General features: G+C 40.3%; 49 protein-coding genes. 35 read left to right on the plus strand and 14 right to left on the minus strand.

What is annotated here, in order from left to right; translation table 11 throughout:
- The 3 genes from AB0756_RS23320 to AB0756_RS23330 form a co-directional block, all read right to left on the minus strand.
- A partial coding sequence (locus tag AB0756_RS23320; RefSeq protein ID WP_408104009.1) for a hypothetical protein occupies window positions 1-929 on the minus strand: 929 nt, incomplete at its 3' end.
- Between the two features lie 146 nt (window positions 930-1075).
- Entirely contained in the window at window positions 1076-2956 is a 1881-nt protein-coding gene (locus AB0756_RS23325; protein ID WP_050045181.1) for an iron uptake porin, read from the minus strand.
- A 254-nt stretch (window positions 2957-3210) separates the two neighbouring features.
- Window positions 3211-3687 (minus strand): hypothetical protein, encoded by a 477-nt coding sequence (locus AB0756_RS23330; RefSeq protein WP_038090041.1) that lies wholly within the window; start codon window positions 3685-3687, stop codon window positions 3211-3213.
- A gap of 214 nt (window positions 3688-3901) precedes the next feature.
- Between AB0756_RS23330 and AB0756_RS23335 the strand changes: the two genes are divergently transcribed.
- The 4 genes from AB0756_RS23335 (at window position 3902) to AB0756_RS23350 (ending at window position 6739) form a co-directional block, all read left to right on the plus strand.
- Window positions 3902-4639 (plus strand): energy-coupling factor ABC transporter permease, encoded by a 738-nt coding sequence (locus AB0756_RS23335; RefSeq protein WP_237265941.1) that lies wholly within the window; start codon window positions 3902-3904, stop codon window positions 4637-4639.
- Window positions 4640-4666: 27 nt separating this feature from the next.
- Window positions 4667-5029 (plus strand): PDGLE domain-containing protein, encoded by a 363-nt coding sequence (locus AB0756_RS23340; protein ID WP_038089977.1) that lies wholly within the window; start codon window positions 4667-4669, stop codon window positions 5027-5029.
- 40 nt (window positions 5030-5069) lie between these two features.
- Window positions 5070-5846 (plus strand): cobalt ECF transporter T component CbiQ, encoded by a 777-nt coding sequence (cbiQ, locus tag AB0756_RS23345; protein ID WP_137986100.1) that lies wholly within the window; start codon window positions 5070-5072, stop codon window positions 5844-5846.
- Window positions 5847-5926: 80 nt separating this feature from the next.
- The gene (locus tag AB0756_RS23350; RefSeq protein ID WP_038089974.1) at window positions 5927-6739 is read left to right on the plus strand and encodes an energy-coupling factor ABC transporter ATP-binding protein; all 813 of its coding nucleotides are present in this window, start codon (window positions 5927-5929) and stop codon (window positions 6737-6739) included.
- A 99-nt stretch (window positions 6740-6838) separates the two neighbouring features.
- Here AB0756_RS23350 and AB0756_RS23355 read toward each other — a convergent pair whose 3' ends face one another.
- Genes AB0756_RS23355 through AB0756_RS23375 form a run of 5 tightly spaced genes read right to left on the minus strand, consistent with a single transcriptional unit; the run spans window position 6839 to window position 10064 of the window.
- The gene (locus tag AB0756_RS23355) at window positions 6839-7375 is read right to left on the minus strand and encodes a hypothetical protein (RefSeq protein WP_038089971.1); all 537 of its coding nucleotides are present in this window, start codon (window positions 7373-7375) and stop codon (window positions 6839-6841) included.
- Window positions 7376-7429: 54 nt separating this feature from the next.
- The gene (locus AB0756_RS23360) at window positions 7430-8257 is read right to left on the minus strand and encodes an energy-coupling factor ABC transporter ATP-binding protein (protein ID WP_038089968.1); all 828 of its coding nucleotides are present in this window, start codon (window positions 8255-8257) and stop codon (window positions 7430-7432) included.
- Window positions 8232-9047: a cobalt ECF transporter T component CbiQ gene (gene cbiQ / locus AB0756_RS23365; RefSeq protein WP_038089965.1), complete on the minus strand. Its 816-nt coding sequence runs from the start codon at window positions 9045-9047 to the stop codon at window positions 8232-8234. The genes AB0756_RS23360 and cbiQ (AB0756_RS23365) overlap by 26 nt, the downstream gene beginning before the upstream one ends.
- Window positions 9031-9342, minus strand: a complete 312-nt coding sequence (locus AB0756_RS23370; protein ID WP_038089961.1) for an energy-coupling factor ABC transporter substrate-binding protein — start codon at window positions 9340-9342, stop codon at window positions 9031-9033. Before AB0756_RS23370 ends, cbiQ (AB0756_RS23365) begins: the two co-directional genes overlap by 17 nt.
- Before the next feature lie 56 nt (window positions 9343-9398).
- Complete coding sequence (locus tag AB0756_RS23375; RefSeq protein WP_237265940.1) at window positions 9399-10064, minus strand: energy-coupling factor ABC transporter permease; 666 nt, start codon at window positions 10062-10064, stop codon at window positions 9399-9401.
- Between the two features lie 552 nt (window positions 10065-10616).
- Between AB0756_RS23375 and AB0756_RS23380 the strand changes: the two genes are divergently transcribed.
- From AB0756_RS23380 to AB0756_RS23470, 19 genes are all read left to right on the plus strand, one after another.
- Window positions 10617-10874 carry a hypothetical protein gene (locus AB0756_RS23380; protein WP_050045183.1) on the plus strand — a complete coding sequence of 86 codons (258 nt, stop codon included), beginning with the start codon at window positions 10617-10619 and terminating at the stop codon, window positions 10872-10874.
- A 22-nt stretch (window positions 10875-10896) separates the two neighbouring features.
- On the plus strand, window positions 10897-11088 hold the full coding sequence (locus tag AB0756_RS23385; protein ID WP_050045184.1) for a hypothetical protein: 192 nt from the start codon (window positions 10897-10899) through the stop codon (window positions 11086-11088).
- A gap of 255 nt (window positions 11089-11343) precedes the next feature.
- Window positions 11344-12273, plus strand: coding sequence for an FTR1 family iron permease (locus AB0756_RS23390; protein ID WP_038089958.1), 930 nt, complete (start codon window positions 11344-11346; stop codon window positions 12271-12273).
- Window positions 12274-13797: 1524 nt separating this feature from the next.
- Window positions 13798-14208, plus strand: coding sequence for a hypothetical protein (locus AB0756_RS23395; RefSeq protein ID WP_038090032.1), 411 nt, complete (start codon window positions 13798-13800; stop codon window positions 14206-14208).
- Between the two features lie 246 nt (window positions 14209-14454).
- A complete protein-coding gene (locus tag AB0756_RS23400; protein WP_050045185.1) occupies window positions 14455-15471 on the plus strand; it encodes a hypothetical protein in 1017 nt (338 codons plus the stop codon).
- Window positions 15472-15507: 36 nt separating this feature from the next.
- Window positions 15508-15918: a hypothetical protein gene (locus AB0756_RS23405; RefSeq protein ID WP_408104011.1), complete on the plus strand. Its 411-nt coding sequence runs from the start codon at window positions 15508-15510 to the stop codon at window positions 15916-15918.
- A 62-nt stretch (window positions 15919-15980) separates the two neighbouring features.
- On the plus strand, window positions 15981-18194 hold the full coding sequence (locus AB0756_RS23410; RefSeq protein WP_038089954.1) for a GumC family protein: 2214 nt from the start codon (window positions 15981-15983) through the stop codon (window positions 18192-18194).
- A 331-nt stretch (window positions 18195-18525) separates the two neighbouring features.
- A complete protein-coding gene (locus AB0756_RS23415) occupies window positions 18526-19863 on the plus strand; it encodes a flippase (protein WP_050045186.1) in 1338 nt (445 codons plus the stop codon).
- Window positions 19860-21065, plus strand: a complete 1206-nt coding sequence (locus AB0756_RS23420; protein ID WP_038089951.1) for a hypothetical protein — start codon at window positions 19860-19862, stop codon at window positions 21063-21065. Before AB0756_RS23415 ends, AB0756_RS23420 begins: the two co-directional genes overlap by 4 nt.
- Complete coding sequence (locus AB0756_RS23425; protein ID WP_038089947.1) at window positions 21062-21976, plus strand: hypothetical protein; 915 nt, start codon at window positions 21062-21064, stop codon at window positions 21974-21976. The genes AB0756_RS23420 and AB0756_RS23425 overlap by 4 nt, the downstream gene beginning before the upstream one ends.
- 40 nt (window positions 21977-22016) lie before the next feature.
- A complete protein-coding gene (locus AB0756_RS23430; RefSeq protein WP_050045188.1) occupies window positions 22017-23294 on the plus strand; it encodes an O-antigen ligase family protein in 1278 nt (425 codons plus the stop codon).
- Window positions 23295-23351: 57 nt separating this feature from the next.
- The gene (locus AB0756_RS23435) at window positions 23352-24107 is read left to right on the plus strand and encodes a methyltransferase domain-containing protein (protein WP_038089943.1); all 756 of its coding nucleotides are present in this window, start codon (window positions 23352-23354) and stop codon (window positions 24105-24107) included.
- A gap of 14 nt (window positions 24108-24121) precedes the next feature.
- Window positions 24122-25369 carry a glycosyltransferase family 4 protein gene (locus tag AB0756_RS23440; protein WP_038089940.1) on the plus strand — a complete coding sequence of 416 codons (1248 nt, stop codon included), beginning with the start codon at window positions 24122-24124 and terminating at the stop codon, window positions 25367-25369.
- A 312-nt stretch (window positions 25370-25681) separates the two neighbouring features.
- A complete protein-coding gene (locus tag AB0756_RS23445; RefSeq protein ID WP_038089937.1) occupies window positions 25682-26878 on the plus strand; it encodes a glycosyltransferase family 4 protein in 1197 nt (398 codons plus the stop codon).
- 46 nt (window positions 26879-26924) lie between these two features.
- Window positions 26925-27764 carry a glycosyltransferase family 2 protein gene (locus tag AB0756_RS23450; protein ID WP_038089934.1) on the plus strand — a complete coding sequence of 280 codons (840 nt, stop codon included), beginning with the start codon at window positions 26925-26927 and terminating at the stop codon, window positions 27762-27764.
- Window positions 27765-27820: 56 nt separating this feature from the next.
- On the plus strand, window positions 27821-28582 hold the full coding sequence (locus AB0756_RS23455) for a WecB/TagA/CpsF family glycosyltransferase (RefSeq protein ID WP_038089929.1): 762 nt from the start codon (window positions 27821-27823) through the stop codon (window positions 28580-28582).
- A 20-nt stretch (window positions 28583-28602) separates the two neighbouring features.
- Window positions 28603-29778, plus strand: coding sequence for an endo-1,4-beta-xylanase (locus AB0756_RS23460; protein ID WP_038089927.1), 1176 nt, complete (start codon window positions 28603-28605; stop codon window positions 29776-29778).
- A gap of 782 nt (window positions 29779-30560) precedes the next feature.
- On the plus strand, window positions 30561-31997 hold the full coding sequence (locus AB0756_RS23465; RefSeq protein WP_038090021.1) for a sugar transferase: 1437 nt from the start codon (window positions 30561-30563) through the stop codon (window positions 31995-31997).
- A gap of 36 nt (window positions 31998-32033) precedes the next feature.
- A complete protein-coding gene (locus tag AB0756_RS23470; protein ID WP_038089924.1) occupies window positions 32034-32819 on the plus strand; it encodes an MOSC domain-containing protein in 786 nt (261 codons plus the stop codon).
- A 22-nt stretch (window positions 32820-32841) separates the two neighbouring features.
- On the opposite strand, the gene AB0756_RS23475 is transcribed toward AB0756_RS23470, so the two are convergent.
- Together AB0756_RS23475 and AB0756_RS23480 are read right to left on the minus strand one after the other, a co-directional pair.
- The gene (locus tag AB0756_RS23475; RefSeq protein WP_038089921.1) at window positions 32842-33069 is read right to left on the minus strand and encodes a hypothetical protein; all 228 of its coding nucleotides are present in this window, start codon (window positions 33067-33069) and stop codon (window positions 32842-32844) included.
- A 419-nt stretch (window positions 33070-33488) separates the two neighbouring features.
- Window positions 33489-33887 carry a hypothetical protein gene (locus AB0756_RS23480; protein WP_038090018.1) on the minus strand — a complete coding sequence of 133 codons (399 nt, stop codon included), beginning with the start codon at window positions 33885-33887 and terminating at the stop codon, window positions 33489-33491.
- 381 nt (window positions 33888-34268) lie between these two features.
- Here AB0756_RS23480 and AB0756_RS23485 point away from each other — a divergent pair, with 381 nt between their 5' ends.
- The 3 genes from AB0756_RS23485 to AB0756_RS23495 all read left to right on the plus strand — a co-directional run bounded on the left by AB0756_RS23485 (window position 34269) and on the right by AB0756_RS23495 (window position 39450).
- Window positions 34269-37895, plus strand: coding sequence for a WD40 domain-containing protein (locus AB0756_RS23485; RefSeq protein WP_038090017.1), 3627 nt, complete (start codon window positions 34269-34271; stop codon window positions 37893-37895).
- Window positions 37896-38016: 121 nt separating this feature from the next.
- Window positions 38017-38934: an ion channel gene (locus tag AB0756_RS23490; protein WP_038089918.1), complete on the plus strand. Its 918-nt coding sequence runs from the start codon at window positions 38017-38019 to the stop codon at window positions 38932-38934.
- 150 nt (window positions 38935-39084) lie between these two features.
- Window positions 39085-39450, plus strand: a complete 366-nt coding sequence (locus tag AB0756_RS23495; protein ID WP_038089914.1) for a BON domain-containing protein — start codon at window positions 39085-39087, stop codon at window positions 39448-39450.
- 115 nt (window positions 39451-39565) lie between these two features.
- On the opposite strand, the gene AB0756_RS23500 is transcribed toward AB0756_RS23495, so the two are convergent.
- Window positions 39566-40513 (minus strand): alpha/beta fold hydrolase, encoded by a 948-nt coding sequence (locus tag AB0756_RS23500; protein WP_038090015.1) that lies wholly within the window; start codon window positions 40511-40513, stop codon window positions 39566-39568.
- Between the two features lie 463 nt (window positions 40514-40976).
- Between AB0756_RS23500 and infC the strand changes: the two genes are divergently transcribed.
- The 3 genes from infC (at window position 40977) to AB0756_RS23515 (ending at window position 45373) form a co-directional block, all read left to right on the plus strand.
- Window positions 40977-41510 (plus strand): translation initiation factor IF-3, encoded by a 534-nt coding sequence (gene infC, locus AB0756_RS23505; RefSeq protein WP_038089910.1) that lies wholly within the window; start codon window positions 40977-40979, stop codon window positions 41508-41510.
- Between the two features lie 293 nt (window positions 41511-41803).
- Window positions 41804-44797, plus strand: coding sequence for a hypothetical protein (locus tag AB0756_RS23510; protein WP_038089907.1), 2994 nt, complete (start codon window positions 41804-41806; stop codon window positions 44795-44797).
- 132 nt (window positions 44798-44929) lie between these two features.
- Window positions 44930-45373, plus strand: coding sequence for a Crp/Fnr family transcriptional regulator (locus tag AB0756_RS23515; RefSeq protein ID WP_038089904.1), 444 nt, complete (start codon window positions 44930-44932; stop codon window positions 45371-45373).
- A gap of 123 nt (window positions 45374-45496) precedes the next feature.
- Here the strand turns inward: AB0756_RS23515 and AB0756_RS23520 are convergent, their stop codons facing one another.
- Window positions 45497-46165 (minus strand): tetratricopeptide repeat protein, encoded by a 669-nt coding sequence (locus tag AB0756_RS23520; RefSeq protein ID WP_038089900.1) that lies wholly within the window; start codon window positions 46163-46165, stop codon window positions 45497-45499.
- A 227-nt stretch (window positions 46166-46392) separates the two neighbouring features.
- Between AB0756_RS23520 and AB0756_RS23525 the strand changes: the two genes are divergently transcribed.
- Together AB0756_RS23525 and AB0756_RS23530 are read left to right on the plus strand one after the other, a co-directional pair.
- Complete coding sequence (locus AB0756_RS23525) at window positions 46393-47052, plus strand: hypothetical protein (RefSeq protein WP_038089898.1); 660 nt, start codon at window positions 46393-46395, stop codon at window positions 47050-47052.
- Window positions 47053-47141: 89 nt separating this feature from the next.
- On the plus strand, window positions 47142-47885 hold the full coding sequence (locus AB0756_RS23530) for a DUF561 domain-containing protein (protein ID WP_038089896.1): 744 nt from the start codon (window positions 47142-47144) through the stop codon (window positions 47883-47885).
- A gap of 56 nt (window positions 47886-47941) precedes the next feature.
- Here AB0756_RS23530 and AB0756_RS23535 read toward each other — a convergent pair whose 3' ends face one another.
- A complete protein-coding gene (locus tag AB0756_RS23535; protein ID WP_038089894.1) occupies window positions 47942-49066 on the minus strand; it encodes a DegT/DnrJ/EryC1/StrS family aminotransferase in 1125 nt (374 codons plus the stop codon).
- Window positions 49067-49312: 246 nt separating this feature from the next.
- On the opposite strand from AB0756_RS23535, the gene AB0756_RS23540 reads away from it, so the two are divergent.
- Window positions 49313-50089 (plus strand): ABC transporter permease, encoded by a 777-nt coding sequence (locus AB0756_RS23540; RefSeq protein WP_038089892.1) that lies wholly within the window; start codon window positions 49313-49315, stop codon window positions 50087-50089.
- A 30-nt stretch (window positions 50090-50119) separates the two neighbouring features.
- On the opposite strand, the gene AB0756_RS23545 is transcribed toward AB0756_RS23540, so the two are convergent.
- Window positions 50120-52033 carry a hypothetical protein gene (locus AB0756_RS23545; protein WP_038089890.1) on the minus strand — a complete coding sequence of 638 codons (1914 nt, stop codon included), beginning with the start codon at window positions 52031-52033 and terminating at the stop codon, window positions 50120-50122.
- A gap of 771 nt (window positions 52034-52804) precedes the next feature.
- Here AB0756_RS23545 and AB0756_RS23550 point away from each other — a divergent pair.
- From AB0756_RS23550 to AB0756_RS23560, 3 genes are all read left to right on the plus strand, one after another.
- Entirely contained in the window at window positions 52805-54043 is a 1239-nt protein-coding gene (locus AB0756_RS23550; protein ID WP_038089888.1) for a succinate--CoA ligase subunit beta, read from the plus strand.
- A 106-nt stretch (window positions 54044-54149) separates the two neighbouring features.
- Window positions 54150-55031 (plus strand): succinate--CoA ligase subunit alpha, encoded by an 882-nt coding sequence (locus AB0756_RS23555; protein WP_038089886.1) that lies wholly within the window; start codon window positions 54150-54152, stop codon window positions 55029-55031.
- Between the two features lie 579 nt (window positions 55032-55610).
- Entirely contained in the window at window positions 55611-57593 is a 1983-nt protein-coding gene (locus AB0756_RS23560) for a DUF262 domain-containing protein (RefSeq protein ID WP_038089884.1), read from the plus strand.
- Window positions 57594-57671: the final 78 nt, after the last annotated feature.

Raw genomic sequence — 57671 nt, forward strand, 5'->3', positions numbered from 1 at the left:
ACCACCGGCGATGGGGATGGAGTGGGATTGCTCACCACTGGCGATGGGGATGGAGGAGTGGGATTGCTCACCACTGGCGATGGGGATGGAGTGGGATTGTTAACAACCGGTGTGGGATTGCTAACAATTGGTTTAGCGTCTGCAGGTACTTTAATTGTCAATCTCACTAAAGGGCTGTTTGTCATTTTTAAAGACGTAACAGTTGGTTTACCGGGAAGATCCGATTTGAAATCAAAGACTGTGGGACTTTCACCACCGTTGCGATCGCTATATCGCGGTCCTTGTCCGTTCACTTCAAATGTTCCCTGGTACTGCTGTCCTGTTTTTGGATCGGTCACAACACCAGTGTAAAAAGCTTTTGTCAGTCCAAACTCATCTTGAACCACACCTTGAAATTTGGTGTCTGGTATTATGCCTTGGTATTTATATGGTTCTAACTGACCGCCTGAGAGAGCAGGTGAAGAGAGAACGCCATCAAGTGATATGACGGGAATTCCTCTAAAGTCAACGTAGTACCCCAGGCTTCCATCAGCTCGTGTTTGAACTTTTACATAATTAGAAGTGTATACAGGAACAAAATTAGGATTCTGTTTGGTACCTATATTTCGCATATAAGTACCGTTGGAGTCAGTATCTACACGGGTAATTCTATTGTTGAAGTTAGGGTTAAAACTGGGAAGTTGAATAGTACCCGAGAGCGTACCGGTGCTTTGAATTGTTAATTGTGCGGCGGCTTTAGAATTTCCAAGACCAATGATAGCTGAAGCTAGACTGCAACTGCTAATGAGGAGCAATCCTAACTTGGAGATTTTGTTTTTTGAACCGCAAATGGACGCAGGTAGACGAGGATAGTTAGAATTTGCGTGTATTTGCGGATATAAGGAGTTGTCGTTTTGAATTGAGTTTTGACCAGACGCTTGGAAGTGCATTGAGAATGTGTTCCTGGATTATAAAGTCATAAAAAACACGTCTGATTCTACGAGAGGTATTGGACTTCCCCTTGTTAGCTGTTGATTTGCTGCTGATTGTCTAAGTATGCTTTTGAGCATTTGATTACATTTACACAAGTATGAAATTAAAACCGGAACGTTGCTCTCACTGTTCCAATCACTAAAGTATCGTTAGCTGAGTTGTGATCTGGGTTGAAAAGAACTAGCAAGCCTGGAGTGATTGATAAATAGTCGTTCAATTGGGCGCGATAAAAAAGCTCTAAGTGTAATGTACTGTCGCTGCGCCCTCCTGGTGTTCCTCCTTCGGAAAAGTTGGGAAGATTGTATCCCTCTGGCAGGGTACTGGAGGTAATTTTAGGTGGTTGACCGACAAGAATTCCCCCGAGATTGCCTTGGCGGAGTAAGTTAGGAAATGCAGCAAATGCCATCCAGTTAGTTGTTTTTACGCTTCCAGAAAGTTCTTCTGGATTTGAAAAAGTCCAACCTCCCCAACCACCTAATTGAAAGTTGGGATTGACACGCCACGCCACAGTTGCGCCTACAGCATGAGTGTTGAAGGCAACAGATGGTGCAAAAGGAGAGATTAATTGAGCATCACCGATACCACTTCCTAACAAGCCATCAGGAGAGTGGGAGTAAAGATAGTGAACTCCTAAATCGATGTTGTTAGTTGGTGCAAGGCTTAACTGAACACCAGCTGTGTATCTACCACCAAAGAGTCCTGCTGCTTGACCGTTACTGGGAAAGCTGGGAATTTCCGAACTGTAGACTCCTTGCAAACTGATGCGATCGCTGATTTGCCAGTCAAAACCTATGCCACCCGTTCCATTACCGATTGCCAAAATAGGATTGCGCTGACCAAATAAAGAGATAGCTCCTTCTCCAGAACCTTCTAAAGGGTTAATACCCCGGAAGGTATTGCTTGGGTTAACACCAGCTGTCCCAACAACAATGCCAAAGTTATCAGAGACAGGAAATCGGTAAGACAACTCGTTCAGCACTAAATCTTTTTCTGTATCCAGTTCATAACCCAAGCGTCCCATATTGGTGAATACAAATGGTGCATTAGAGCCTGAATTTCCTGCAGATAGACCAGTTAATAATAAATCTTTTCCCGTAAATGAAGTCGCCAGTGTTAACTGTACGTTACTTGCAAATGTGACATTTGTTTGTGCGTCGCGTTCTGGAACACCATCTCTAGGAAACAAATCAATATTAGCCTTGTTAGAGCCTTGCAAGCCAAAAATAACTTGTCCGACAAGTTTCGTTGTTGTGGAAAACTGATTTTTTGCTACTTGCGATGTTCTACCTTCTAAAGAAGTCACACGCTCCTGAATTGCGTTTAGCTCCGCCTGAAATTCCGATTGTAATTTTTCTAGTAAAATTAAATCCTCATTAGTCAGAGCCCCTTCTGTGCTCTTGCCAATCAATTCATTGATTGTTTCCAAGCAAGCCGCCAATCCCGCAGCAAATTCATAACGATTGATAGCTCGATCGCCTCGATAGGTGCGATCGGGATATCCAGCAATACAACCATAGCGTTCTACTAAAGATTGCAAAGCACTAAAAGCCCAATCAGAAGGTTGGACATCACCCAGTTGCGACACAGATGTGACTTGGGACATGGGATCGTCTTCTGGAGAGGGGGTAGACAAGGGAGAAAATTCTACCTTGTCCCCCTTGTCCTCCTTATCCTCCCTGTCCCTCAGTGTTTCTACTGCTTGTACTAGACTGTAAGGGGTTTGAGGATAAATTTTCTCAGTAATTTCACTAGTTATTTTTTTACTTTTTATTTTTATAGCTAACGGGGTAGTTGAAGAACTACCATCCAGTGGCATAAATTCGGGTAATGCCATTTCAGCAGGTGGAATAACTTGAGTTACCTCAGATATTGCTGCTCTGTTCGCCTCTTCTTTTGCCTTTACTGGTGGCTGCTCTGGCACTTTCGGGGCAGATGGTAGCCCTGCTGCCAACACGCCCGCCATTAGCAGACCAATGTCGTTCATCGTACTTAAACATAAATTTAGACTGACATTTCTTTTGACAGGAACAATCTCTGTCAATCCGGAACATTGCTTATTAATAAGTAATATTAAATACTGATTCAAGATAAGAACGAGTGTTGGCAGCTAAGAGGGAGCAGAAAAGGTTACTCCCTTTTCGCCAGAAGACGATCGCTACGGTGTAGGGCGGGTAGTTACCCACCTTACAAAAATCGCTAATTTTTAGAGCAAGCAGAAAGAGAGGTTCGATGCTGAGCTTACTCTGGTTGATTGCAGTACTTATTCAAGTCTGATGCGACAGCATCTAACTGCTTGGCTGCATTTGCTGCTGCTGTTAGGGATGCATCGATATCTCCTCTCGCCTTTTGAATTTTGATTCGACCTTCTGATGAGTTTTTTGCTATCTTGGCAGAGCCTAAAGCTTGACCTGCTTTCGCAATCGATGTGCTCACAGTCTCAAATACCTTGACAATACGGTTCTGAAATTCCTGTAGCTTCGGATCTTTGAAGTTCTGTTCTCCAATCTCTTTACTGACGGCTTGCAAATCTTTTGATAGTTGTATGCTAGTTGTAACCTGTTGCCCTTTATTCTTATCAATAAGCTCAGTTCCTTTGTTAACGACTTCCATCAATCGTTGGCACTGGTTAACTTTGCTTTCATTGCAGGCAGTTATGAGAAAAGTCAGACTCACGCTAACAGAAAAAGTAACAGTATTTTTACGTAAAACAACCATCTTTAATCTCGTTATATATATAACCCAAATAATAATACCCAAAGATTTAACGGTTCTCACTATTGTTCCTGCTTCACGCTTCATCCTTCACCTTCTATCTTGATTAAATGCCCCCCCATCCCATTGAAATCTAAAGAAACTCTAAGCTTAACTAGAAGTTTACAGATATCGCATAATCTGACAAAAGAAAATCGTTAAATTACGGATACACATCGTGTTTGCTTTTATTTCATACTTAGGGTGGATGCATGGGATATTTCAACCCCATTTAGCATTGCATATTCCGGATGGCTTTTTGAATTTACCCGTTATCCTTGTCACTTGGATTATTGCACTCGCATTAATTGCAGCTTCGCTGTCAAAATCGCAAGCAGAATACCAAGAACGAGCTGTACCTCTGATGGGTGTATGTGCGGCTTTTATCTTTGCTGCTCAAATGATTAATTTCCCTATCCCTGGAGGGACTTCCGGGCATCTTTTGGGCGGTACTTTAGCAGGAGCTTTATTAGGTCCTTGGGCTGGTTCTTTAGTGATGGTAGTTGTCTTTATTGTCCAAAGCGTCTTTTTCCAAGATGGCGGTTTGACAGTTTTGGGAGCTAACATCCTGAATATGGGCTTAATTGGGACATTTGCAGGTTATTACCTATACAAAGCTATCCGAATCGCCATAGGTCGTAATAAACTGTTAGGGATGGTTGTGGGCGCAGGGGTTGCAGCCTGGACAAGTGTAGTTGTAGCCGCATTTGTATGTGCAGTACAACTGGCTATATCTGGAACAGTTCCATTGTCGGTAGCATTGACGGCAATGATAACTTGGCACGTGCTGATTGGGATCGGTGAAGCCGCAATCACTGTCATCGCACTTTCGTTTATTTGGCGGACTCGACCGGATATGTTCTACGATCCCCCACGCAAATCTGTTGTCTCTCGACCTTTGTCTCCATATCAATAACGATTAGGGAGTAATTAGAGAAATCTTATGAGCCATAATATGACACGCGATCGCAACCGTGCTTTCGTTATTGCAGGTTTGGGTATTGCCCTACTGATTGCAATTTTCCTCTCTCCTTTTGCCAGCAAAGATCCCGATGGTTTGGATAGAGTCTCCCAAGATCTCAAATTTGAAGATAAAGCAGTTGAAGATACACCAGCTAAAAAGCTTCCCTTCCACTCTTTATTTGACGAATACTCTCTTAAAGGTGTCCCGGAAGGTATAGCTACCCCCATCGCTGGGTTAGTGGGAACTCTAGCAACTTTTGGTTTAGCTTGGGGGATCGGCAAACTTGTGGTGCGTGGTTCGAGTTCATCTCACCCCGAGTATGATGATTCTAACGAAGTATAAAGTATAAAGTGTGAAGGATGAAGGAAGTAAAAATCGTTAGATGCTGCTGCATATTGGAGCAATAGCTCTTGATATCGATAGTAAGAAAGCCACACCCTGGCACCAACTGGCTCCCCGTACTCGCATTCTCTGTACGTTGATGCTTGTTTTTGCCACTGTCATTACCCCCAACGGACATTGGTGGACTTGGTCAATTTATGGTTTGGCTGTGATAAGCCTCATATTACTCAGTCAAGTAACGCTCAGCGTTCTATTGAAACGATTAGCTGTTGAGTTCGGGTTTATCGGTGTCGTACTTCTAGGAACTTTATTCCGAAGAGGTGGTACAGTACTTTGGACTTGGGGTCCTTTACAAATCACTACCCTGGGGCTGATTGTTTTGGGTAGTGTAACATTTAAGGCATTACTGTCGCTGTTGGTGTTAAATTTGCTGACTTTAACAACTTCAGTACCAATGCTTCTCAACGCTCTGATTCAACTGCGAACCCCTCCACTGTTAGTAGCAATTTTGGCATCAATGTATCGCTACATTAACGTTTTGATTAACGAGTTTAACACCATGAGGCGAGCCGCAGCATCTCGCAACTTAATGAACAGCAACCGTACTATCAGGTTAGTCATTGGCAACACAATTGGATCTCTGTTTATCCGCACATACGAGCGAGGTAATCGCATTCATCAAGCAATGCTGTCACGCGGTTATCAAGGAGTCCCACCCATAGAACAAGTACCCCAAGGGGGAAGGCGTGATGCGATCGCTCTCACCATAGCGCTAATTGTGTCACTTTTGGGACAAGCTATTTATTTGATTGGTTAATAGTGAGTGGTTGGTGGTTAGTAGTAAGTAGCTACCAACCAACCACTGACTACTAACAACTAACAACTAACACTTCAACAATGCATCACAATCCAGTCACTATTACAAATCTGAGCTATACGTACCCTGATGGGACTCAAGCCCTTATGGGAATTAATCTATTTATTAAACCAGGAGAAAGAGTTGCATTAATTGGAGCAAATGGTTCGGGTAAATCTACTTTGCAGTATCACCTCAATGGCATTATTTTGCCTCAGGAAGGAGAAGTGATAATTGGCGAATGGGTTGTCAAACCTGAAAATTTACGAGAAATTCGGAATTTTGTGGGACTGGTCTTTCAAAATCCAGATAACCAGTTATTTATGCCAACGGTATGGGAGGATGTTGCTTTTGGTCCGATGAATCTGGGCTTGCGAGATAGGGAACTCAAAGAGCAAGTTCTTCAAGCAATGGTAGCAGTTGATATCGATCCCGAATGGTACGGACAGCGCAATACCGATAACTTGTCTGGAGGTGAAAAAAAACGTGTTGCGATCGCAGGGGTTTTAGCCATGAAGCCTCAGGTTTTGGTATTTGATGAACCTTCTGCTCAGTTAGATCCGCGATCGCGCCGCCAGTTAATTGATTTACTACAAACTCTACCTCTGACTCAACTGATAGCCACTCATGATTTAGATTTAGCCTTAGAGCTTTGTTCGCGTACTGTTGTATTAAGTAGGGGACAAATCGTATTTGACGGTCAGACTGAGAAGGTGATGAACGATTCGGAGTTTTTGCGGGCTCATGCTCTAGAACCCCCTTTAAGTTACAGCCGTCCTTATTGTTGCATTGAACACGCACCTAGTTATCAATCTAGAGCATCCATACAGCAACCAGTTGTTAAAAACTTGTAATTAGACAAATTATTAAGACAATTTGTTCATTGGTACTATGTTCGCTTTTGGCATATATTTTGTCATACCTTCCAAGTTTCAGCACTTTTCACTCTTATACTACGCCGAAATTTTCTCAAAAGAAACTTGCTGCATAATTTGCGCTTTTAACGAATCTGCTGCAACTGCGGCAATAGTTTCCCAATCTTCTTGTGTCAGCAAAACTCCTACTAGTTCTCGTAGTATCTGTCTATCGCAAATAAACTCTTGGCAATAAAGTTCATCCATAGCCAAAACAGCGAGTATGCGTTCTCTGACATCTGATGTAGGTAATCTTAATCTTTGAAGCAGTTTCTCTTTTGCAGTTTTTACTGCAATAGTGGTAGCTGTTCCTAAATTCCAATTATTCAGTAGTAAACGTACTTCCCGGTTTAAAGAAATACGTAACGTTTTTAAACGTCCCAAAAGTTCAAAGTTAAGCATCAGTTCGCCAAATGCAGAACCCCAATCTAATCCCGCGCCTATGTTACCACCTACTTTGTCCTCAGCCTCGATCGCTTTTCTAAACCATTCTTCATCCAACAACAAATCCATTGGATTTACCGCGTTGTTTTGGTTAGAGGTGGATTGATTGTTTGGTGGTTCTTGTTGATTCATCACTTACATCTATTATTTGTATTAAATATTACGATAAAGACAAGTAGATTAATACTAATAACGAAATGATTTCAAAATTCGTTGTCGCAACTGTTCTAAAGCGGGTTCTTCTTCAACAATCTCCTTAGAAAACAATAGCTCATATACTAGTGGTACTCCTAACTGTAACTCTTCTAAAATATCCTGTTTGGCAAATACATCCTGTGGCTTTCCTTCTAAGACAAGTTGCCCTTTATCCATGACAAAAACCCAGTCTGCCCAGCGATAAACTAAATCTAAGTCATGAGTTGCCATCAGGGTTGTTGTTCCAGAGTCATGAATTTTTTTGAGAGTTGCCATTAAGTTTTTAGTATGTAATGTATCTAGATAAGCTGTAGGCTCATCTAGTAACAGTAACTCGGGTTGTAATACCATAACATCTGCTATAGAAACTCGCTTTTTTTGTCCCAAACTCAGGTGATGAACTGGTCTTTCTGCAAGTTCTCTTAACCCAAATTCTAGTAAAGCTTGTTCGACTTTGTATTGAATTTCTGCTTCTGGTAAACCTAAGTTACACAACCCATAAGAAATATCTTCTTCAACAGTAGAAGCAACTAACTGTTGTTCTGGATCTTGAAAAATCAATCCAACTTTTTGTCTTAATTGTATTAAAGAATTGCGATCGTACTTCAGCGGATTCCCTTTCCAAACTAGGCTGCCTTTTTGAGGTTTGTACAAACCATTAGCTAGCAAAAATAGTGTGGTTTTGCCACAACCATTCAAACCAATTAATGCACATTTTTTATTTGCAGGAATCTTAAGTGTTAGCCCATTCAAGGCTGGTTGTTTTACGCCTGGGTAGGTATAGTAAACTTGCTCAAATTCGAGTAACCATTCCTGCATAGTGTCCCCATTCCAAACTGATTAATAATGCACAACCAAAAATTGCTTCTGTAAAAAGGCGCTTGGATTGATGATAGCGATGGGGATGCCAAACCCGCAATTCTTCACTAAACCCCCTCGCAGCAAGACTTAACGAAACCTGACGATAATTTTCTATCGTTCGATTGAGCAGCTGTCCTATCAACAGTGCCAAGCTTTTCATCCCAACGGAGAAGGTCCGATAGCCGCCACGTGCGTGTTGGGCAATCCATAACTCAGTAGCGGTATTTAAGAGCACAAAAATAAAGCGGTACATAAGTAATAGAAGCTCGGTTACAAGCACTGGAACTCCGATACGACGGAGGATGTGTAGCAGTTCGGTGAAGGGAACAGTCAGCATGATAAAGTACAAGCAGGAAAGAGAAGCAAGCGATCGCGACAAAATGGTCAATCCTTGCTCAATACCCTGATGACTGATGTATAAATAATAAGAACCAAAAGTCAAACCAAAAATTGAGTCGCTTTGCGGGATTATATGTATGTGAGAAACCTCAACTCCACTGATGGCTAAAGCTGGAAAACTGGTCAGCCAAAATAAAGCAGCAATATAAACCAGTTTCAAATAAGTTTTAATAGGAATTCCTGCATAAAGCACTATCCAAACACTTATCCAAGCCGCAATCAATAGTTGAACAAGTGGATGAGCAAGCGTAGAGATAATTAACAGAGTAGTTGCAAACAGTACTTTTTGCCCTGGTGGTAACCAGCGCAAGCGATTTGTATAAGCTAATGTATCAATTTGAATTTTCATTCTTATTCTTACTGAATTCCGAACGCCCCTTATACAATCCAATAACATAGCCAATTGTGCCTGCACCTGCTGCTGCTTGTACGGCAAACAATAGACTTTCTACTTCTTTCCCAGGTAACACGATCAAAGAATTGAACCAGGGTTCATAATGGGGCTGTATTTCTTTGATTGCTTCTTCCGCATGACCATCTGCACCTCCAAATTCCGAACCTTTTTTTGCAATCAACGGTGTGACTGTTAATACAACTACTGCTAGTAGCAATAGCCAGTTATTCCATTTGAGGTTTTTTGTCATATGTTTAGTTGCTAATTGCTAATGGCTAATGGCTAATGGCTATTAGCCATTAGCCATTAGCTTTCTGGCTTAATTAGGTTTAACATTTTTAGTTCCTCACGACCATAGTTGGCAAGCCAATTCCAAACCAACACTGTTAGGAATCCTTCACTAATAGCTAAGGGTACCTGAGTGACAGCAAAGATTCCGGCAAATTTGGCAAATGAAGCGATAAAACCACCTGTCGTCGCGGGAAATGCTAATGCCAATTGTATGGAGGTAATCAGATATGTTATTAAATCTGCTAGAGATGCTGCTAGAAATATCGCTAACCTTTGCTTACCAGTTTGCATGACCAAGCGGTACACCCAAAAGGCAACAAATGGTCCCGCGATCGCCATGGAAAAGGCATTGGCTCCCAATGTCGTCAAGCCGCCATGGGCGAGTAATAGTGCTTGAAATAACAGCACTAAACTACCCAACACTGACATGGCTAATGGTCCGAAGAGGATGGCACCCAACCCCGTACCTGTCGGATGGGAACTACTTCCCGTTACTGAAGGCATTTTTAATGCTGACAGTACAAAGGTAAAAGCACCAGCTAATGCTAGGAGTAACTTTAGTTCTGGTGTAGCTTTGGTAATGTGAGTTAGCGATCGCAACCCCAGAATAAAGAACGGTAGTGCTACAATCCACCAGAAAATTGCCCACTTTAGTGGTAAAAAACCTTCCATAATATGCATTGCGTAAGCTGGTTTGGGTAGGCAAACAATTAAGTAGAAGCTTACGGCTGCTATTAAGATAAGATTTACAAATTTTGATGAGCTTTTTAATTTAAGAAGAATTTTTGACACAATATGTACCTGCACATACATCTAAAGCTTTCAGTTTAAATCGGTACGGGTCTTGACTCAAGAAGAACGATCGGGGGCAAAAGTTCCCCGTCTCTGTTCTTAAGCACTAGCAAGGACAAATGGCTCAAATATAATAAAAATTTATCGTTTTATAGAAAAACTATAAATGAATTAATTTTTCGACTATAGATTTTTTTCCTAAAAGTATGTATTCTCAGATAAGTGTATAAAGCGTCTGTGAAGTGCATTCGCTCTAAATGAAGTTTCTCTTAAGTATCAGGGAACCCATTTACCTAATGGGAGAGGACTTCTTTTAACAGTTACCAGTGTTCAGTTCACAGTTATTTGCTTTTCATATCTGTTCTTTGTTCACTGTTTGCTGATTGAAGGTTTTCCTCCATCATCAATAGCTGTTTCTTGAACACCAGATGGAGATTTATTATGGTGCGAGATTCGCGTGTTGATTCGGGTTTTGGGGAGTTTCCAAAACAGTTACATATTTCCAAAGTTTTAGTCTACCGCAGTACAGCAACGCTATTTTTAGTAGGGTGGTTTATCAGTTGGATAGTTCTCTCGTTCATGTGGAGAAGCCAACCAACCAGAGGCAAAACGATATTTGTTTGGATGTTGCTTTTAGTTATTGCTGCCACTGCTATAAGTTGGCATCCTCTATTCCCGTCTCTACAAATAGTTCAATAAAAATGCACGGAGGATTTGAGGAATGCAGAGACAAACAAAACAAAGCTTGCGTGACATGATACAGAAAAACAAGTGGGTCTTGATAGGAATTTGTACCTTAATACCTGTTATGTATCACATTGGCACAATTCCATTGCATCAGCAAGATTTTTTCAAACCCCATGTCAACTATTTGATTAAACAGGAGGTCATTAAACAACCTTCTCTCAAATAACGTTCTTTTAGCACAACATATGGCATTTTATTTCTCCCAGTTTTGAATGCACCCCTTAATAACCGAATGTGGTTATTAAGGGTGTTTTTTCAGCGAGCCGTACTTCTATAGGAGTTAGGTGGGCAACATACACTAACATTGAATGGTGTACAATGTCTATCCTACAGAATGCGTGGGATTTTAGAACCAAAAAGAGTAATTCATCTTCATACTTAAAAGTAGGTGCCTTTAATTCTGAATTAATTTCTTTTTTCGATGAATATTAGTTCCGCCTTGCCTACTTTTGTCATTACACTTCGAGAAGGAGTAGAAGCAGCCCTTGTTGTTGGGATTGTACTAGCTTTGCTAGACAAAGCAAAGCAATCTCGTCTGAATCCATGGGTTTATGCCGGTATCGTTACTGGTATTGCTATCAGCGCACTGATAGGTTTTCTCTTCACTTGGCTTATCCAAGCCTTAACTACAATCAATCCTCAATATACGCCTGTCGTTAAACCATTAATGGAAGGTATATTTAGTATCTTGGCGATTGTGATGCTTAGCTGGATGCTGATTTGGATGACCAAACAAGCGAAATTCATGAAAGCTCAAGTTGAGGGATCGCTCTCCAGTACATTACAACAAGACTTAAACGCCGGTTGGGGTGTTTTTACTCTTATCTTGGTTGCTGTTGTACGTGAAGGCTTTGAAACTGTACTGTTTGTTACTGCTAACTTTCAACAGGGTCTCATTCCTGCTATTGGTGCTATTGCTGGTATTATAGTGGCAGCCATCATAGGTGTATTGCTGTTTAAGTTAGGTGTTAAAATCAACATCCGGCAGTTTTTCCAAGTCATGGGTGTTTTACTGGTACTGATTGTAGCTGGGCTAGTCGCAACGGCGTTGCTTAAGTTCGATCGCGCAACGGCGGCTCTTTCCATCAGCAATCCTGCTTCTGAAAGTCTTTGTTTCTATTACGATCGCTTTGCCGAAATCCACTCTTGCATCCTCGGTCCTATGGTGTGGAATACTTCTCATATTCTTCCCGATCGCGAGTTTCCCGGTGTTGTGCTGAAATCTTTGTTTGGCTACAGAGAACATCTCTATCTCATGCAAGCCATTGGATATGTTGTGTTTATACTAACAGTTGGAGGTTTATATTTCCGCAGCCTCCTAAGCACAGAGAGTGTAAGCACTAAAAATTAGCTACTCGTACAGAAATAGGGATAGATAAGTAGTTAGGGATTTGCAAAAAATAAATTGTCCATAGAATAAGAGACGGGTAAGGATACCCGTCTCTTATTTATAGTGGGCTTTCCCAAGCCTTAGCACAAGCCATTTTGGGACATTTTTTATAAAAGCGGACGAGTGTTTTTGTAACCACAACTTCCAGTCGCCTCAATAATTCTCAAAGTCAGTCAATTCTACTTTTAGGACTTTTCCTACTTTTATAACTTTTTCTTGTTTAAGCCCTTTTTTAAAAAAAATCCTGCAATAAAATATTAGTTAAAATTTTTAGAAATAAAAATTGTTTAAAACTTTAAACTTTCAGGGGTTAACAATACATGTTCTTTTTAAACGAATCTCTGACATATGGATTAATATAAAACATACAAGCTTCTACCTAATGAAAGACAGAAATTCTATCCGGAGAGGGATGTAAAATTCTATCTGAAATTACATTTCTCACAGAGGATAAAACAGACAATTATTCTGTCAATGTTTTTACAAGAGTATCAAATTTGGAAAGACAAAAAAGTGCTGGGAGGTTTTAGTTAAGATTAGTTAAGATACAATTAAATACTCATAAGAGAATATCTGAAAAATAAGAAAGTACACATTGTGAGGTTCTCTCGTCTCAATACTGATACACCCGTGCAAGCTTTTGGTTTAGCAGGTATTGAACATTAAGTAAGAATTCTCAAATTTACCTGAAACGACTGAAGCGTTTATACTTCTATGATTCGTTTCATGCTCAAGCAACTTGCGTAACGTAACTAACATCACTTGTTTTAAACCTTTCAGATATCCTATAAGATGTAAGCACGAGAGCTAGCGAGACAAATATTGACATTTAAACAGTACTATGCTAGCTTCAAGATAAATAATATTACTTAGAATAATAGTTGTTCTGGTGCCTCCCGTTGCTATAGTTTCTCAGAAGTTACTTTACGGGAATTACTCTACCTTAGGCTCGCTCCGTGTGTTCTCAATTAAGCGCCTGCATTTCTTGTATTACCTGATGGTAAATCTGTTGTATTTACAACTACTTACTAGGGCTATTTACGTTTTCCAGGATATCCATCTGAGTAGCGAATACAGGTAATAACCGATAGATATCGTTTCAACAATTCACCTCCAAACCATTCACTCCATATACCTCATTATTTATCTTAAAAAAAAATTAAGATAAAACTGTTTGGGCTTGTCACAGATTGCTTTAACTAAATAGAGAATTTATTGATATGTGGAGTTGGGCTTTGATGGTCTTTACGATCTCGGTCTCTCCAAACGAACCTTCTTTTTTGTTGTAAGTCGGTAAGCACAATTAAACAGAACTATATGAAATTATGTAAAGCGCTGGGAAGGCTTTAAAAATAAGCTTTTTAGTAATTTACATTTCTTAATCTAGTTATGTTTTTTAGCACCCACCTACTTACGTCCACCGATAAGAAGGTCGAATTGCGGAGATAGTGTGACTGAAATTAGAAATATTTAAGGGTGATGGAATTGCATAAAAGGTGTGACCGAAATCGTAAACGTTCAAAACGACGAGTGATTTATTGTCCAATTCATGGATGCTATCTTGATAGCATGAGTCAAAAGCATCCATTGTTTGCCGATCGCGCAAGTCAACTTCAGCAACGGGGAGCTAGCCGACAAAAAGCCTTAATCTTGGTGGCGAAAAAGACTGCAGTTTCCCTAGAAGGCGAATGGTTGGAAGCATTCTGGTGCGATCTGTGTCAGAAAACAGAATGGTACCACGTCAAAAAGCAGGATTGTATTTATGAGGTATCAATAGCATCCCCAGCACTGTGGCGACAAGCAGTGAACGTCATTCATATCGAAGGAAATCCTTCCGTAAGTGAGTTTACCCGCCGACACGCACGGAACCTAAGATATAACAGCAAGGATTTCTAATTCAGAGGTTGAGCCAGTTGCGATCGCAATTGAATGTATCAGTAGGATTCATATTGACCAATATGGAGCACACATCACAATTTGAAGAAATTGATTTTCAAAAATATTTGCAGGTTCTTCTTAAGTTCGGATAAGAAACCAAAAGCGATTGTGGTTACGAGTTCTGTCCCTAAAGAAAGAAAATCTGAAGTTGCTGTAAGTATTTGAACGCTATCAATTTTTTAGACAATTTATAAGGTAAGATAAATGCATGTTATTCGACTAACAACTCCCGTCGCTTTTATCATCTTTAAACGACCACATACGACTGAGAAAGTATTTGAAGCTATTCGCCAAGTGAAGCCATATAAACTTTTTATCATTGCAGATGGTCCGCGTCAAGACCGTCCTAGTGAAGCAGAAAAGTGCGAAGCTACTCGTGCAATTATCGATCGTGTTGATTGGGACTGCGAAGTTTTGAAGAACTACTCTGAGATTAATTTAGGGTGCGGTAAGCGTGTATCTAGTGGTCTAGATTGGGTTTTCGAACACGTTGAAGAAGCAATTATTTTAGAAGATGACTGCTTACCTCACCCTACGTTTTTTCGTTTCTGTGAAGAATTACTTGAGCGATATAGGTACGATGAACGAATAGGAACAATCTCTGGTCAAAATATCCAATTTGGTAGAAAAAGAGACGAATACAGTTACTACTTCTCACACTATAACCATGTTTGGGGTTGGGCAACATGGAAACGAGCTTGGAAAGATTTTGACTTAGACATGAAAAAATGGTCAGAGATTAAAGAAAAGGGATACCTAAACAACATACTTACAAACACCCGAACAACATATAAATGGACTAAGGAATTGCAATCTACCTATGATGCTATGGTGGATGGTTTGTTTAACGTTTGGGCATATCAATGGCAATTGACATGCTGGATGCATAACTATTTAGGTATTATCTCAAATGTGAACCTAATTTCTAATATCGGTTTTGGTAGTGAATCAACTCATACCTCTGGTACAAGAAGTAGACACGCTAATATGCCCACAGAAGCGGTCGAATTTCCTCTGAAGCATCCACCGTATATGATTCGCCATCTGCAAGCAGATAACTTTACGCAAAAAACTTTATTCTCATATCTCCATGCGAGCTTACTACAGAGATTTATTTGGAAGATGCAAAAAGTACTAGAGGATCGGTACAGTAAGTCCCTCCAACGTAACCTTCTTTTTTGTTGTACGTCCACTGATAAGAAGGTCGAATTGCGGAGATAGTGTGACTGAAATTAGAAACATTTAAGGGTGATGGAATTGCATAAAAGGTGTGACCGAAATCGTAAGCGTTCCAAGCGACGAGCGATTTATTGTCCAATCCAAGAATGCTATCTTGATAGCATGAGTCAAAAGCATCCATTGTTTGCCGATCGCGCAAGTCAACTTCAGCAACGGGGAGCTAGCCGACAAAAAGCCTTAATCTTGGTGGCGAAAAAGACTGCAGTTTCCCTAGAAGGCGAATGGTTGGAAGCATTCTGGTGCGATCTGTGTCAGAAAACAGAATGGTACCACGTCAAAAAGCAGGATTGTATTTATGAGGTATCAATAGCATCCCCAGCACTGTGGCGACAAGCAGTGAACGTCATTCATATCGAAGGAAATCCTTCCGTAAGTGAGTTTACCCGCCGACACGCACGGAACCTAAGATATAACAGCAAGGATTTCTAATTCAGAGGTTGAGCCAGTTGCGATCGCAATTGAATGTATCAGTAGGATTCATATTGACCAATATGGAGCACACATCACAATTTGAAGAAATTGATTTTCAAAAATATTTGCAGGTTTTGCAACGGCGTTGGGTACCCGGAGTAGGAGTTTTTGGAGCAGTTGCTACCCTTGCATCCTTATATGCATTCTTATTGAAACCTACATATAAGGCAGAAGCAAGTCTGTTGATTAAAACGAATCAAGCCTCTTCACTAACGGGTTTGGGGGAAGCTATTGGAGCCATAGGACGGCTTGATTCTTTAGCTTCGAATAATCCGTTAGATACCCAAGCAAAAATAGTGGCATCTGTTCCAGTTATTGAGGAAACAATTGATTCACTTGACCTCAAAGATGATCGGGGCAAACCTTTGACAATCCGAGATATGACTGAAAAGCTTAAGGTAGAAGCTGCTAAAGGAACCGATATACTGCAAATTTCTTATAAAGATAAAAATCCCAAGCTTGCGGCAAAAGTCGTCAACAAAGTTATTGAAATTTATATCAGCAATAACAGACAAGCGAATCGGGCTGAAGCAGTCTCAGCTCGCAACTTTATCCAGCAGCAGCTACCTGAAACTGAGAACGCTGTAAGAAGAGCAGAAACAGCCTTGCGTAGATTCAAAGAGAGAAATAAAGTCATTGCTCTGCAAGAAGAAGCAACTGCATCAGTCAGCGCGATTTCCAAGTTAGAAGAACAAATTTCTCAAGCTCGAGCTCAATTGGTTGATGTGACTGCTCAATCACGAAAGTTACAAACTCAAGCGAAGATCGATCCACAACAAGCTGTAACTGTTGCACAGTTAAGTCAAATACCAGGAACACAAAAACTACTGGAGCAACTTCAGGAGGCTCAAAGCCAGCTTGCAGTTGAGCGAAATCGTTTTCAGCCAGAACACCCTTCTATTCTTCATTTGGAGGAAAAAATTACTGCCCTCAACAGCTTGTTACAACAGCGGACAGAGCAGATCCAAGGCAGCGATCGGCAAGTCAATATAGAGAATCTTCAAGTTGGAGAACTGCGACAACAACTGATTGAAGATTTTGCTCGCTCTGAGGCAAGACGTGTCGGTTTAGAAGGTCAAATTATGACCCTGTCTAATGAAAGGTCTGCCTACAAAGAACGAGCAAACATTTTGCCCAGTCTAGAACAGACTCAGCGGCAGCTTGAGCGGAAGTTGAAAGCAGCTCAAACGACTTACGAAACACTTTTGAGGAGACTGCAAGAGATCCAAGTCGCGGAAAACCAAAACATTGGAAATGCTCGTGTCATATCTCCTGCGTTAATACCCGATCGACCATCTGGTTCTAAAAAGAAACTAGTTATCGGCGGTGGAGCAGTTGCAGGTGTTTTGCTTGGTGTCATTGCTGCTTTCACTTTAGATTTGCTCGACCAATCGGTTAAGACGGTTAAAGAAGCCAGAGAACTATTTCAATACACCCTGCTGGGGGTTATTCCTTCAACCACTGGCAATGGCAAAAAGAGCTCTTCTTTTCTCAAAGTGGTTGGTAGGGATATTCCTCACTTTCCCGTGGGTGACGCATATCAAATGTTGCAAGCCAACTTAAAGTTTCTTAGTTCAGATAAAAAGCCAAAAGCGATCGTGGTTACAAGTTCTGCTTCCAAAGAAGGAAAGTCTGAGGTGGCGGCAAATCTAGCTGTGGCAATGGCTCAGGTAGGACGTCGGGTTTTGTTGGTGGATGCCGATATGCGTCATCCAGTCCAGCATCACGTTTGGGGTATGGGGAATGCAGTAGGACTATCAAATCTTATTGTTGACGAACTTCCAATGTATACACTTGTGCAGGAAGTTATGCCCAATCTTTACGTTCTTCCGTCTGGAGTTTTACCTCCTAACCCAGTGGCGCTGTTAGATTCAAAGCGAATGGTTGCATTAATTGCCTCCTTTGTAGAAGAATACGATTTCGTCATTTTTGACACCCCAACCCTAGCAGGAACAGCAGATGCTGCGGTTTTAAGCAAACTATCTGACGGGATCTTATTGGTAGCTCGTCCTGGAGTGAGTGATTATGTTAGTGCAAATGCAGCCAAGCAGTTTTTAACTCAGTCTGGTCTAAATGTTTTAGGCATGGTGATTAATGGTGTGAATGTGAAACGCGAGCCTGACAGCTATTTTTATTACACGAGAAATTCAGTTGAAGTAGGCTTTGCACCTAGAAACTCTGTACTTACAGAAATAAATACATCAAGGTTTACAGGTAAAAGCGATGTCTCTTAATATCCACTTGATGTGCTTTATGAGTTTACAGTCAGACGAACGCTACGTTTTTAGTCTAGATTTCAAGGACAAGCTCACCTATATCTAAGAAAATTGATGTTTTTTCACACATAGTACTAACCATAAAACCCTTATTTCATAGATAAAAGCCAAGAAAGTTACTGTAACTTTATTAAGCTGCTTTTAACTCAACCTAGGTTTCTACGGATAGATGAAATATCTGAGATATGGCATTTGTGTGAGTTATGCTTAGTGTGAGTTTCTCAGCGTTCGCTTCATTTTTTATTAAAAATCTTACTCTCTTAAGTTGCATGGACTCATTTACTAATTAATGTTCAACAAACTCACTACAATAACTCAGAAACTCAGTCCCGACCTACGTAAAATTATCACTAATGTATCTTGGTTGCTAGCTGACAAGTTTCTACAGATGGGCTTAGGATTATTTGTGGGAATCTGGGTAGCACGATATTTAGGACCTGAGAAGTTTGGTATCTATAACTATGCAATTTCTTTTGTAGGAATGTTCAGCCCTATAGTCAATATGTCACTGAACTCAATCGTAGTTCGTGACATTGCTAATAACCCATCACGGAGAGATGAAATTCTTGGAACTACCTTCGTGCTAAGCCTTCTCGGTGGATTATTAACGCTGTTGCTCTCGGTTACATCAATTTCACTGCTAGATGCCGATAATCATTTGACTCATTGGCTAGTAGGAATCTTTGCGGCAGGAACAATGTTCCAAGCCTTTGATACTATTGACTTTTGGTTTCAATCACAAGTTCAGTCTAGGTTTGTTGTATTGTCTAGGCAATCAGCATATGTATTGATGTGCGCTGTGAGAGTTGGATTAATTCAGATTCATGCTCCACTCCTTGCATTTGCTTGGGCAAGGCTAGTTGAACTAGCTTTGAGTGGAATAGGAATGGTAATTATTTATAGATTACGAGGTAATTACCTAACCTCATGGAAAGTCAACCTTCAACAAGCAAAAGATTTACTGCGAGAAAGTTTCCCTTTGATTATATCAGGATTTGCAATTTATACTTACTCTAAAATCGATCAAATTATGCTTGGTTTTTTACTGGAAAATCAATCTCAGTTGGGGTTTTATTCGGTGGCGGTAAAGCTAGCAGAAATCTTTGACTTCTTGCCAATGATAGTTGCTTCCTCTATTCTTCCTCAGCTTTCACAGTTGAAAGAACAAGGCAAGGATTATATGAGAAAGATGCAGCTATATTTTGATGTGATGCTGTTTCTATGGTTAATAGTTGCCTTACCAGTTTCTCTACTCTCTTCTTTTATAGTCACACAATTATATGGAGAATTGTACGCTCCTGCGGGTACTATATTATCAATATATATATGGGGACAATTTTCTTCTAATTTTGGTCTAGCAAGAAGTTCTTTCTTAATAGTAGAGAATAAATTGCATTACTCTGTATACATTAGTGTGGGAGGTGCATTTTTAAACATAGTCTTGAATATATTTCTTATCCCTTCCTATGAAGCATATGGGGCAACAATAGCAACTATTATCAGTTATTTTGCGGTTACTATAATACCTAATTTTTTGATTAGGGATTTAAGACCGATTGGGACTTTAATAGTACGTTCTCTTAATCTATATCGTGTTACATCAAGAGTTTTTAAGTTATTCCTATGATTGAAGTTAAACCAAATATTCAGCATCACTCAAACTGCCCGCACTGTCAAGCAGATTTAAAGCAGTTCAATTTAATATGGCAAGGTATGTATATCTGTGTTGAATCTAGGTGCATTCAATGCCATGCCAGAATTATTGAGGATTTGAAGGTGGGTCATGGTAGATTCTCAAACTATCAAGTTGATTTAGAAAAAAATTTGTTGTTTGGTCCTGAAGGAAATTCAAGAATATGGTTAGGTGAGCCATTAATTAAATCTTTTTGTAATCCACAATATCAGCAATTAAATATCAAGAAACAAATATTGAAGCAATGTCAGAAAATTATTATATTAAATTGCATTGATTTTCTTTACGGACACTCTTTATTAAAATTATTAAATACTGAATATTATATGAAAAAATTTGAAACTTATGGACTAATTACGATCGTGCCAGAATTTTTGGCATGGATGGTTCCAGATGGAGTAGCAGAGGTTTGGACAGTCAATATACCTCTAAAAGAGGGACAGTCTTATTACTTAAAATTTAATGAATTCGTTTCTAGAGAATTACATCGTTTTGATGAAGTCTATATTAGTAAAGCTTACTCACATCCTGGGTCTTTTGATATTTCCAAATTCACTAGAGTATCCAAGCATGATTTTGATTCAGAAACATTGAGAATTACCTTTATTTGGCGAGAAGATAGGCTCTGGTTTAACTCTTTTCTCTTTAAAATATTAAAGAAGCTTGGGATGTGGCAAGTAGCCTTGTTATTACAAAACTGGAAGATAAGTAGACTGTTCAAAATCATGCAGTTTATACTACCATCAGCTAAATTTACAGTTGCAGGACTAGGTAAAAAAACAAAATTTCCTAATTGGATTGAAGATGCAAGAGTAGATCGATTTGATGAGCAGACAGAGAGACAAGCTTGCAAACTCTACAGTGAGAGCCGTCTAGTTATTGGAGTACATGGTTCAAATATGTTACTACCATCTGGTCATGCTGGTATGACAATTGACATCATGCCAAAAGACAGACTAGGCAACTTTGCTCAAGATATCCTGTATCAGGAGAAAGATTCAAGACTTGCTGCATTCAAATATCGGTATTTACCCATTGAAATTGGTGTTAAACTATTGGCTGATATAGCCTCATCTATGATTCTCAAATATCCAGAATTTGTTATGCTCATGACTGCTGAGGAGAAACAGCTATGAAAACTCCTGTCGTATTAATAATCTTTAAAAGACCACATACAACCCAAAAGGTATTTGAAGCAATTCGCCAAGCGAAGCCATATAAACTCTTTATCATTGCAGATGGTCCACGTCAGGACCGTTTTGGTGAAGCAGAAAAGTGCGAAGCTACTCGTGCAATTATTGATCGTGTTGATTGGGACTGCGAAGTTTTGAAGAATTACTCTGATACTAACTTGGGCTGTGCAAAACGTGTCTCTAGTGGTCTAGATTGGGTCTTTACCAACGTTGAGGAGGCAATTATTTTAGAGGATGATTGCGTACCTCATCCAACATTTTTTCGCTTTTGTGAAGAATTACTTGAGAAATATAGAGACGATACCCGAGTAGCCTCGATTTCCGGAGAAAATGTTCAGTTTGGACGCAGACGAACAAATTATAGTTATTACTTTTCTATCTTTAACCACTGCTGGGGCTGGGCAAGTTGGAGAAGAGCTTGGCAGAACTATGATTTTAGCATCAAGCTTTGGAGAGAGATTCAAGCGGGAGATTTTCTGAAAGACATTTTAAAAGACCGTAAAGCCGAAAGATATTGGAGTAAGATTTTTCAGTCTGTTTATCATAATCCTTCAGGTATCACTTGGGACTACCAATGGACGTTTGCTTGTTGGGTGCAGGGTAGCTTAGGTATTATCTCGAATGTAAATTTAATTTCCAATATCGGCTTTGGCCCAGACTCAACTCATTTCACTTCTAGTCCTAAAAAAAATCCATATGACAATATGCTCACGCAAGCAATAGAATTTCCTCTCAAGCATCCACCTTTTATAATTCGCGATGTAAAAGCAGATAATTTTACACAAAAAACTATATTTAGGGAAAGGAAACTACAACTACTTAAGCAGAGAATCCAAAAGATACTGAAAGCTTGAGTATATGTTATGAGTGAGTTGAAACGCACGGGATATCTGAATGACTATTTCACCTACAGGTGTATCCAGCAAGATTAATCTAAAACTCAATTCTCTATGCAAAAAGCTAGAAATAATCACTCTTTTCCTAATGTTCCTTGGCTTCTTTGACGTTAATCTGTTCGCTTTAGACGCACCTTTTAAAAATGCAAGCTACGGAATGGTATCTTTTTTGATACTTTTACGGTGGAAGCGATGCATTTATGTTGCAACGAAAGATATACCTCTACTTCTCCTTTTTGGGACTGTAATGTTCTCATACTTTTGGTCTGCTTTTCCGGAAGATACTTTGAAAGTTTCTAAAAGCTTTGTGCGAGAAACTTTGTTTGGAGTGTACTTAGCTGCAAACTATAACCATAAAGATTTGGTACGACTATTTCTCTGGATGTTTGGCTTAGCAACAATTTTGAATTGGTTATTTTGTGGCTTTGCGATCGCTATAGGTCAATCATCTCTTGCTATTAGTCAAACGAACAGTGAGGATTCATGGACAGGCTTTTTGCTTCATAAGCAATACCTGGGTCGTATGATGATGCACGCAGCTATATTGTTTCTATTAAGTGTTTTGAATGATAAGAAGTTTCATTGGTTTAAGTGGACTGGGTTGAGCCTTTCCGTATCCCTGTTGTTACTTTCCAAAAGTAAGTCATCCTGGATAGGTTTTCTACTGTCATTAACTCTGTTGCCTATTCTCAGTTTTTCCGGGTGGCACTACAAACTTCGGACAATCATGTATGTTATTGCAGTATTAATAGTTGGCAGTATCGCTGTACTAGTCTTTGGGAATTTTGAAACTATAGTAGTTGACATTCTACGTAAACCTCCTGATTTTAATGGACGTTTTATCATATGGCAGCTAGCAATTGAAAGTGGTTTAAAGCAACTTTGGCTTGGCTATGGTTATGGAGCATTTTGGCGAACTAGCGAGGGTGAATCGATTGTTAACAGTACATGGGCTGCGCTTGAACACGATAATGCCAAAGAGTTTCATGCTCACAATGGATTTATAGACCTTTTCTTGCAGTTAGGAGTTGTAGGGTTGTTACTATTTATGCTCAGTTTTGTATCTACTCTTATAAGAGTCATTAATCTAATACATTTAACAAGAACAATAGAAAGCTTTTGGATGCTTGAATTTATGGTTTTGGCATTTGTATTACAAATAAGCGAAACTTTAACATTAATCTCACATAGTACACATTGCGCTATATATGTAGCAATAGTATATTCAAGTATTCTTTGGAAAAATCAAATAAGAAAAGAGGGTGTAACAATTTGAAAAAAATATTTTCCTGTTGATTTATTTTTTTAAAACTAAATTCAAATAGATTATTTTATGAGTGAATCAACTTCAACTATCATCAATTCAATAGATATCCAAAATATAGCATCATTCTATGATTTTTCTTTGAATCAAGAAGAGGAGAAATATTTAGAATTTCATGCAAAAAGGTTGGCTTATTTCGTTAATATCACCAAAAAATACACTAAACTTGTCTCTACTAAAAAAGATAAAGCCATCAAAATTTTGGATATTGGGCCTCATTTTCTTACTTTTGCTTTACATAAATATATAGAGAATAATATGACTTTAAATACTCTCGGTTGGGAAAACCGTTTGGCACCTTCAAACATAATTAATCATCATCTAAAATTTGATTTGAATTATGCTCAGCATCAAGAAAAATGGTTATCGGCAGAAGCCCATGATATAGTAATCATGTGCGAAGTCATAGAACATTTATACACAGCACCCGAAATAGTGTTATCATTTTTAAAAACGTTTATTTCCCCTGGCGGATTTCTTATAATAGGTACACCTAATGCTGCTTATTTACCTAATCGAATTCTACTGGCTTTAGGAAAAAATCCTTATGAGAGGATTCGCAAAACTTATGATAATCCCGGTCATTTTAGGGAGTACACAGCCAGTGAATTTAAAGAGATTTGCCAAGAAGTAGGTCTGACCTGTAAGAGTATTGAATACCACGATTTTTCAGAAAAAAAAGGAATAGCTCACAAAATAGTTGGATTAATGGGGAATATTCATCAGCCTTTTAAAAAGTACCTCAGCGTAGTATGTCAAAATTAAGCTGATAAACATACATGAAAGTTTTGCATCTAAACGTTTCTGATTTGATAGGTGGAGCATCTCGTGCTGCTTACCGCCTACACCAAGGACTAATGGGTATTGGCGTGCAGTCTCAGATGTTGGTGCAAACTCAGGATAGCAATGACCAAACGGTGATTGGTCCAAATACCAAGTTAGGTAAAGAGTTTTCTAAGCTAAGACCAGCTCTTACTGGGCTTCCCTTGAAACTCTACCCTGGTGGAGAATTAACTGAATACTCTTCTTCTTGGCTTCCAGATAGTATTGCAACCAGAGTTCCGCAACTTGCTCCTGATGTCATTAATTTGCATTGGATATCAAAAGGTTATATTCAAATTAAAACTCTCGCTAAACTCAATAAGCCTCTCATTTGGACGCTCCATGATATGTGGGCTTTTACTGGTGGCTGTCACTACAGCCATAATTGCGATCGCTACATGAACTCCTGCGGAGCCTGTCCTCAATTGGGAAGCGATCGCAACTGGGATTTATCCCGTTGGCAGTGGCAGAGTAAAACAAAGCACTGGAGACCTCTACATTTGACTCTTGTTTCTCCCAGTTCATGGTTAGCTAAGTGTACTCAAGCCAGTTCTCTTTTCAAAAATAGGCGCGTGGAAGTCATACCTAATGGTCTTGATATACAGAGGTACAAGCCAGTTAATCGGCAAATAGCGCGAGGGCTACTGAATCTACCTCAAGATAAACAGCTTGTGCTTTTTGGAGCAATAAATGCAACAAGTAATCAGAGGAAAGGATTTCACTTGCTGTATCCAGCGCTCCAGAGCTTAAGTCAATCAAGATGGTGCGAGCGACTAGAGTTAGTAATTTTTGGTTCCTCACAACCCCAGAACCCACCCAAGTTTGGTTTTCAATCTTATTACCTAGGTACTTTAAATGATGATATTTCCCTAGCGTTGTTATATGCAGCCGTAGATGTTTTCATTGCACCATCAACTGATGACAACTTACCAAATACCGTGATGGAAGCACTTGCATGTGGCACTCCATGTGTAACTTTCAACATTGGTGGTATGCCAGACATGATTGAGCATCAAAAAAATGGTTACCTAGCTCAACCTGACAATACTGAAGATTTAGCTCAGGGAGTTGCTTGGATTTTAGAGAACAAAGAACGGCATGAAAAGCTATGTTATTTTGCTCGCTTTAAAGTGGAACAAGAATTTACAGTGGAAAAACAAGCATATCGTTATTTAGCTCTTTATGATGAGCTAGTAAATCATTAAGGCTCTTCGGTAGTTGTTATGCTAAACCATTAATTAATCAGGTAACAGGGAACAGGGGAAATGCATGAAAATTCTGTAAGCTTTGCCTAGGAAAGATTTTAAGACGCAATTTATCACGCTTCAATAGGATTTCAAACCCTTGTAAGCGCAACCATTATAAAAAAACTCTCCTAATCGAGGCTCAAATCATGCTCTCTTCCCTTCTTCCCTTCTCCCTATTTGTACTGTTCCTTGTTCCTGTACAAGATGTGAAATTTTAAAAATTGCTAAGTTCTGTTTCTTACAAAAGATTTTAGAAAAGGAGACGACGCAGTGAAAATTCTCCAAGTACACAACGCCTACCGTCATATGGGTGGAGAAGAAGTTGTGGTTGCTGCTGAGCATGAAATGCTCAAGCAGTATGGACATGAAATTCACCAATGGATTTTAGAAAACTCAAGTATTGAGAATGCTAACACTCTTACAAAAGCCAAGATTGCCTTGCAATCAATTTGGTCTACTGAGTCTTACTCGCAAACCCGTAAAAAATTGCAAGAGTTTCAACCAGATATTGTTCATGTCCACAACACAATTCCTTTAATATCACCTTCAGTTTTTGCGGCTTGTCAAGATGCAAGCGTCCCTGTAGTTCACACCTTGCATAACTACAAGCTTATTTGCCCTGGAGCATACCTTTATCGTAATGCAGGTGTTTGCGAAGATTGTGTTGGAAAAACAGTCCCTTATCAGGGTGTAATTCATGGTTGCTACCGTGGGAGTAATTCTCAAACTGCTGTTGCAGTTGCAGGTTTAACAACCCACCGACTGCGAGGAACTTACAAAAACGAAGTGGATATTTACATTGCTTTGACTAGATTTGCTCGTCAAAAGTTTATTGAAGCAGGTTTACCTGCGGAAAAAATTGCGGTAAAGCCTAATTTTGTTACCTCAAATATTGCAATAGGTGAGCATACTGGAGGATATGCATTATTTGTTGGCAAGCTGGTACAATACAAGGGGATAGAAACGCTTCTAAACGCTTGGCATCTTCTAAATGAAGCTATTCCTTTGAAAATTGTGGGTCAGGGACCGCTGGAAATTTTACTAAAGAGTAATTTACCTAATAATGTTGAATATTTGGGACGATTACCAAGAGAAAAGGTTGTAAACCTCATGCAAAATGCTAGCTTTTTGATATTTCCTTCCGAGTGGTATGAACCTTTCGGCATGGTAATTGCTGAAGCTTTTGCAACAGGGTTACCTGTTATAGCTAGTCGCATAGGCGGTATCACAGAGATTGTAAAAGAAGGGTACTCTGGTTGGAATTTCACTCCTGAGGACGCCCAAGATTTAGCTCGTACAGTACAACTAGCTTGGTCGAATCCCGCCGAATTACAACGTCGGAGCGTTCTGGCTCGCGAGCAATACGAAGACCATTACTCCCTGGAACAAAACTATCAAATGATAATGAGCATTTACCAAACTGCTATTGCTTGGCACAAAGATCGTCAATCTTTGACTGTGTTCTAGCCACATTGACACAACATTATAAGTACAGAATTCTCAAGCAGGAACAATGAAAATATCTATCGTTACACCTGTTTATAATGCCGGAAAAACCTTTGAAAGAACTATTTTGAGTGTTATCAATCAATCAATGGATTCAGAACTAGAATACATTGTTATAGATGGTGGTTCAAAGGATAAAACTCTAGAAATACTTAATCGGTATTCCAAGCACATAAACATACTAATCTCAGAAAAAGATAAAGGTGTCTATGATGCCATGAATAAAGGTATATCTCTGGCTACAGGTGACATAATTGGTATTATAAATGCTGATGACTGGTATAACGACGGAGCTTTAAAAAGTGTAGAACAAGCGTTTTTAAAATTTCCAGAAATTTCCGTCGTTCATTCACCTGTGAAAAATTACTTAGAAGGTAAGTATCTAAGTACATTCACCCCAGGAGAATTAGAAAATATGCCATTTAAGCTACCCGTCGCTCATCCTAGCTGTTTTGTAAAAAAGGAAGTCTATGAACGAGTAGGTTTATTTGACTTAAGTTACTCTATGGCTGCTGATTATGACTTTATATTTCGAGCCTATACCTCCGGAGCTAAGTTTCACTGTGTTGATACTCCACTTGCTTCTTTTTCGCTAAACGGTATGACTGGTAAGGTAACAAACAGGCTGAAATTGATTCAAGAGAGTAGGCGAGTCGCTTCTAAATTTGTTTGCGGAACCTCAAACTATCTAGAAGCTAAGCATCGCACATTCTATAACAAATGGTTTATGACGGAGCTAGCGACTCTTCCTATTAAATACTTCGATCCGTTTATCGTTATTAAAGTAAAAGGCTTTTTGAGGCGAAAGATTGGTAAATTGTCATCCGATCGCTATGGAGCTTGGTAAGACGCACGTTCATTCTGTAGTAGATATTACAAATTTTTGACTTCAATTCGTATTTTATGAGACATTCAACGAGAGTAAATATTTGTGGGGTCGAGATTGATCAATACTCATTTGATGAGGTTGTTGAGGCGACCGCAGATCGTGCCGTGTCGGGAAGCACTCCTAAATATGTCGTGACACCCAATGCTCAACATATTGTGACACTGCAACGCGATCCTCATTTCCGTGAGATATATCGCAAGGCTTTTCTAGCAGTACCAGATGGTGTTCCTCTATTATGGGCAGCTAAGTTTTTTAAGACACCGCTCTCAGGTCGGGTTAATGGAACAGATTTGTTCGAGCAGTTATGCAAAATCAGTGCTGAGAGAGGACTTAAAGTTTTTTTGCTAGGTGGTCGTCCTGGAGCATCTCAGAAGGCTGCACAGGTTCTTCAAGCAAGATATCCAAGCCTCAAAATTGCTGGTACTTATTGTCCACCCTACGGGTTCGAGTCAGATCCAGTCGAGTTAAAACGAATTAACTTAGCTATAACTACAGCAGCACCCGATCTTTTGTTTGTTGGATTAGGTGCTCCGAAACAGGAGTATTGGATATACAACAATTACCAGAAGCTTGGTGTTCCAGTATCAATTGGCATAGGGGTTAGCTTTGAATTGGTTTCTGGGATGGTAAAAAGAGCACCAAAGTTGTTACAGAAGACTGGTCTAGAGTGGTTTTTTCGCTTGATAGCAGAACCTCAACGTTTGTGGCGACGCTATTTAGTTGGAAACACCATCTTTATTTTTCTAGTGCTTAAGCAGAAATTCAGGTTGTCCTGATTTTAGTGGGCTTTAACCGTATGTTCAATAACTCGCCACTGAGGCGACGCCATTTTTTATACCTAGGTTTATCAGGTTTGGCAGGGGGTGTTGCTGTCGGAGCAAGAAAACAAATGTATCGAGTTCAGCAGACACAGCAGACACGAGCACTCGATCACCCAAAAAGAGAGTTTACAGTAGTTGGGCAAGCTCCCTTGAAAAAGCGTGCTGTAGCTAAGGGATTAATTTACGGGGCAGCTGCTACACAGTACGATCTAGCGTCAGACGCAAAGTTTACAGCTAGCTTTGTTCAACAGTGTGGCATTTTGGTGCCAGACCTAGATCTTAAGTGGGATGCTTTGCGCCCTGCTCCAGATAAATTTGACTTTACCAAAGCAGATTGGTTAACTGAGTTTGCACAGCGTAACAGTATGCTTTTTCGAGGACACACTTTAGTTTGGGAGCAAGCTCTGCCTAAGTGGTTTAAGGAAACAGTTAGCCCTCAGAATGCTGAGCGATTTTTGATAGAACATATTAATACTGTTGTGAAGCGCTATGCTGGTAAGATGCATTCTTGGGATGTGGTAAATGAAGCAGTTGCCAAGTCCCTTAGCGATCGCTCTGATGGTTTAAGCGTCAATCCGTGGCTCTCGTTTTTGGATAAAAATTACATCGATCTTTCCTTTCGGGTTGCAGCACAAGCAGATCCAACGGCGTTGCTAGTATACAACGATCGGTGGCTAGATTACGATACACCCCGAGACTCTGGGCAGAGATTGGCTGTCTTAAAATTGCTGGAACACTTAAAGTCTATTGGAACGCCCGTGCATGCTCTAGGGATTCAAGCTCATTTGAATGGTGCCGAAACTCGATTTAATGCTACTAAGCTCAGGAATTTTCTTAAGGACGTTGCCAGTCTTGGTCTCAAAATTCTGATTACCGAATTAGATGTGTCAGATCGAGAGTTACCTTCGGCTCCTGCTGTTCGCGATCGCATTGTTGCTGCTGCGTATGAAGACTATTTATCAGTGGTGTTAGATGAACGAGTAGTGATTGCGGTACTAACTTGGCAATTGAGCGATCGTTATACGTGGCTTTCCATGTATCCCCGTTCAGATGCTGCGCTTGTGCGTCCCTTGCCACTTAGCTCAAATCTCGAACCTAAGTTGGCATGGAATGCTATAGCAAGAGCGTTTGATAATGCTCCAAAACGTTGATTTTTTCTCTCCAGCAGAAAATGATTTTATGTTCCTTTCTTGGTGCAAAAGGGACATTCTCCTGCTTTTATTCAGCTTTGACGCTATCTCGCATTGATTCTATAGCAATCCTATTTGATTCATGAAATACATATAGGTAAGGCTAGGCCGCACAAAAGCTTTATGTGTGTGGCATAGCGCTACCTACAGTACTTAAAATTTTTCACGAATGATTTAGAATTGTTATATCTTTGTAACTCTATATCTCTTAATTATGCTTAATTGCTCGGATATCACGCCAGAACTCAAGCAAAGGCTATCTCATGACTTATATTTTGTTCGGGAATTTGCAATATTTTTGCTTCGTTTATTATAACTGTATAGGTGAAAATTGGTATCACTAATATAATTTTACAACTCATCATAGGTTTGTTAGTATCGCTTCTAGATCGAGAATAATCCATTTTTATCTACATAACATAATTCAACTATTTCTTGACTCCATTGGTGAGGCTCGGCACTAATATTTTCTTAGAAATATATCCTTACTTAAATTCAGTTATAAAATACTGTTCGATCTTCAAAAGAGGAGCAAAAAATGTTTGTTGCTCTTTTTTTAAAATTTGCTTCTTAGCAAACATCTATCGGATGTTTGGAATTAGTAAGTTGCTGTTCCTGTAACTGCTATAGGTCATTTCTTTATTTCGAGATTAAACCCTTAGCAGATTTATCAATGAATCATGTCAGATGATTTACTTAAATTTCAATGCACTTCTCCCTATATTCCAAAGGCAATACAAATCATGTCCTTAAAAAATCTATCATCAGGAGTAAATTTTCAGCAAGACCTAAGGTCAGCCAAAGGCACAAGAATACAGAGAGGAATAGCGATTCGATTACTGCGGGTCGTAACACTTATTTGCTTAGATATTATTGCGCTGACCTTAGCATGGAAATTAGCAGTATTTTATGGAACTCCATTAGAGTCTCCTTGGACACAAAAAACATCTTTTCTATTGCTTATTCTAACAGTTGAAATAGGCATAATTGGAGCACAAGGTTTATATCAAGCAGGCACTCATCGTCGTAACTATTTCCGTTTGCTGAAAGCCGTTTCACTATCAGACGTTTTCTTCGTGGTGATTGCTTTTCTTTATGAACCAAATCATTATGTCTCGCGATCAATTTTGCTATTGTTTTGGTTGTGGTCTATAGTCTTTATCTGTACCGGACGTATTCTTTTTGATCTCATTACTAAATTTCTTCGTAAGAAAGGAGCAATTCGCTATCCCGTTTTTTTGATTGCCGATCGAGAAGAGCAAGAGGGGCATATTAGCTTACTAGAACAAGAAAATTGCTACACGGTACAGGGAGTTTCTGAATCTATATGCCTCGATAGAGCTAATAGAGAGGCAACACTAGAATCTCTTCGCAAACAGGGTGTAGTAGAAGCTTTTGTTTCTTGGAATGCAATCAAGAATCGTCTGTATGTTTGCTGGCATTTCCAAACAGCTGGCATTCTCTTGCGAATATTACCAACCGCAGGTGTAGTTCGTTATCCTAAAACAATGCTGTGGATGACTGGAATTGGTGAAGTTCCCTGCCTGACAATTTCATCTCCAATTGTTGCCGGTAGTGCTTTTTGGATAAAGCGGTGTTTTGACCTTTGTTCTTCCATTATTTTGTTAATTATACTCTCACCTGTCTATCTAGCACTCGCCCTGCTGATTAAACTAGATTCTCCCGGAGCTGTCTTTTTCAAGCAAGAGCGTATTGGTTTGCATTGCAAGAAATTTAAAATTTGGAAGTTCCGTACAATGGTTACCAATGCGGAAAATATGCAAAAAGACTTAGAAGCCAAGAACGAAATCAAGGATGGGGTTCTCTTTAAAATGAAAGACGACCCTCGCATCACAAGAATAGGCAAGTTCCTGCGCCGTTACAGTTTGGATGAATTGCCACAACTGTTTAATGTTGTGCTCGGGCAAATGAGTCTTGTTGGTCCCCGCCCTCTTCCCATGAGGGACGTAGAAAAATTCCAGACAACTCACTTTATCCGACAAGAAGTTCTCCCCGGTATTACAGGATTGTGGCAAGTTTCCGGTCGCTCCAATATTGATAACTTTGAAGATGCGGTAAAGTTAGATATCGCTTACATTGAAAGTTGGTCTCTTTGGCTAGATTTAACAATCTTACTCAAAACTGTTAAAGTGGTTTTTGACAAGACAGGAGCATATTAACCCCTACCCCCTACCCCCTACTCTCTAACCCCTCAAATGATTCGCGTCAAACAATTGTTTATCCACCCATTTAAAGGATTAACTCCCCAAAAGTGCGATCGCGTTGAGTTGCGTTCCCAACACGGTATACCCGGAGATAGAGCTTTTGCCTTAATGTTTGATGATGGGGACAAATACCCCGAACTCACAGCAGTCCCTTGGATGAAGAAGCAACACTTTGCCATGCAAAATGATTGGTCGGGGCTAGCCGCACTCGATTGTTCTTATGAGCCAGAGACAGGGATTTTGACAGTCAGGCGTAAAGAAGAAGAATTGTTAGTTGCTGATACACATAGCTTAACTGGACGCGATCGCATTGGTAGTTTTTTCACTGGGTACTTAGCAGGAATTTACCCAAGTCAAACCGCCAGACATCCAAATCGCACATCCATAAAAGTTGTGGGAGATTTTGGCAAAACTCGCTATCCAGATAGAGAAGCGGTGCATATTTCCCTAGTCAGTCAAACGACGATCGAGCATTTGAGTGAGTTAGCAGGACGTTCAATAGATGTGCGTCGCTTCCGTCCCAATATTGTTTTAGATGGCGTTCCTGCTTGGGGAGAATTTGACTGGGTGGGAAAAGAAATGGAACTGGGTACAGCCCGAATCGTTGTTACAGACCGGATCAATCGATGCTTAAATATAGAGGTGAATCCCGAAACGGGAGAGAGGGATACTGCCTTACTTCCTCTGTTAAAAAAGAATTTTCAACATACACAAACTGGTGTATTGGCAAGGGTTGTTACCAGTGGTAGCGTGGCAGTAGGAGAGATATTGAAGTAATGGTTAGCACCTGGGTATGTTGCTAGCGGAGAGATTCAACAACAACTGTTGTTGCTATTAAACAAAACAAGAGAAGCCCCAAACGCCAAACACTGGCGATCGCAGAACTCAGTAGAAATATAGCAATATTTGCGGCTCCGAAACTCAGCGATAAAACGTAGGCAACTGCAAACCCAAATAGAAACAGGAAAAAGTATTTGAGGAACCTAGAAGCCAAGTTAAATAAACGGCTTTGTCGATCTTGATTCATGATGATAACCTCAGTGTAAAAGTTGTTTAAACCTTATGTCTTCCCTTCCGACATCTGGCTCCTGCTTTTTACCTTGTCCGAAGGACCGTTAGAGGATGTTTGAAAAATCCTTTCATCAGTAGCAAAACATTCAAGATCCCCCTAAATCCCCTGATAAATTGAGGGACTTTAAGAGTATTTTCCCCCCTTTTTAAGGAGGGCTAGGGGGGATCGCTAAGTGCCTAAAATCACAGCTAACTACTTTTCAAATAACCTCTTAAACAAAAAAGTCGGTGAGTGCTTGAATCACTCCACCGGCTTGTAAACTTCTCGTTTCTTGAAAGCCATATGTTTCAATAACCTACAAATATTTGGTTGTGTTCTCAGTTCCGCTCAAGCTGTCAGTTTTCTTAACTGTTAAGTAGCTGTGCTGGATATCTTCAAGAGCGATTTTTACGGCTAAGCCTCCATCCCACCCAATTTTCAAGAACTTTTTCGTAGGTTTGTTGGATTTTTTCTAATTCTTCCTTACTCAGATGATAGCGTTGGCTAACATGCCCGCCCAGTTCAACAATAGTCTCGTAGTTGCCTTTTTTGCTGCGGATAACAAACTCGCCGTGTTGTGTCACTGACAAGGTCTCAAGCAGCAAAAAATTAAGGTGAGAAAACACTGGGTGTAATTCAATAGAGGAAGCTTGCTTTGGAATAATGTCAATATTTCCTTCATCTTGCAGTCTAATCGGCAACGCGTCCAGAGGCTTGTCTTCGATCTTTAAGTGCATTCTAATGCCATGAGAATCACTGAAGAATTCAGGAAATCTTGAGCGTGAGAAGGTCATATCAGTTCCTCCGTAACGTTGAGTGCCGATCGCTTCAGCGCAAGCCGCATCCGGCTTAGCGCAACTACAGTTATTTAGTCTGTGGGTGGAAAGCTGCAAATATCTATGTTTTAAGGAAACACTCCCAATGTTGTTACCTCACATATATATAACTTGTATGTAATATACTATATAACTTTTTTTTCTGGCAAGTCCCTACAGTTGAACCTACCTTAAGGTATACATACTGTAAATTAATTTATAGTTTCTCTACGGTTTTTTCTCACGTTGCTATAATGAGCCTGCTTGCAGTCACTGTTAAAAATACTCTTTTCTCAATTATTCAACCATGTTATAAAAAGTTATCTCACATACTATTATGTTGTGTGGAGTCAAGATCGCATGGAAAACGCTACCAATATGTCTCAACTTCCAGAAACTTTTATCGTAGAGGTAGCAACCAGATCTGGTGTTACTAAAACAGAGTTAGATGCTTTATTGTTGGCATTAGGTAATCTTTCAGGTACCGAAATAGCTTCTAAGTTGGAAATTTCTCAAGCAGCTGTGAGAAAAAGATTGGGAGAAAGTTACCGTAAATTTGGTATCGAGGGGAGTGGTAACAAAAAACTTAACAACCTCAGACAACAGCTAATAGCTCAATACCAAAATCAAGCAAATATAAATGTAGAGGTTGGGAAAATACCTCAAGAGGATTGGGGCGAGGCTGTTGATGTAGATGGTTTTTGGGGTCGCGAAGAGGAAATTGCCAAGTTAGAACAGTGGATCGTGGGGGATAATTCTCAACGCTGTCGGATGGTAGCCGTGTTGGGAATAGGAGGTATAGGTAAGACCGTTTTAGCAGCACAGTTTGCTAAAAAAGTACGGGAAAATTTTGATTATCTTATTTGGCGATCGCTCAGCAATGCTCCACCTATAGGTGATATTCTCACACAGCTACTCCGCTTTCTACCTAAAGATCCAGAACACGACTTGCCGGACAATGACAACAGCAAAATACTGCGGTTAATCAACGTTTTGAGAGAGCACCGTTGCTTGATCGTTTTAGATAAAGTGGAAACCGTGCTTCGCAGTGGTGAAGGTAGGGCTTATGAAAGGGCGGGCGAGTATGAAGAAGGATATGAAAAGTACGGCTATTTCTTTAAGAAAATAGCTGAAGCAGGACATGAAAGTTGTCTGTTGCTTATTGGTAGAGAAAAGCCCAAGCAAGTGGCAATATTGGAAGGGAAAAATTTACCAGTGAAGGTGTTGCACCTTTTGGGACTGAATTTAGCAGAAGCAAGGGCTATGCTCAAAGATAAGGGGTTTTCTTGTTCTGATATCCAGTTGAAGGAATTAGTAGAGAGATACTCCGGTAACCCACTGGCTTTAAAGATAGTTGCTACCACCGTTTATGACTTATTTAGCAATAATGTTGGTGAATTTTTAAACCAAATTCACCAAGAAACGGCAGTTTATGGTGATATTCGGTCTCTTTTAGACCAGCAATTCAATCGCCTGTCAGAATTAGAGAAACAACTGATGTACTGGCTGGCTATCCATCGGGAATATGTTTCCTTTAGAGAATTAAAAGCAAATTTAATTACTTCAGAACCCGCACCTAGAGTGTTAGAAGCAGTCGAGTCTTTATTGCGGCGATCGCTAATCGAAAAAGAAGCAGGTTCGGGTAGGTTTCGTCACCAGTCTGTAGTCATGGAATACGTGACAGAAAGAATCATAGAGCAAGCTTTTGAAGAAATCAGCCAAGCAAGAACTCACGAATTTCTGAATGCTTACCCGTTGATGAAAGCGCGTTCTCTCGAATTTATCCACAAAACTCAGGAAAAACTGATTTTAGAGCCTTTAAAAAATAAACTATTAAACGTTTTTGATGACCAATTAGAGTCTCATCTCCGTAGAATGTTAGCGAGTTTACAGAAATACCATCACCTAAAAAAGGGATATGCCGCTGGGAACTTAATCAATTTATTGCGCCAAATTCAGATTGACAGCACTCAAGTTGATTTAAGCGGGCGTGATTTTTCAGACTTAACTATTTGGCAAGCCTATCTTAAGGATGTGAAATTACAGGATACAAGCTTTACAAATGCTGACTTAACGGGTTCGGTATTTACGGAAACAATGTCGAGTCTGGTTTCAGTCAGATTTAGCCCCAATGGGGAGTACTTTGCTATCGGTACAATTAGCGGGGAAGTTCGTTTGTGGCGGACTGTAGATATTAAACAAATTCGTATTTTTAGAGGACACACTGCTTGGGTTTGGGCATTTGCTTTTAGCGCAGATAACCAACTTTTGATAAGCGGTAGCGCAGACTACACTATCAAAGTGTGGGATGTACATACGGGTATGTGTCTGAGAACCCTAAGCGAACACACCAATAAAGTTTATACAGTTGCTTTCCAACCCAAAAGTTGGATTTTGGCAAGTGGTAGTGAAGACGAAAGCATTAAACTTTGGGATGTGCGTACAGGAGAATGTATAAAAACCCTAAACGGTCACAAAGATTGGGTTTGGTCAGTCACTTTTAGCCCCACAGACTCCAGTCTTTTAGCAAGTGCTAGTGCTGACGGTAAGATTAAAATTTGGGATATCAACACTGGTGAATGCTTAAAAACAATAGAAGGGCATAGCGGTGAGGTTTACTCTGTTGCTTTCAGTCCGAACGGTCAACTTTTGGCTAGTAGCGGTGAAGACCGAAAGGTTAAACTTTGGGATGTCGAGCAAGAAAAATGCCTGAGAACGTTCATCGGTCACCAGAAAATAGTTTACTCAGTACGCTTTAGTCCAAATGGAAAAACTCTTGCAAGTTGCGGAGAAGATCGCACTATCAAAATCTGGAACGTTCCTTCAGGTGAATGTTTGCGGACTTTAGAAGGGCATAACAGTCAAGTCTGGGCGATCGCATTTACATCCAGTCCCGATGGACGTACCTTAATTAGCAGCAGTGACGATCAAACAGCAAGACTGTGGGATGTAGAAACAGGAAACTGCTTGTATGTTTTGCAAGCATATACCCGTGGAGTTTACTCGGTCGTATTTAGTCCCAATAACGAAATTTTAGCAAGTGGCGGTGATGAGCCAACAATAAAGCTATGGAAATTAAGTACAGGTGAGTGTTATCCCATAGAAGGACATCAAGGACGTTTGCGTTCTGTTGCTTTTAGCCCTGATGGACAACTTCTCGCAAGTGCAGGTTGCGACAATACCATTAAATTTTGGGATATTACAGACATTAGCAACACTACATGCACCCGAATACTCAAAGGACATACTAACTGGGTGTGGACAGTTGTTTTCAGTTCAGACGGGCGAATTCTAGCCAGCAGTAGCGAAGACAAAACAGTACGAATTTGGGATTCTCACACAGGTGAGTGTCTGAAAGTTTTAGAAGGGCATACTCATTGGGTTTGGACGGTAGCGATCGCTCCCGATGGTAGTACACTTGCAAGTGGAAGTGCTGACAGCACGGTCAAACTTTGGGATCTTCATACAGGTCAATGTATTGGCACTTTAGACAAGCATAGAGATTTAATTTGGTCCGTCGCGATCGGTCCCAACGGGCAATTTTTAGCAAGTGGTAGCGAAGACCAAACAGTTAGGCTGTGGGACATGAAAACAGGTCAATGTCTCCATAAGTTGGAAGGACACAGCAAACAAGTTTATTCAGTAGCCTTCAGCCCGGATGGGCAAATCCTTGCAAGCGGTAGTGGTGACGGAACCGTTAAATTGTGGCAAGTCAACACGGGTTTGTGTCTGGATACCCTGACACGAGGACACACAGCAGCAATCCGTTCCGTCGCCTTTAGTTCTGACGGTCGTCTACTTGCTAGTGGTAGTGAAGATGAAAACATTCAACTTTGGGATGTACAAAAGTGTAGCCGATTGCGTCTTCTTAAATCGGATCGGCTTTACGAACGCATGGAAATTACAAATATTACTGGTTTGACAGACGCAGAGAAAGCTTCTTTAAAGGCTTTGGGTGCAATAGAACAAGGAGAGAGAACGATCTAACCCTCACCCTCCACCCTTGAAAAGGGAAGGAACTGGAAATTTTAGGATTTCTTTATTTAACAGTGTGTTAATCGGATAATAAAATTGCCGCTTCTTGATTTTTGCTACCGCAATCAACCCCATGAAAACAACCCGTCGAAAAGCCTCAGTTAGCAGCCGCATGGTAAATCGGCATGGAAGGTTCAACGTCTTGCGAAAAGGAATGTCTCACAAACACTGGCACGATCCGTACCATTTGCTACTAACACTTCCTTGGTATTACACCTTATTACTGATCGGTTTGGGGTATATTACAGCTAATGCCCTATTTGCCTTGGCGTATATTCTAGGAGGCGATGGTATAGAAAATGCACGTCCGGGTAACTTCTTTGATGCATTCTTCTTTAGCGTTCAGACAATGGCATCTATTGGCTATGGGGCATTGTATCCCAAAACAGCGTATGCGAACTTTTTAGTCACAGTTGAATCTCTACTGGGGTTGATAGGATTGGCAATGGGAAGTGGGTTAATGTTTGCTCGATTTTCTCTCCCTAAAGCACGAGTCCTGTTTAGCAATATTGCAGTTATTACACCGTACAATGATGCTCCAACTCTGATGTTTCGAGTTGCTAACGAACGGGACAATTTGATTTTAGAAGCACAAGTTCGGGTGACTCTAGCACGGACTGAAATTACCAAAGAAGGTGATGTAATGCGTCGGTTTTACGATATGTCTCTTGTTCGCAGTCAATCGCCTCTTTTTGCTTTGACTTGGACAGTCATGCATATCATTGATGAGAATAGCCCTCTTTATGGAGTCTCATCTGAGGACATGGTAAAAGATGAGATGGAAGTGGTAGTTACTTTAACAGGGCTTGATGAAACAGTTTCTCAAACAATCCACTCCCGTCACTCCTATATATCTGAGGATATTATTTGGAATATGAGGTTTGTCGATATTTTAGGGAAAACAAAGGACGGCAGACGCTGTGTCAACTATGCGCGGTTTCATGACGTTGTTTCTTTGGATGAACAGAGGAATACACTGGGGGGGTGTTAACGATCTGTTAGGCAATTAATAGTACTTCTCGATAAATCATACCGCAAGCATAAACTCCTATAAGTGCAAATCACTTTACAGGTAGAGGATGCTTTCTAATCAACCTTTTATCTTTAAATAACTAGCAATAACAACTTGGAGAAAAAGTATATGGGTTGGTTAAAAAGACTTTTTGGAATGGAAAAGCCACACAATGCACAAGTAAATCCTACTCCACAGCCAGCACAACAAGCTACCCGTGCTGCTACTCCTTCAGCCACTGAAACAGTTCCCCCCGAGCGTGTGGGATTAAACGGAGAGTACGATCAAAGCGGTTTGGCTAAGCGAGTTGCTCTTGCGTTTGACCAAGACAATCAACTTGATGATATCGATACTCTTTGGGTTGCTCAAACAGGTAGCACTGTAGTCCTCAAGGGCAAAGTTCCCAGCCAAGACATTCTGCAAAAAATGGTTTCCGTAGCGCGTTCGGTTAATGGTGCAACAGCAGTCGATACGAGCCAAGTGAGCGTTGGCTAGTTAACAGTGACAGCGCTCGGTTAAATTCTAATGTGTTCTCTGCGCCTGGTACGGTTCAAGATTAAAAGTCATTTATTTAACCGTAGAGGCACAGAGAATCGGAGGAACAAGAACTTTAAATCAAACAGTTGCTTTCACCAAAATTCTTATTCAACCAATCTAAAATGACCTGGTTGATTAATTCTGGCTGTTCATCGTGAGGACAATGCCCCACATTCTCAACATCTAGCACCTCTAACCTCTCATTATACCGAGCAAATTGACGGGCAAGTGCAGGGGGAACAAGTCTATCTTTTTGTCCCCAAATCAGCAACATTGGAATTTGTAATGTTGGCAAAACGGTTTTGACGCTTGGACCAAAATTAGCATCTATCGTCGCTCTAAATAAGGCAGTAAAAGCACGAGCAGAACCTCTATCCTGAGGTGGACCCGTTAAAATCTCTATCAGTTCATCGGTAATAGCCTCTGGGTTAGCATAGGCGAGACTTGCCCAACGACGCACTACACCAGGTCGGCGGATGACATTAAATAAGGGTTGAAGCAACAGTGGGGAAGCAACAAAACTTTTGATACCTGCGACAACGGGTCTTAAGACAGGAGGTAAAGCTTCTCTTTCCAATGATGGATCGGGTAAGTTCATCATGACCAAGCCACGCACCATATCGGGATAGGTGGCTGATGCGGAGAAGGAAACTAGCGAACCAAGAGAATTACCTATTAAGATGGCTGGTTGGTTGATGAAGGTTTTCCAAAAATCGTAAACTTGGTCTACCCAAAGCTGTACGCTGTATTTAACTGGGGCTTTTTCAGAAGCACCCCATCCCAACATATCGAGAGCATATATTGTATGGTGTTCGCCCAGTACTTCTATATTATGTCGCCAGTGACCGATAGAAGCACCGAACCCATGTAGTAGAATGACCGGGGTTGTTTTGCGATCGCTCTGTCTTTGACGGATATAGGTATAACGCGTTTGCCAACCCCGCCAAACCCAGTCTCTTTGATGTCCGACTCGTTCCTGCCAGTGTACTACATTCACACGCCTCTCCAGTTCATCTTCCATAATCTCTGCCAAGCGATCGCCAAACGGTGCTGACAAAAGGTAGTTTCTGTATATATTCTAGATTAGAGAAAAAATTCAATTTGCCCTGCTACCCGTGCTTACACCCCTTTTTTCAAAAAAACAAGTTTTTTTTAATAAATAGCAAAAATCAACTACTTGTATAATGTGAAATTTGTATTTCCGTCAATATACGGGTAGAGAAAATGTCAATGACTTGACAAAAGGCTTGACAATCGTTAAATAATACTACTGTGGTGTAATTTAAATTAACGATAAGACAGAAATCGTCTTAGAGTGGGTAGAATGAGGACAGATAAAAGAATGACAGAGAAAACCTGCTATGGATATAGTTACTCTAGAGCTATAGCTTTCTTTGTGAGTTCTCAGTTATTTTAGTATTTTCTCTCTGACGCGTACTACTAACAACCTTACCAAATTCTTAACAACAGCTCCCACAAAATCCATGTCTGTGATTGAAAAGAAAAGAAATCGCGATCTGCCCCAAATTAACGAACGTATTCGCTTTCCGAAGATTCGGGTGATTGACACTGATGGTGCTCAGCTGGGTATTTTAACACCCCAGGAAGCACTGCAAATGGCAGAGGAAAAAGAGCTTGACCTCGTGCTGTTAAGCGACAAAGCAGACCCACCTGTTTGTCGGATTATGGACTACGGGAAATACAAGTTTGAGCAAGAGAAGAAGGCGCGAGAAGCTCGAAAGAAGCAGCACACGGCTGACGTCAAAGAAGTTAAGATGCGTTACAAGATAGAAGAACACGACTACAACGTGCGAGTCAAACAAGCAGAGCGTTTTCTCAAAGATGGTGATAAAGTCAAAGCGACTGTGATGTTCCGAGGTAGAGAAATTCAGCACAGTGATATGGCAGAAGAACTGCTCAAGCGAATGGCAACAGACTTGGAATCAGTGGGTGAAGTGCAGCAAGCACCCAAGAAAGAAGGGCGAAACATGATGATGCTGATTTCTCCCAAGAAATAATTTTTAAATGCGACGGGTAAAATCCATCGTGTTACCTCTCTCGAGCCGATAAAGATACCTTTTGCATACTTGGCAGTGAAATTTTTTTCATCAGAACTGCCTTGAAAATAAAAGGCATGGGGCGGTTATTGTCAACCATTGTGTATGGGTGGGCGATGTCCGCCCTCCTTTTTTTAGGGAGAAGAATAATAAATCATGCATATGCTGATAGTCCTGAGCTCTGAGTGGGCAAACTATACTCAGTTGCTCAGGGCTTTTGCTATGGTGACTAACTATTCCAACAAGTAAAATGCATGGAACTAAAAAATCACCTATGGACTCCAAATAAAGGTGTTCTACCACGACTCCTACAATGGGTGAATCTTCGACCGGAGGAGAGCGATCGCACTTGGCTTATGTTCGCCTTTTATACAACTACTTCAGTAGGATTGCGATGGTCTGAAGATAGTACGGTAGCTTTATTTCTTGATAAATATGGAGCGCAGTACCTACCTTGGATTTATATAGCCAGTGCAGTCAATGGAACTTTGTTGGTATATTTATACTCTTGGTTGCAACAAATTTTTCCCCTGCGTCAGATTATAGTGGCGATCGCACCTTGTATGTTTTTGCCACTTATAATCTTCAACTGGGGAATGCAATTTCCCTACTTAGGAGCGATCGGCATATTTCTCCTCAGACTCTGGGTAGACGCTTTTTACGTCGTTAACGAACTCAACACCTCCATAGCAGCCAATCAGTTATTTAATATTAGAGAAATTAAACGTGCTTACCCACTCGTTAGCAGCGGTATTTTAGTTGCTGATGTCATTAGTGGCTTTAGCTTACCTTTTTTATTAATCTTCGTCGGGCTGGAAAACGTGATTATGCCCTTCGCTGGTGTGTTTATCACATTAGGGGCGCTGATTCTCTGGCATTTAAGTAGAAACTACCAACAAGTTTTCCCTGATACCCCATTACGAGAAGTTCCAGAAATCCGCCACTCTCAAGGACGCCACCTTTCCGGTCCTCTCAAGCAATATGCTTTCCTGTTATTTGGTTTTTTTGCCCTGCTACACCTTATTGGTCTGTTAGTAGATTTTCAGTATCTTACTCAGTTGGAGTCAAACTTTGCAGGTAAAGACATCGCTAGTTTCCTTGGTGTTTTAGGTGGTGTTACGGGTATCTGCGAACTGATGATGCAGTTATTTGTTTCCAGCAGGGTTCTCGAACGTTTTGGAGTCTTTTTTAGTGCGGCTACTTTACCATTAAGTGTAGGCATTCTCATGCCAGTGGCGATCGCACTCCTGTGTTTTCTTCCAGGAAGCCAGTCACAAAAATTTTTATGGGGTTTGGTCGTTCTTAAATTCTCAGATGAACTTCTGCGCTACACCTTAGTAACAAGTAGCGGACCCTTATTATTCCAACCTATTCCAGACAAAATACGCAGCTACGTACAGGCGCTCTCAAGTGGTATAGCAGAAGCCTTTGCAACAGGAATAGGGGGAGTTTTTATTTTAGTCTCCTTCTGGTTTGCCAAATTATTTATACTGTCCCAACACAACTTCATTTTGCTGGGAGAAACAATAGCAGTTGCTTTAGTTTGTGTGGGCGTTATTTTAGTCATGCGATCGCGCTACGTAAACTTACTAGTCTTAAGTGCAGGACGGGGAAATCTCAGTGGAACGGATGTAGATTTACGTGCATTCAAGCAAGCCGTCATCAAAGCTTTAGGCGAACAAGGTACAGAAGCAGATAAACACTCCTGTATTGAACTTTTATCTCAAATTGACTCTAAAGGAGCAGGGGAAATTCTAGCCCCCCTGCTTGTAAAATTACCACCTTCATTACAAATTCACAGTTTAGAAGTCATGCTTGCGGGAGGTGCAAATCCTGCATACTTACCAGAAATTCGAGCTTTATTAGATGCATCCAACGAAAGAGTTGCGGCTCAAGTTTTTGCTCTTGCGTTGCGCTACCTATGGCTTGCGGAATCAAATCCAAATCTTACCGAACTAGAAGAGTATCTAAAACACCAACAACACTCTGTAATTCAAGCAACTGCTGCTGTACTTTTGTTGCGTTATGGGAAACCAATGCAAAGAGTGGAAGCAATACATATTTTGCGGCGGATGCTAACTCATAAAGATGAACGCGTGCGAGTCAATGCAGTCAAAGCACTATCAGAAGCCGTTTATTTACAAGAATTGCGAATTTATATTCCCAATTTATTACAGGATGAATCTTTGCGCGTGCGGTGTGCTGCCTTGGAAATGATTGCAAGAACCCATTTAGAAGAATATTACTCGGCATTAGTCAATGGGCTTCATTACAAATCAACTAGAAATACAGCCATGCAATCTCTCGTGCATCTAGAGAATGAAACCCTATCTTTATTGGTTGGCTTAGCTACTAACATTTACAAACCAGAAGTTGTACGGATGTACGCTTGGCGGACTATCGGTCAAATCTCTACCTTGGAAGCCATGGATGCTTTATGGCAACATTTGGAAACTTCTAAAGGTACAACCAGATATCATATCCTTCGCACCTTACTGAAAAGATATCAACAAGAGGGAATTGTCAATTTATTAGATAAGACGCTTGAAAGTAAGATCAAAAGATTAATTGATAAAGAGTTAAAATTTTTAGGTTATATTTACGCTGCTTATATCGAGCTTGATACACGTGACAAGCTGGAAAAAACTCAATACAGTGACAAATTGAATATTGTATGCGATTTACTCCAAAGGTCACTTTTAGAATTAGAAATTGATGTGAAAGACCGATTGTTACTGCTATTAGAGTTTCTTTATTCTTCCGAAAAAATTAAAGCAGTAGCCTTTAATCTCAGATCCGAATCTGCCAAAAATTCTGCAAGAGGCTTGGAGATTTTAGACCATACTATCAAGTTACCTAATAAATCTGTATTGTTAACTATTTTAGATAAGCGATCGCCCAAGGAAAAACTGCAAAAAATTGTAGAAAAGGGCATAGTCCCATATCAAAAAATGGAATTAGGCGAGCGAATCCGAAGTTTAATAATAGATAAAGAGTCGCTTTCCGATTGGTGTTTGGCGTGCTGTTTCCATTATGCACAAGTTGCTCGCATACGATTAACCAGCGAACAAGTTTTAGAGAGTTTGCGCCATCCCACAGGTTATGTTAGAGAAGCAGCGATCGCATACTTATACGTAGTTTCCCGCCGCGTTCTTCTAGAACTTATACCCCAATTAAAAAACGATCCACACCCCCTCGTTGCCACTCAAATCAAGCGTCTTATTGCAAAATATGGAGTTAATTGTTAGTGGTTAGTTCTGTCAGAAATGAAACATGGAGAAATCAAATTTTGAGGATTTACAAGTTTTTAAACTTTCTGAAAAGCTGGCAGATATAATACTGAAATTACACTAACAACTCACAACTAACAACAAACCAATATGTTAACCAGCGTCGATCGTTTATTATTTGTCCGAAGAGTACCAATTTTCAAAGAATTACGAGATGATTTTCTTGTTCGTTTAGCATCAGTCATGGATGAATTGTCTTTTCCCAGCAATTACACCATTTTTCGGCAAGGGGAACAAGGGCGATCGCTGTATATAGTTGTTTCAGGGGTTGTGAAAGTTCATATAGGAAACCAACAATTAGCTATTTTTCCTAAAGGAGAATCTTTTGGTGAAATGGCAGTGTTTGATGCTCAAACCCGTTCTGCTTCTGCGACAACTTTAGAACCTTGTGATTGTTTGGAACTCACTCAAGAACAACTGTACGATGCTATAGAAGAAACTCCTGAAATTGCAGTGAATATTATTGGCGTACTATCACGGCGCATTCGGGAGTTAAATGAAAAAATTAATGCTATGGGTACGAGAAATTACTGATGACTGATGTCAAAAATTTCTTAATTTATCGGGGACTTAGCGGGATTTAACGTTTTGAAAACACACTCCAAGGGGGGGTTAATTCAAGTTGTTTGTACGGCATAGCTTTTTTCGGGTAAATTTCTAAGAAACACTTGGATCGTCTCCTGCTTTGAGTTCCTTTAAAATCTGTTCTATTTGCCTGATTTTTTCGGGTCTGTCTTGAGACTTAAAAATATTTAAAGCTTTTTCTAAAGATGCGATCGCTTCATTGCGTTTTCCTTGTTCCCAAAGTGCTTGGGCTATATTAGTCAGGGCATCACCGTAATCGGGATTAATAGCCAGTGCTTTCTGATATGCTGTTATAGCTTCATCCCAACGTTGTTGGCTTGCAAAAACAGATCCAAGGGCATTATGGGCAAGAGCATATTTAGAATTTTTTTGAATAGCTTTTTCATATTCTTTAATAGCATCTTCTTTTTTTCCCTGACGAAATAGGACATTACCTAACTGATAATATCCAAAGGAATAATCGGGATACTTTTTAACTAACTTACGTAAATTTTCTTCTGCACCCTTTAAATCACCTTGGTTAAATAAAGTATTTGCCACTTGAACAAGTTGCGATCGCTCTTGCTGTGTGGTATCTGAGAATTGCGCCAGTCTTTGTTCCCGTGTATGTTGTTTATCAATGGTGAAATGACTGACTTTGGCAACAACCATTTGTGATGAATTTGTAACAGTTAAGATACCCAGCATCAAGTAACTAGAAACGTGAAAAGAAACTAATTTGTTAAGATTCTTTGACTTCATGCTGAAAATTTTTCTACTACTAGGGGTCATATAATAATCTTTACCACAAAAGACGAAGAAGCTTCTAGAAGCAACATTTGGGATGTAGATCTCACATAAGCGATCGATGATTATAATCGGGATAGACCTTCCGTAAATTACCGTAATGCCCATATGTGAGGACAAAATTTTTTAAGTAATTTTTCGTTTCACTTAAAAGTATAGTTAATTTTATTCTCAGTAAAACCATGCACGGCAAGCGTAAAAATCTCGATATTTTAAACTTAGCTGGACTTGCGATCGCGGGGTTCAGTCTAGTCTTTGTAACTTTAGCAACCACCATCTTCATTTCTCCCAAGTTAGTTGCGGCTAAAGAAGATAACCGACTTGCAAAAGCATCTACAGAACTACCAATTGTAAAATCAGCAGCTTTGGGTATAGATATGAACGTACCTTGGTCAAAAACCGTTCTAATTAAAGACCCCTTTGAAGGGAATTACGTTGGTATATTTGACCGCCACTCCTTCTATAAAACTTTTCTAAATGTTAACTCTAAGTTTGAAGTCATTAGCCTCTGGAGAAAAAATTCTGTTCGCATTCTTTTATCTTATCGCGAACGCGATTGCTTTTCTGGATACGGTTTATACCCTTACACTAAGATATCAGGAACGGGATGTTTGGGAGCTAAAAATACCATTAAGATAACTAACCTTTATATCAAACTTGGAGAGAAGGTATTTCGCCTTGAGGGAAACAACAGTACTTTTGACGTTAGCTCTGAGTTAGCAACAGCCCTCAAAAACTCCCCGGCTGAAAATGTCGATATTAGGCTTGTAGCTGAAAGTGGAGAAGCAGTAGATAGTGAAATTGGCAAAAGAACTGTAGAAGGTTGGAAAAATATTTTTTAAATGCTGGAGTAATTTTTGCTTCTTTTCTATCCTGGCTCTCTAAGTAACGGTACAATAGTCACTAATTTTCAAAGCCTAAAAACCAAACTATGACGATGCATCCTTTATTGCAACGTGCATTTACTGACCGCAATGTCCTCAAAGTTATCGCCGGCTTGAATAACTTCGATTCCCAGCGTGTAGCTGAGATTGTTAAAGCAGCCCATCACGGCGGTGCTACTTTTATTGATATTGCAGCGAGTCCAGAATTGGTCAAAACAGCAAAATCTTTGACAAATTTGCCAATTTGTGTATCAGCCGTAGAGCCAGAAAAATTCGTACAAGCTGTAGAAGCTGGTGCTGACTTAATTGAAATTGGTAACTTTGATTCTTTCTACGCTCAAGGGCTGAGATTTGAAGCCGAGGAAGTTTTAGCACTGACTTACCAAACTCGTGCTTTGCTTCCTGAAATTACCCTCTCTGTCACCGTTCCTCACATCTTGACACTAGACCAACAAGTACAACTGGCAGAGGAATTAATTAAAGCTGGTGCTGATATTATTCAAACAGAAGGTGGAACCAGTAGCAATCCTACTCACCCTGGAGTGCTGGGACTGATTGAAAAAGCAGCCCCCACATTAGCAGCAGCTTATGAAATTTCTCGTGCCGTTTCAGTTCCCGTACTCTGCGCTTCCGGTATTTCCAACGTAACAGCACCCCTAGCAATTGCAGCTGGTGCTGCTGGTGTTGGCGTCGGTTCTGCCATCAACCAACTCAATAGCGAAGTCGCAATGATTGCGGCTGTACGCGGTTTGGTAGAAGCGTTAGGAACAGCGACTGTCGTTAAGAGTTAATAGATAGTGGTTAGCGGTTAGTTATTCTACTAACCACTAACCACTAACCCCTACCCCTAACCACTAACCTCCCTCAAAGCAAATATCACTTGATTTTGCTGTTCTTCTGACAATTCGGGGAACATGGGTAAGGATAAAACCTCCTTACAGGCTTGTTCTGCAACTGGCAATTGTCCTATTTGATATCCCAAACTTTCATAGACGGGCTGTAGGTGTAATGGATGGGGATAATACACCATTGTATTAACACCTCGTTCTTGCAATCGATCGCGAAGCCAGTCTCTGTTGTTATCTAAGACGCGAATGGTATATTGATTCCACACTCCCATACCCCCTGCTAATTCTTGGGGCATGATAATATTGGTCAGATGACTCAAAGACTGGTGATAACGAGAAGCAACTTGTCGCCGTTGGTTATTCCAAATATCTAAATAGCCTAGCTTAATCTGTAAAATAGCAGCTTGGATGGCATCTAATCGACTGTTAACACCAATTTCCTCGTAGTGATAGCGGTTTTTTTGACCGTGCTCTTTTATAATTCGTAGCTTGGCTGCAATTTGCGGATCGTTGGTTGTTATCGCCCCTCCATCACCACAAGCTCCTAAATTTTTGGTTGGGTAAAAACTAAAGCAGCCTATATGCCCAATGCTTCCTACTTTCTGCCCCGCCCAACTTGCACCGGTAGACTGAGCGCAGTCTTCTATTATGACTAAATTGTGAGTTTGTGCAACATCCATTAAGCTCGTCATATCAACAGGTTGACCAAAGAGATGAACTGGAATAATCGCTTTGGTTTTTGGTGTAATTGCTGCCACAACTTGTTCCACATTTAAATTAAATGTGGTTGCATCAATATCAACAAATACGGGTTTTGCACCTACAGCACTCACAACTTCTGCAGTGGCAATAAAAGTAAAAGGTGTAGTAATAACTTCGTCACCCGAGCCAATATTAAAAGCTCTCAGAGCCAAATATAATGCATCTGTTCCAGAATTACAGGCTACACATTCACTTACACCAGTATACGCAGCAAACTTTTGCTCAAAACCTTCTACAACAGAACCACCGATGTAGCGACCGGAAGCTAAAACTTGTAAAACGGCTGTACTTACCTCTGCTTCAATATTAGTGTATTGTTGCTTAATATCAAAGGCAGGAACGGAATTAATGCTTTGAATCATGAGTTTTTTTAATGAGAAATATCATCAAGGGATTTTTGCTTATTGAATTCTGAGTCAAAAAGCTGCGGCTAAACTGTTGTCTCAAATACGTAAAGCAAGCGTTTTTACTTAGTTTTCTCTACTAAGAACCAACACGGGGAATTAAAGTTCCTGAACCATTTGGGTGTTTTAGAGTAGTTAGTAGTTAGAGTTAGTAAAACAACTAACAACTAACTACTAACCACTACCCAAGGGAGTATAAAACTCATGCAGGATTTAATAAAGCTAGATTTTGTTGATTTGGCTTTGGCTGTTGCATTCATGGGAGTAGCTATAGGTTTGTCTGCATGGGAAAAAATTGGACTAGAGCTGAGTTTAGCCCTCGCTACTGGAAGAACCATCCTACAACTTGCAGTCTTAGGGTATGTTATGGAGTTCATTTTTTCTCTTGACACTCCTTGGGCTGTTTTGGGGATTTTAGCAGTAATCCTGACGATTTCGGCACTTGTGGCACGAAATCGCATTGATAAAAAAATACCTCAAATGTTGCCGCTTGTGTGGGGGTCAATTTTTATCAGTACAAGTCTGACTCTGATTTATACCACTCTATTGATACTTCAACCGGATAAATGGTACGAGCCACAGTATTTTATTCCATTAGCCGGTATAGTTTTAGGCAATGCTATGAATGCAGCTGCGATCGCAGGAGAACGTTTCGTCAGCGCTATTGATGCCAATCAATTGGAAATTGAAACTCATTTAAGCTTGGGTGCGACTCCCTGGCGAGCAGTTGCACAATACCGCCAGGAAGCTGTCCGTGCTGCATTTATTCCCACACTCAACCAGATGCTGGCGATTGGTTTGGTGACGCTACCAACAATCATGTCCGGACAGTTATTAAGTGGTGTAAATGCTCGTGAAGCCGCCTCCTACCAAATTCTCATTACGTTTACCATCGCTTTTACCAATCTGCTGACAACACTATTGTTGACGCGAGGACTGAGCCGACAATTTTTTAACTCTGCGGCTCAGCTTGTTAGATAGAACTGGGGGATCGCATCTCCCCCTTTTTCTTCATTCTCCCGGATTGTGAACGTAAATCGCCTTACCTTGAGCATCGTAAATAATTAGGGGTAAGCTAACGTTGTCACTGATAATATCTAAAGTTTGCTGCAACTTTTCTAAATACTCGGATGCGTTTGTAGCAGTGTTAGTCGAGCTTTGATTGCTTGCAGCAGCATCAGTAGTAGTTCGATCGCTTGTATTTGTGACGGTACTTTGTAGGATTTGCTGGTATTCTGGCGTCAACTGAACGGTAATTCCTTGTTTATCCACCTTATAATCGCAGATGCGAATTGTACTGTAACAGGTTCGATTTAAGTCAGTACGAGTTCTTTGCATCAAACTAATAGTTTGTAACTTATCTTGCGCTTGCTTAAGGGCTGCTGAGTAAGGTTGTACTAAAGCTTGAGCTTGAGTGTAATACATACTCTCATCAGTCACTTGTTTGGCGGAGTTTACAGCTTGATTCCAATAAGTAACAGCTGCTTGCCATTGATTTTGTTGTTCGTATCGTTTCGCAAGGTTGGCTGAAGTGACAGATTGATTGTAAGTTTTAGCGGCTAATAATTCTCTGGTCGCATGAATCCTTGCTGTCGCTAAGTAGGGTTTATATTCCCCTAAAAGCTTTTGCGCTTCTTTATATACAGAACTACTACGTGGAATCACCGCTAAAGCATTCACCGCTACTTGCCAAGTTGCCTGAACTTTTTGTAATTCTTGTAACGTTTTGGCAGTCGCATCTCGTTTAGCAGCTTCCACAGCTACAGCCTTTGCTGCCTTTAGCTTTTCAATCCATTTTTCTTCTGCAAGCAATTGCTGCTTTACAACTTTTAAATGAGAGCGATAAATGAGTAATTTTGGAAATACCAGTTTATAGAGTTCGCTATTGGAATTAATCATTTCTAGTGGTGCGATCGCCTGCCGCCACAACTGTTGTCTGGCTTGCAAATCCTGTAGGCTAGTTACTGGGATTTTACTTTTTTGCACAGCTATTGACCCCATCTCAAATGCTTTAATCACCTGGTTAACTTTTTCCGATTCTCCAGAAAAACTTGTTGAAAGTTTTTCTGCTTCTTGATGATAGGGGGACCAAAAAGGAATTGCTTTTAAAGATACACTTGTTTCTTCTAGTTGCTGTTGCAGTTTTGGTAATTCTTTTTCCGACCGAGCATTAAGCTTGAGTTGATCCAATGACTCTTGTAACTGTCTTGCTGTTTGTATTTCTTTACACTCCAATATAGAGCAAGGACGAGTCAGTAAGTAAGTAGCACCAACCAATACAGCAATGACAGCTATGGCTGCGCCTACTACAACTGTTTTAATTTTCCGTACTGGCTTTGATGACGAGTAAGCAGACAAATCTGGAGCATCTGCCATTGGGTCAAACGGTTCATCCTCATGAGAGGCGTCTGGAAGTGAGGCGTGGAGAAAAGACGAAGAAAAACTACCCTCATCTCCGCTGTTTGCAGAAAGTTCGCCAGATCTTGAGGAGAAAGATTGCACTTGATAGTCTTCCTCAATGTCCATGTCCTGAAAACTGCGGGGTTTCAGTGTTCTGAGGTCCTCAAATTCGACATCTTCGGGTTCTTCAATATCCTCAATTTCAAATGAATCATATGTTGCGGGTGTTCTCAGTAGGAGAGAACGCTTGGCATAAGGCAGTTTTTGTCCAACAACTCTTAGGAAAAGTTCGACCGGCTGTTCTTGGCGACCGGGTAGCGATTGTAGTGCTTCTTCCAACACTGCAAATACTGTTTCCGTAGCAGCTATCACACCCGCAGAATGTTGAGCTAAAACCATTAATTGGTCATCTTTGACAGCACATTTCACTTGGAATAAGTCACCTGATGGAACTTCTGCTCGTAACTGTTCCTGCAAAATTTGTGCTAAGAATTGTAAATCTTCTTGTTGGGCTGCTACTTTCATAGACCCATCCTGTTCTTTTATATTTTTTTTGTCGAGAGTGCTAGATGCACGCGTTCCGTTTTTTGAATAGGGATACACAGCTTAACCAACCATCGTTATAAATAGAAGTGGACAATTTTCTAACATAAATTAGTAATTCTTACGTAAAATAAAAATAGTTTTTAAGCATCGCTCTCAACCTCAGCAAAACACCCTAAGTGTAGTATTCCAATCTTTTGGTCTAAACTAACAACAGTTAAAAAAAGAATCGCGAAAGAACGCTAACGCTGTGATATGCCACATCTCCGATTTCTCAAAGGGGATGCGAGCGGACTGACCCACCTTATCAATTGATTTAATTTCTCTCGAAAAATTTATCTATATAATTAAAAACACTGATATGCTTGTTTTCTATTGAAACCAAGCGTTTGTGCCATAATTGGGGGTCAACCAATACAACTGTTGCCATTTTAACCTTAAGGACAGATTGGCTCGTGGGATCGCGTTTTTAAAATAGGAGGAAATACTCAGTTAGATAATTTTATCAATGTTTTGTGACATTATGCCTGCTGTCTTGGGCTGTAGGTGGGCAAGGGAATCTTGCAGACTCACTACCTACAGGTATGTAACAAATCTGTAGTGTATCCTAAAGAACGTTTACTGAACTCAATAAAATTGATAGTGTCAATAAGTATTTATAGCTAAAGAGAACTTTTTAATCGGGGTGGAGCGCCGTATGTTTTAGACTTCCCCGCAGCAACCCCAATAATGTGGCAAAAAAGGTGTAAGTCAATGGATTTGTTAGAGTATCAGGTTAAAGAATGGTTTTCGGAAATCGGCATTCCTGTATTGCCATCTCAACGAATCGATCATCCTACAGACCTAAAACGGTTAAAAATTAGCTATCCTGTCGTGTTGAAATCCCAAGTGCATGTGGGGGGACGAGCAAAAGCCGGTGGGGTCAGATTTGTAGAAACAACAATTGATGCGATCGCCGCCGCCCAACACATCTTTAATCTGCCAATTTTTGGTGAGTTACCAGAAGTGTTGCTAGCAGAAGCAAAGTATGATGCCGAACAGGAGTTGTATTTAGCCGTTGTTGTGGATACTGCTGTTTGCAGACCCATCTTATTAGGTTGTACGGAAGCTGAAGTTGATTGGGATTGGGAATCAGCAGGAGAAAAGATGCAACACGTCGTTGTTGATGGGGAATTTTCTCCATTTTATGCACGACGATTGGCACTAAAAATGGGGTTGCAAGGCTCGTTAATGCAGTCAGTTAGCACTGTTGTAGAGAAAATGTACCAATTGTTTGCAGACAAAGACCTAGATTTGATTGAAATTAGTCCCTTGGGAGTGAGTTCTTCCGGTCAAATTATGGCTCTTAACGGTACTGTAAGTGTCAACGAACGAGCCATTGGGCGTCATCCAGATATTGCCGAAATTGCAACTAAAATTGCCAACCGCCGTACCAAGAGAGAGATAGCAAGGAACTTGGGCGATTGGGATGTTGTAGAAATGCACGGTAAGATAGCAATTCTAGGTAATGGTGCGGGTTCGGTAATGGCAACTTTAGATTTAGTTGTAAATGCTGGTGGGAAACCAGGTGTTTGTCTCAACCTGCGCCATGCTTCGGTGACCGAAACCTCACCGACAACTTTTACCGATCGCTTGGAAAAAGCATTACACAGTTTGGGTGCTGATAAAAGTATTCACGTGATACTCATTAACTTCTTGGGTAGCATTCCTCTGAGTGAAGAAGTTGTAGAAATCATCGGAAACTTTGTAGAAAGTAGCTCCAGCACATTTAAGCCACAATTGGTTAGGGCTAACGGTAGTAAAAATCGTCGGGACAGTCATTTTCCCCGCTTGGTTGTACGTCTTGCTGGTTCTGAGTTTAAGACAGCTAGAGAATATCTAGCAAATTTAAAAACTCCGGGTGACGCACCTGTGGTGGTAGAAAGTCTGGATGAAGCAGTAGCAGAAGCAGTCCGTTTTGCTAAGGCAACAACTACACATAGAAGATTTTGAAAAAGTATGAAGTATAAAGGAGCAAAAAATTTTCCTTTATACTTCTATTTGACTTGCGATTGTATTGGTAGAAGACATATTTTATCCTTCATACTTGATACTTTTTATGAACTTAACACCAGATAGCAAAGTATTAATCCAAGGATTTTGTGAGTATATTACAGTCACTCACGTGACACAAATGAAAGCATATGGCACAAATGTTGTAGCAGGTGTCAATCCTGGTTGTGGCGGACAGGAAATATACGGTTTGCCAGTTTATGACTTGGTTGAAGAGGTTGTGGAACAATATGGAGTTATCGATACAACGATTATTTGCGTGCATCCATACCAAGTTTTAGATGCAGCGTTAGAAGCGATCGCATCTGGGATCGGTCAGCTGATTATTATATCTCCTGGGGTACCACCACTCGATATGGTACAACTTCTGCGGAAAGCTGAGGCAACAGAAACTATCGTGGTAGGACCCAATAGCCCTGGTATTATCGTACCGGGCAAAATTCTCTTGGGGACTCAACCAAGCGAATTTTATATCCCAGGCTCTGTGGGAATTCTCAGTCGCAGCACGACTTTGACTTATGAAGTTGCAAGGGAATTAACTCATGCTGGGTTGGGACAGTCGCTCAGCGTCAGCATCGGTAGTGATGCGATCGTCGGTTCGTCTTTTTTGCAATGGCTGGAAATATTGGATGAAGATGAAGCAACCAAGGCGATCGTCTTAGTTGGACAACCGGGTGGAGGTCGTGAAGAAGCTGCAGCCCATTATATTGCTGAAGCCATAGACAAACCAGTTATTGCTTACATTGCAGGAACACAAGCACCACCTGTCAAACAGTGGCGTCAAACCGGGACTTTAGCAGCTGTGATAGGACGCGATCCCGATTTTGGTACGGCAAAAAGCAAAGTATCGGCTTTTTCTCACACAAGGGTTCCAGTCGCCGAACGTCCTTCTCAAATCCCAGAATTGGTGAAGAAGGTTCTGGGATAGATATCATAGTATTCTGGATACTTATGCAAGTGGCTGATTGACTACTCTCTCTCCGCCCAAAGATTACCTATTTAAATAAACCGCAAAGACGCAAAGAGCAAGGGAGTAAGAGGAAAAGAAGATCGGTAACCTTATAGTACCGAAGGGAGTAGCTTTGGTTACCCTTGGACGTAACCAGAAGCAAGTACTGGTGACTCGATCTGCTCGTTACGGTTTTCTTATGCTTGGTAAGCGTTAGCTAAACTACGAGTGCCGCTTTTTTATTACTTTCTAGTAACATTTTTCCTACCTAGTTGGGCAAGATTAAAAGCTCGCACATCAAATTACTAATGCTGGAGTTAGATGAGTAATTAACACTGTTTCTATTCTAAATCAAAAAGCTAGTGATTTTGAGCACTTGTCGTGCGGGTTTTGCATGGACAGCAGCAAATTTTATTCCCTGGCAAAAGCAAATAATTTGACTTTTTGGACATCCTTTTAGCGCTAATTGTAAAATTTACTTAATTTAAGTACTTATACGGTTGTAATGAGAAGGAGGATACTGACAGTATAATTGAGAACTATAGAGAATGGTAATAAATGCAAGCCTCCGAAACTAAATTGCAACAAATTATTGAAGGGACGAAACAATACGTTGTCCCTTTGTTTCAGCGAGCTTACAGTTGGAAAAAACCGGAGTGGCAGCTGTTGTGGAATGACATAGTTGAACTTTGTGCAACGGATAATCCCCGTCCTCACTTTATGGGTTCTATTGTCACTATGCCAACGACATCTGTACCTGAAGGAGTAACTAAGTATCTTTTAATTGACGGACAACAGCGTTTAACAACAGTTTTTATTCTTTTATGTGCTTTACGAGATCGAGCAAAAGAATCTGACGAGGAGCTAGCAGCCGAAATTGATAATACTATTTTAGTTAACCCTTACAAAAAAGGCTTGGATTACTACAAGTTACAACCTACACAGTTAGACCGTGCTCCATTTCATCACATCATTAAATCTCCACCTCAAACAAATGATAGTGGTATTTCAGAAAGCTATCTTTTTTTTGAGAAGAAAATTCGGCAGAGTCAATTGGAAATTCAAAAAATTAAAAAGGTTGTTTGCAATAATCTATCTCTTGTAAGCGTAGTACTTGGTACTGATGACGATCCCTACTTAGTTTTTGAGAGCTTAAACGCCAAGGGAAGACCTCTGACACAAGCAGACTTGATCCGTAACTATTTCTTTATGAAAATTCATGCGGATAATCAAGAATCTGTTTATACTGAATATTGGCAGCCCATGCAAATTCTTTTGGGAGAGAGCCTGACCGAGTTTATTCGTCATTACCTGACAAAAAGTGGTGTTGAAGTCAAGCAGAGTGAAGTTTATTTTGAAATCAAAGAAAGAATTAACAAAGTTGAACCTTTGTCGTATCTAAAAGATTTATATAAATTTTCTGAATACTATGCAAAACTTTTGAACCCAGAGAGAGAAAAACATGAAAAGATTCGGAAATATCTCCATCGTCTCAATCGTTTAGATATCAATACTGTCTACCCATTTTTATTAAACTGCTACAATGATTGGATGCAATCTAAAATAACAGAGAAAGACTTGGTTGCAGTTCTGCAAATTATTGAGAATTTTATCCTTCGTCGTTTCGTATGTAATGTTCAAACAAGGGGATTAAATAGAATTTTTGCCTTGCTTTACTCACAAGTTAGTAAAGATACAAATCTAGCTACTGATACTTTTGTGGAGCGATTAAAGTTAGCTCTTCAGAACCGCGATTATCCAAAAAATCCAGAGTTTAAAGAACGATTAATGGATGTCAAGCTATACGGTAGTAATCGTTCTGAGAAAGCAAAGCTTATTCTTGAATCTATTGAAGAATTCTTTAAGCATAAGGAGCAAGTATCTTTTGATGGACTTTCTATAGAACACGTTATGCCACAAACTTTAAATAACTGGTGGAAAGAACATTTGGGAGAAGATTGGGAAGTAACCCATGAATTACTCGTTCATTCTTTAGGCAATCTAACGCTTACAGCGTATAATTCTGAACTTTCTAATGCTGAGTTTCGGATGAAGCAAACTCATTTTCAAAATAGTCATCTGGAATTGAATAAGTATTTTCACAATAAAGAGACTTGGCGCAGAGAGGATATTGAAGCACGAGCAGCATATCTTGCAGATCTTGTTTTGCAGATTTGGAGCTACTTTGGTAACGAGCAAGTACAACCTTCTCAACCTAGTAGCTTAACGGGTAGCATTCCGAATCGACTTCGTATATTTGGACAAGAACATTCCGTGAAAAGCTGGCGAGATGTTTTAGAAGTTACATTAAACACGATTGCCGATCTCGAACCTGAGCGATTTCAAGAAATTTTGCAGCAGTTTCCTCGTTTTGTAGGATGGGATGAAAAAGACTTTCGTAGTACTCGACAACTCCAAAATGGAACTTTTGTTGAAGTTAATTTGTCAGCAAAACACATTCATGCATTCTGCTTAAAGGCGATAGAAACGGCAGAGTTATCAATTGAAGACTGGTGTATTGAGACAGTGCATTCATTTTAGATACATGGATTAAGAAAGGCTTTTGTAGGCTTAACTAGTAGTCTGTCGCATTAAAAACTGCTGAGTTGAGCAATCTTT

Source organism: Tolypothrix campylonemoides VB511288_2, assembly GCF_045999855.1.
Taxonomy (GTDB): Bacteria; Cyanobacteriota; Cyanobacteriia; order Cyanobacteriales; family Nostocaceae; genus Scytonema; species Scytonema bouteillei_A.

Coding starts and splice junctions, on each gene's coding strand:
- AB0756_RS23500 (WP_038090015.1), bottom strand. CDS start 40,513: ATGGAAGATGAACTGGAGAGGCGTGTGAATGTAGTACACTGGCAGGAA.
- AB0756_RS23370 (WP_038089961.1), bottom strand. CDS start 9,342: ATGACAAAAAACCTCAAATGGAATAACTGGCTATTGCTACTAGCAGTA.
- AB0756_RS23385 (WP_050045184.1), top strand. CDS start 10,897: ATGCAGAGACAAACAAAACAAAGCTTGCGTGACATGATACAGAAAAAC.
- AB0756_RS23480 (WP_038090018.1), bottom strand. CDS start 33,887: ATGACCTTCTCACGCTCAAGATTTCCTGAATTCTTCAGTGATTCTCAT.
- AB0756_RS23525 (WP_038089898.1), top strand. CDS start 46,393: ATGCACGGCAAGCGTAAAAATCTCGATATTTTAAACTTAGCTGGACTT.
- AB0756_RS23460 (WP_038089927.1), top strand. CDS start 28,603: ATGTTCAATAACTCGCCACTGAGGCGACGCCATTTTTTATACCTAGGT.
- AB0756_RS23520 (WP_038089900.1), bottom strand. CDS start 46,165: ATGAAGTCAAAGAATCTTAACAAATTAGTTTCTTTTCACGTTTCTAGT.
- AB0756_RS23435 (WP_038089943.1), top strand. CDS start 23,352: ATGAGTGAATCAACTTCAACTATCATCAATTCAATAGATATCCAAAAT.
- AB0756_RS23400 (WP_050045185.1), top strand. CDS start 14,455: ATGCATGTTATTCGACTAACAACTCCCGTCGCTTTTATCATCTTTAAA.
- AB0756_RS23490 (WP_038089918.1), top strand. CDS start 38,017: ATGAAAACAACCCGTCGAAAAGCCTCAGTTAGCAGCCGCATGGTAAAT.
- AB0756_RS23495 (WP_038089914.1), top strand. CDS start 39,085: ATGGGTTGGTTAAAAAGACTTTTTGGAATGGAAAAGCCACACAATGCA.
- AB0756_RS23515 (WP_038089904.1), top strand. CDS start 44,930: ATGTTAACCAGCGTCGATCGTTTATTATTTGTCCGAAGAGTACCAATT.
- AB0756_RS23330 (WP_038090041.1), bottom strand. CDS start 3,687: ATGGTTGTTTTACGTAAAAATACTGTTACTTTTTCTGTTAGCGTGAGT.
- AB0756_RS23450 (WP_038089934.1), top strand. CDS start 26,925: ATGAAAATATCTATCGTTACACCTGTTTATAATGCCGGAAAAACCTTT.
- AB0756_RS23420 (WP_038089951.1), top strand. CDS start 19,860: ATGATTGAAGTTAAACCAAATATTCAGCATCACTCAAACTGCCCGCAC.
- AB0756_RS23470 (WP_038089924.1), top strand. CDS start 32,034: ATGATTCGCGTCAAACAATTGTTTATCCACCCATTTAAAGGATTAACT.
- AB0756_RS23510 (WP_038089907.1), top strand. CDS start 41,804: ATGGAACTAAAAAATCACCTATGGACTCCAAATAAAGGTGTTCTACCA.
- AB0756_RS23415 (WP_050045186.1), top strand. CDS start 18,526: ATGTTCAACAAACTCACTACAATAACTCAGAAACTCAGTCCCGACCTA.
- AB0756_RS23560 (WP_038089884.1), top strand. CDS start 55,611: ATGCAAGCCTCCGAAACTAAATTGCAACAAATTATTGAAGGGACGAAA.
- AB0756_RS23355 (WP_038089971.1), bottom strand. CDS start 7,375: ATGAATCAACAAGAACCACCAAACAATCAATCCACCTCTAACCAAAAC.
- AB0756_RS23540 (WP_038089892.1), top strand. CDS start 49,313: ATGCAGGATTTAATAAAGCTAGATTTTGTTGATTTGGCTTTGGCTGTT.
- AB0756_RS23535 (WP_038089894.1), bottom strand. CDS start 49,066: ATGATTCAAAGCATTAATTCCGTTCCTGCCTTTGATATTAAGCAACAA.
- AB0756_RS23545 (WP_038089890.1), bottom strand. CDS start 52,033: ATGAAAGTAGCAGCCCAACAAGAAGATTTACAATTCTTAGCACAAATT.
- AB0756_RS23430 (WP_050045188.1), top strand. CDS start 22,017: ATGACTATTTCACCTACAGGTGTATCCAGCAAGATTAATCTAAAACTC.
- infC (WP_038089910.1), top strand. CDS start 40,977: ATGTCTGTGATTGAAAAGAAAAGAAATCGCGATCTGCCCCAAATTAAC.
- AB0756_RS23550 (WP_038089888.1), top strand. CDS start 52,805: ATGGATTTGTTAGAGTATCAGGTTAAAGAATGGTTTTCGGAAATCGGC.
- AB0756_RS23325 (WP_050045181.1), bottom strand. CDS start 2,956: ATGAACGACATTGGTCTGCTAATGGCGGGCGTGTTGGCAGCAGGGCTA.
- AB0756_RS23455 (WP_038089929.1), top strand. CDS start 27,821: ATGAGACATTCAACGAGAGTAAATATTTGTGGGGTCGAGATTGATCAA.
- AB0756_RS23375 (WP_237265940.1), bottom strand. CDS start 10,064: ATGCATATTATGGAAGGTTTTTTACCACTAAAGTGGGCAATTTTCTGG.
- AB0756_RS23425 (WP_038089947.1), top strand. CDS start 21,062: ATGAAAACTCCTGTCGTATTAATAATCTTTAAAAGACCACATACAACC.
- AB0756_RS23410 (WP_038089954.1), top strand. CDS start 15,981: ATGGAGCACACATCACAATTTGAAGAAATTGATTTTCAAAAATATTTG.
- AB0756_RS23340 (WP_038089977.1), top strand. CDS start 4,667: ATGAGCCATAATATGACACGCGATCGCAACCGTGCTTTCGTTATTGCA.
- AB0756_RS23465 (WP_038090021.1), top strand. CDS start 30,561: ATGTCCTTAAAAAATCTATCATCAGGAGTAAATTTTCAGCAAGACCTA.
- AB0756_RS23360 (WP_038089968.1), bottom strand. CDS start 8,257: ATGCAGGAATGGTTACTCGAATTTGAGCAAGTTTACTATACCTACCCA.
- AB0756_RS23530 (WP_038089896.1), top strand. CDS start 47,142: ATGACGATGCATCCTTTATTGCAACGTGCATTTACTGACCGCAATGTC.
- AB0756_RS23440 (WP_038089940.1), top strand. CDS start 24,122: ATGAAAGTTTTGCATCTAAACGTTTCTGATTTGATAGGTGGAGCATCT.
- AB0756_RS23390 (WP_038089958.1), top strand. CDS start 11,344: ATGAATATTAGTTCCGCCTTGCCTACTTTTGTCATTACACTTCGAGAA.
- AB0756_RS23380 (WP_050045183.1), top strand. CDS start 10,617: ATGGTGCGAGATTCGCGTGTTGATTCGGGTTTTGGGGAGTTTCCAAAA.
- AB0756_RS23475 (WP_038089921.1), bottom strand. CDS start 33,069: ATGAATCAAGATCGACAAAGCCGTTTATTTAACTTGGCTTCTAGGTTC.
- cbiQ (WP_137986100.1), top strand. CDS start 5,070: ATGCTGCTGCATATTGGAGCAATAGCTCTTGATATCGATAGTAAGAAA.
- AB0756_RS23350 (WP_038089974.1), top strand. CDS start 5,927: ATGCATCACAATCCAGTCACTATTACAAATCTGAGCTATACGTACCCT.
- cbiQ (WP_038089965.1), bottom strand. CDS start 9,047: ATGAAAATTCAAATTGATACATTAGCTTATACAAATCGCTTGCGCTGG.
- AB0756_RS23555 (WP_038089886.1), top strand. CDS start 54,150: ATGAACTTAACACCAGATAGCAAAGTATTAATCCAAGGATTTTGTGAG.
- AB0756_RS23485 (WP_038090017.1), top strand. CDS start 34,269: ATGGAAAACGCTACCAATATGTCTCAACTTCCAGAAACTTTTATCGTA.